Source organism: Devosia sp. (genome assembly GCF_024707125.1).
Taxonomy (GTDB): Bacteria; Pseudomonadota; Alphaproteobacteria; order Rhizobiales; family Devosiaceae; genus Devosia.
Genome location: NZ_JANQAH010000008.1, coordinates 1 through 55675, shown reverse-complemented (window position 1 = coordinate 55675; position 55675 = coordinate 1). Strand labels below are relative to the sequence as shown.

Below are 55675 nucleotides of genomic sequence, written 5' to 3'. Positions count from 1 at the left end.
CGGGTTCGACCTGGGCGATCGTCGATATTCTGGTGCGCGCTGGCCTGCCCAAGGGTGTTCTCAATCTTGTCATGGGCAAGGGTTCGGTCGTTGGCCAGACCATGCTCGACAGCAAGGACGTCAATGCGATCTCGTTCACCGGTTCGGTGGGAACGGGCAAGCGCGTTGCTGCCGCTTCGATCGAGCATAACCGCAAGTTCCAGCTCGAAATGGGCGGCAAGAATCCGACCATCGTGCTCGATGATGCCGATCTCAAGGTTGCGGTTGAAACCGTTGCGCAGTCGGCGTTCTTCTCGACTGGTCAGCGCTGCACCGCGGCTTCGCGAGTGATCGTGACGGAAGGCATCCATGATGCGTTCGTGGAGGCTCTTGCCGAGCGCACCCGCAATCTGCGCGTGGGCGATGCCCTTGATAAGAATACGGAAATTGGCCCTGTGGTCGATCCGAGCCAGCTCAAGCAGGACACCGACTACATCGAAATCGGCAAGGGCGAAGGCGCCAAGCTGGTGGCCGGTGGCGAGCGCGTGAGGGCCGCGACGGAAGGCTACTTCCTGCAGCCGACGCTGTTCACCGAAGCGACCAATTCCATGCGCATCGCCCGCGAAGAAATCTTCGGGCCGGTGGCTGCGGTCATTAAGGTGAAGGATTACGAAGAGGCGCTAGCAACTTCGAACGACACGGAATTCGGCCTGTCGGCTGGTATCGTGACGACCTCGCTGAAGTATGCGACGCACTTCAAGCGCAATTCGGAAGCGGGCATGGTGATGGTCAATGTGCCGACTGCCGGCGTTGATTTCCACGTGCCGTTTGGTGGCCGCAAGGGCTCCAGCTATGGCCCGCGCGAGCAGGGTCGCTATGCTTCGGAGTTCTTCACCATTGTGAAGACGGCTTACACTGCTGCCGGCTAAGACGGCGCGAAAATCGAGTTAGCGACGGGGCCCATTGGGCCCCGTTTTCGTTAGCAGACTGTTACCGTTTGCGCTGTGTGAGCCACATCCCGGCGAGGATCAGGACAACGCCAAGGGCGGCGGCCCAGATTGTCACGGGTGCGCCGCGCAGGAGATCGAAGATCACGCCGAAGACCATCTGGCCGGCGATGACCAGGAGCGTTGAATTGACGGCGCCGATGCGGGTGATGAGCCAGGAGCCGGAGGCGACGAAGACGACGCCGATGGCGCCGCCGGTGTAAATCCACCAGGGCATTTCGGCGATGTTGGCGGGGATGAGGCCGCCGAGGACGAGGCCGACGACCGTGAGGAAGACGAAGCCGACGAAGTGGTTCCAGAAGGAGGAGATCAGCGGGGTGGTCGACATCGAGAGCCGGCCATTGACCTGACGGCTGAGGATGACGAGGAGACCGGCGGCGAAAGCGGCGAGAATGGGGATGATCATGCGGCGCCAAGCCCGAAGAGGATGATGAGGAGGCTGCCGGCGGCGATGAGGATGACCGCGCCCGCATCGCGCAGGTCGAGGCGACGCTTGGGCAGGCCGAGGAGGCCCCAAAAATCGGCGGCGAGGCTGAGGACGACCTGGCCGGCGAGGCCAAGGGCGAGGGTGCCGGCGAGCGCGAGGGGCGAATTGACCGATGTGGAGGTCAGCATGACCGTGGCTGCGCCGCAGATGCCACCGAGATAGGCCCAGAGCGGGGCCTTGCCGATTTTGGTCGTGGCTTCAGCGGCCGCGGCGCGCTGGCCGCGCCAGGCGACGGCGAGGAAGACAATGGCCACCACAGTGCCGACGCCATGCGCCAGCCAGGAGGAGAACATGGCGCCGCCGAAGCGGCCGGCTTCGCCGTTGACGAAAATCGCCAGGGTGAGAAGACCGCCGCTGGCAAAGGCCGCGAGCAGGTGCAGCGGGTTGGTCCGCTGGGTTGGGGGAGAGGTCATGGTGCGATTCGAATAGGAGGAGGGTGGGGAGAGTTTAGGGAGGAGCGGGCCGGAAACAAAGGGATTCGGCGCGAGTGGCATCGGTCGTTTGGGGTGAGCTTTTTTGGGGGAGGCGGAGGGAGGGAGGGAGGAGGGAGGGAGGGGGAGGGGGAGGAGGAGAGAAGAAGGAGGAGGAGGTGGTGCTGGTGGTGGTGGTCGCTGACCGCCAGGCATGGTTTGCCCTGATGAACGTGCACCGCCACTCGAGCGTAGCTCTCTTGGCCTTCACGGCTCAAATCGCGCCGCTGGCATCATTTGAGCCGTGGGACGCTTTGCTGCCATTCGGGCGCAGCCCTCGTGGCCTTCTCACCTAAAATCGTTCCACTGGAGCGATTTTGCCTGCGGCACGGTTCGAAGCTTGCCACCTGTCTCTGACTCGCCCATGACAGGGGCAGGAGTTGAATCACATGTCTGAGCGCGCATCCATTCTGGCGCCATTCCGTCACGAGACTTTTCGTACTCTGTGGCTGGCGACCCTGTTCTCCAATCTGGGGGGATTGGTACAGGCGGTCGGCGCGGGCTGGATGATGACGACGCTGACCACGTCGCACAATATGGTGGCGTTGGTGCAGGCGTCGAACACGCTGCCGATCATGGTGTTCTCCATTGCGGCTGGGGCGCTGGCTGACAATTTTGATCGGCGCAGCGTGATGCTGGTGGCGCAGAGCTGCATGGCCGTGGTGTCGCTGTTGCTGGCGGTGACGGCCTGGTTTGGGCTGCTCAATCCCTGGCTGCTGCTGACTTTCACCTTTCTCATCGGGTGTGGCACGGCGCTGTTCAATCCGTCCTGGCAGGCGTCTATGGGCGACATCGTGCCGCGCGAGGATTTGCCGGGTGCGGTGACGCTCAATGCCATGGGCTTTAACATGATGCGCAGCGTCGGCCCGGCGGTCGGCGGCATGATCGTGGCTTTTGCCGGGGCGAGTGCGGCCTTTGCCGTGAACGCGGTGTCCTATCTGGCGTTGATTGGGGCGCTTTGGCGGTGGAAGCCGCAAAGGGTCAAGGCGCGGCTGCCGCGCGAGCACCTGGGCAGCGCCATGTGGGCCGGCGTGCGATATGTGTCGCTGTCCCCGAACCTGCTTTCGGTGCTGTTCCGCGGCTTTCTGTTCGGCTTTGCTGCCATTGTCATCATGGCGTTGCTGCCTTCGGTGGCTGAGGAATATGTGGGCGGTGGCGCGCTGGTCTATGGCACGCTGCTGGGTTGTTTCGGGCTCGGGGCCATTGCCGGTGCGGTTCTCAATGGGCGCGTGCGGCAGCGGTTTTCCAACGAGGCCATTGTCCGCATTGCCTGTCTTGGCTTTGCGCTGAGCTGTCTGGGATTGGCGTTCAGCCGCGATCCGCTGTTGAGCCACTTTGTGCTGTTGCCGGCGGGGGCGTGCTGGGTGCTGTCGCTCTCGCTGTTCAACGTGTCGATCCAGCTTTCTGCACCGCGCTGGGTGGTGGGGCGGGCGCTGTCGCTCTACCAGACGGCGACCTTTGGCGGCATGGCCGGGGGGAGCTGGGTCTGGGGCATGACGGCTGACGCGGCCGATCCGCAATGGGCGCTGGTGCTGGCGGCGGGCGTGCTGGTGCTTTGTCTGCTGGTGGGGCTGAGACTGCCGCTGCCGCAGTTCAATGAGCGTGATCTCAATCCACTCGATACGTTCAACGAGCCGCTGCTGAAACTCGACCTGATGCCGCGTAGCGGGCCGATCATGATCATGATCGACTACCAGATCGCGCAGGAGGATATTCCGCGCTTCCTGGCACTGATGAGCGAGCGGCGGCGTATCCGCATTCGCGATGGCGCAAGGCAGTGGGGCCTGCTGCGCGACCTCGAAAAGCCATATATCTGGGTGGAGAGCTATCATGTGCCGACCTGGGTCGACTATGTCAGGCACAATCTTCGGCGCACCAAGGCGGATGCGGATAATACCGAGCAATTGCGGGCGCTGCATCGCGGACCGGGCATGCCGGTGGTGCATCGGATGATCGAGCGGCAGACCGTGCCACTCGATGATACGACGCCGCTGCGCGACAGCCCGGAGGTATAGCCATGGTTGCGGTTTTCGTGGATGCCGATGCCTGTCCGGTGAAGGACGAGGCGGCGCGGGTGGCGGAGCGGCATGGGCTGGTGATTACTTATGTTGCCAATTTCGGGCTTCGACCATCGCGCGACCCGATGGTGCGGACTGTGATGGTGCCACAGGGCGCGGACGCGGCAGATGACTGGATCGTCGAGAATTCGGCGCCGGGGGACCTGGTGGTGACCGCGGATATTCCGCTCGCGAGCCGGATCCTTGCCAAGGGCGGGGCGGCGATTGGGCCGACGGGAAAGCTCTTTACGACCGATTCAATCGGCATGGCGCTGGCCATGCGGGACCTGAACCAGCACCTGCGGGAGACCGGGGAAAGCCGGGGGTTCAATGCGGCGTTTTCGGCAAAGGACCGCTCTAACTTCCTGCAGCAGTTCGATGCATTGGTGCAGCGGGCCAAGCGGGCTTGAGCGGGGCCAGCCGGGCGCTTGGCGCACGCGCCTTGACTTTGGCGCATTTGACGTAGACTATTGGAGAATACGTTTTCTGCCCCCGTTGGCGAACTGACCCTGCCGGCCTATCCGGTTGCTTGGCTTTCCTTCCGAACTGCAAACGTTAATAGGCTTCTGTAGCATGTTGCTGCAGGGGAACCGCTCGCTTGCACCGCTTCGAGCCAATTCATGAGGACGCCAATGATCAACGGCACCGTGAAATTCTTCAATTCGACCAAGGGCTTCGGCTTTATCTCGCCCGATGGCGGCGGCAAGGATGCCTTCGTCCACATTTCTGCGCTGGAACGTGCTGGTATTTCCAGCCTCGCCGACGGCCAGAAGGTGACCTTCGACCTCGAAAAGGGTCGTGACGGTCGTGAATCCGCAATCAACGTGCAGCTCGCCTAAGACGCGTATCGCGATCTCCTGGAGGTCGCGACGTGTACCAGGCTTTGCTGTGCAGCGTTTTCAAACCGGAAAGTGGTTCGCCTCTTTCTGAAAACGCTAGTGTTTGAGTTTGGCCGGGGCGGTTGCGCCCCGGTTTCCAAAGGAGCGCTCGATGTCTCACCTCTATAAAGTCGGCCAGATGCTCGACCTGCGCTCCGCCCCGCGTCACAGCAATCGGCCTGCAGGCCCTTGCGAAGTGATCTCGTGTCTCCCACATGAGACTGGCCCGGTACTGTATCGGGTAAAATCGCGCGGCGAGACCAATGAACGCGTTGTCGAAGAGGGCGATCTTTCGCCCAGCGACGCGTCCAAATCGGCCTATGTCGAAGGCGCAAGCGTCTTCAGCATCGCCGTAAACAAGCGGTAAGCGCACTCACCCTTCAAGGTTTGCGTCGATTGATCTCCCGGTCGTGGCAGTTGTTGTCACGAGGGTGAGACAATCACGATGCAATAACGTGCACGAATATGCCGCCCCCGGCGCGACTCGCGCCGGGCTAATGCCGGCCCCTGGCCGGAAGAAAGACTGAAATGAATACGCATATACTAAGCGCTCCGGGGGAACTGTTCCTTGGCAGCGACGCCGCAACGGCACTCGCACAGGGTGCACGGCGCTTTTCCTCGGCCGCCAAGGCCATCCGGTTCGCCATGGAACAGGCCGCTCCCGTGAGCCTTCACGGCGCCTTGCTCAAGATCGGCGGACAAACGCTCGGGCCGGACCAGATCCGCTCCCTGCATCGGCAGATGGAAACCATCGGCCAGGCGCGCAGGACGCGCCAATAAAAACGCCGGCCATATGGCCGGCGTTTGCTTGTTCCGAACTGGTATCCAGTTCTGGATATAGGTTTTAGGCCTGCGAACGCGGAGCCGAACCGGGACGGCCGCCGAAGCTTCCTGCGGGACGCTTGGGCGCAGCAATCAGACCTTCGCGAATAGCCTGCTTACGCGCAGCCTTGCGGTTGCGGCGGATGGCTTCGGCCTTCTTGCGCACGCGAGCTTCCGAGGGCTTCTCGAAATACTTGCGGAGCTTCATCTCGCGGAAGACGCCTTCGCGCTGAAGACGCTTCTTGAGAACGCGGAGGGCTTGGTCGACATTGTTGTCGCGTACCTGGACCTGCAAAAAATTTCCTAACTTGGTGTGCGCCTTCTCCATGAATGGCAGGCGGAGTCGATCTGTGATCGGTGCACTTCGTTATCAGGCCCGGTCGGCGCTGCCAACCCGAGAAGTGGGGTTGTGATGTCTAAAGCACGTCGCAATCTGCGGGATTTGCCCGGCGCGGCTTAGATACCTGTTCCTAGGTATGGCTTTGCCCCGAAACCGGGCCGTTCAGGCCGCACGGCTGCTGATTGCTTCGGCCACGGCGATGTCGGCCATGGCGAGGGCGGCGGCCCGGGTCTTGGCGGCAGCGATGAAGCGGCCGTTGTGGCAGAAGGTGGCGCCTTCGACGCCGCTGGCGACTTCCAGATCATGGTTGGTGAGACCTGCCCAGGCGGCCGGCAGGTCGGCGCGCAGCTCAAAACCCTCGTCGCTGCGGCGGATGCCGGTGAGGCACCAGTCCTTGTCGCGCGGGTGGACGACGAAGAGCAGGTGATCGGCGCCGGCCTTTACGATGGCGGCGCGGAAGGGCATCCCCATGGGAAGCTCAAGCACGCGACCGGGGCCGGTGGCCTCGATCGCCTTTGTGACGAGGGCCTCGGCGCGGAGCTTTGCCGCGCTGCGGGCGACGGCCGCTTCGACGAAGCTGCGGGCGATGATGAGCGCCTTGTGGAACGCCTGCTGATCGGCCTCGGCGTCACGATCGTCGAAGTCGGGTTTCAGGGTTTCGAGGAGCGAAGAGAGCGACAGTCCGGCCAGCGGACCCGAGGGGCTGGCGGCGCCGTTGTCGACGAGATCGATGGGCAGGACGAGATTGCCGTCCACCGAGGCATGCACGCTTTCGATGTGTTCAGCGGGAACATCGAAGGAGGCGATGTAGTCGCGGCCGAAATGCTTCCAGACAAGGCCAAAGGAGCTGTAGGGCTGGCCATCGTCGCGCAGCGGGGCGCCGCGCTGGTGGTGATCGAAAATGCGCGCTTCGGCGTCGTAGGCGCCGCCGACATCGTAGATGATGCGATCGGGGGCAGCGGTGATCCACTCCGGCGCGCGGCTGCGCACGATCTCGGCAGCGGGGAACAGCCGGGTCAGGATGACGCTCGACAGCAATTCATCGGCATGGAAACCACCGGAGTGGGTGACGAGGAAAGCTGGTGTCATGTGCGAGGCGGTCCTGAAACTGGGCAATCGAGGCGTCACGACCCTTTCGGCCCCGACGGACCTTGCTACCCTGCTTTGGAGGGAGGAGGCAATGTTATCGTTAGCGAAACGTTAACGGGTAAGTGAGGGCGATCACAGGTCAGCGCTCGTAGCCCCACCCCACCTCATCCCCTCTCCAACAAGGGGAGGGATCAAGGGTGGGGTGTTCTTGCAGCGAAATGGCTCAGGCCGGTTGGCCGAAGCGCTCGTCGAAGGCGTAGCCGGCGCCGCGGACGGTGCGGATCGGGTCGTTTTCGCGGCCGCGATTGATGGCGCGGCGGAGGCGGCCGATATGGACGTCGACGGTGCGCTCGTCGACATAGACGTCATTGCCCCAGACACCATCGAGAAGCTGCTCGCGCGAATAGACGCGGCCGGGATGGCGCATGAGATATTCGAGCAGGCGATATTCGGTGGGGCCCAGGTGAACGTCGCGGGTGGAGCGGCGGACACGATGGGTGGTGCGGTCGAGTTCGAGATCGCCGACTTTCAGCGCTGCGGTCACCAGATTGGGGTTGGCGCGGCGGAGGAGGGCGTGGATGCGGGCAACCAGCTCGGGGACCGAGAAGGGTTTTACGACATAGTCGTCGGCGCCGGTCGATAGTCCCCGGACGCGTTCTTCTTCTTCGCCGCGGGCGGTGAGCATGATGACCGGGATGCGCGAGGTTTCTTCGCGGGCGCGAAGGCGGCGGCAGAGTTCGATGCCGGAGATTTCGGGCAGCATCCAGTCGAGCAGGATCAGGTCGGGCAGCTTTTCGGCGATAGCGTGCTGGGCTTCGTCGCCGGTTTCAGCGGTGACGACGCGAAAACCCTCGGCTTCGAGGTTGTAACGCAGCAGAATGGCGATATCGCCCTCGTCTTCGACAACGAGAATGGTCGCGGGCATAGGCGTGCTCCATCGATCGGCAGCCGCATGCTGCCGTCATTTCATTGTTTTTGCCACCATCTTCCTCTGCTGCCCCCTGAGGAAAATGGTGGCTGGTTTGGGGTAGTTACAAGGCGAGAGTGGCTATGCCTTGATCTGGGTCCGGTGCAGTTCCTGCACGTCAGCGGTCAGCTGCTTGCCGGTCTGCAGGTAGTAGGCGCGTTCGGCGATGTTGGTCGCGTGGTCGCCGATGCGTTCGAGGTTCTTGGCGCAGAACAGCAGATGCGTGCAGGTGGTGATGTTGCGCGGATCTTCCAGCATGTAGGTCAGAAGTTCGCGGAACAGCGAGGTGTGCATGGCGTCGACTTCGTCGTCGCGGTTGCACACTTCGACCGACGCGGCGGCGTCGCGGTTGGCATAGGCGTCGAGGGCGTCCTTGAGCTGACGCAGGACAAGGGCGGTCATGTTCTTGACGCCATTGTAGAAGGTCGGCTGCAGGTTGATGCCTTCGAGTTTCAGCGAACGGCGGGCGAGTTGCTTGGCCATATCGCCGACGCGTTCGAGGTCGTTGGCGACGTGGATGGCGGTGACGATCGAGCGCAGGTCCGAGGCCATGGGCTGGCGGCGGGCGATGATCGAGACGCACATGTCGTCGATCTTGCGCTGCATGTCGTCGATGCGCTGGTCGGCAATGATCGTGAGGTCAGCCAGCTCGCGGTCGAGCTTGAGAAGGGCCTTGGTGCCGTTCTCGATGGCGACTTCGACCTGGCCACCCATTTCGGCAATGGTCTGGGCCAGGGCGTTAAGCTCGTCGGTGAAGGACGAGACGATGTGATCAGATGCGGTATTGGGCATGATGTTGGTTCCTCGTTCCGCGATCAGCCGATGCGGCCCATGATGTAGTCCTGGGTCTGCTTGTTCACCGGATTGGTGAAGATGTCCTCGGTCGGGCCCTGTTCGATCAGGTTGCCGAGGTGGAAGAAGGCGGTGCGCTGGGAAACGCGGGCGGCCTGCTGCATCGAGTGGGTCACGATGACGATAGTGTAGTTTTCACGCAGTTCGTCGATCAGCTCTTCGATGACGGCGGTGGCGATCGGGTCGAGGGCCGAGCAGGGCTCGTCCATGAGGATCACTTCCGGACCGACCGCGATGGCGCGGGCAATGCAGAGGCGCTGCTGCTGACCACCGGAAAGGCCGGTGCCGGGCTCCTGAAGGCGATCCTTCACTTCTTCGAAGAGGCCGGCCTTGCGCAGGGACGACACGACGATTTCGTCGAGGTCGGCCTTGTTGCGGGCGAGACCATGGATGCGCGGGCCATAGGCGACGTTGTCGTAGATCGACTTGGGGAAGGGGTTCGGCTTCTGGAAGACCATGCCGATGCGGGCGCGCAGTTCGACGACGTCAAGCGCCGGGGCGTAGATGTCTTCGCCGTCGAGCTTGATGGTGCCGCCGACCTTGGCGCCTTCGATGGTGTCGTTCATGCGGTTGATGCAGCGCAGGAACGTCGACTTGCCGCAGCCCGAGGGTCCGATGAACGCAGTGACGGCGCGATCGGGGATGTCGATCGAAATGCCGTGCAGGGCCTGCTTGGTGCCGTAGTGGACGGTCACGTCGCGAGCGGTGAGGCGGATGGGGCGTTCGAGCACATCAGTCGGGTTCATGGCGGAGTCCAGATTCAGGGAAGTCTTCTTAACCTTGCCGGCAAGCATATCCATTTGGCTCATCCTTAAGCACGCTTTTCAAGGCGCGAGCGGAGATAGATCGCTACGCCGTTCAGCAGGATCATGACCGCCAGCAGCACCATGATGGCAGCGGCCGTGCGGGGTTCGAAGAAATTGCGGTTTTCGTTGCCCTGCCAGAGATAGATCTGGACGGGGAGGGCCGTGGCCTGATCGAGCGGCGTCGCGGGGACCGAGGCCACGAAGGCCTTCATGCCGATGAGCAGGAGTGGCGCGGTTTCGCCCAGAGCGTGGGCGACGCCGAGAATGGTGGCCGTGAGGATCGACGGGAATGTCGTTGGCAGAACGTGGTGGAAGACCATCTGCGTCTTGGATGCGCCCATGCCCAGGGCCGCCTGGCGCAGGGCCGGGGAGACGCCCATCAGCGCGCCACGGGTGGCGATGATGATGGTGGGCAGGGTCATCAGGGTCAGCACCAGACCACCGACCAGCGGAGCCGAGATCGGCAGGTGGAACCAGTTGATGAACACCGCGGCGCCGAGGAGACCGAAAACGATCGAGGGGACGGCGGCGAGGTTGTTGATGTTGACTTCGATGAGGTCGGTGAGGCGGGACTTGGGCGCGAACTCTTCGAGATAGATGGCGGCAGCAACCCCGATCGGCACGGCGAGCACGATGACGATCAGCATCATCCAGAGCGTGCCGACAAAGGCGCCGAGGAGACCAGCGGAGGCGGGAGCCGAGCGGCTGTCCACATTGGTGAAGATCGTCCAGGCAAAGCCGTTCGAGATCGTGCCGTTGTCAACGAAGGTATCGATGAGCTGGCGGGCCGGCGCCGAAAGCTGCTGCTGAGCGTCCCCGAGATCGCGGTTGATATTGCCCCTGATCCAGTTGGCGGCATTGGCGGAGGCCAGCACGTCGACGTCCACGGTCTGGCCGAGGAGGGACGGATTGGCCACGAACATTTCGCGGATCTGGTGACGGGCGTTGGTTTCCGGGATCGTCTGGATCTGCTTGCTGTCGATCTCAAAACCTTCCGGTGCGGCCTTGCGCAGGGAGGCTTCGACGATGGTGTTCCAGTTCAGCATGGCCAGCTCGCGCTGCCACTTGAGGCTGGCGGCGGTGTACTCGGCGTCGGAGGCGAAATCGCCGCGCGCCGGAGCCGGGCCGACATCGATGACTTCAGCGTCGAAGGTCACCGACAGGTGCAGGTTGGACTGGACGAAGGCCGGGATGCCCTTGCGGAACACGTCCACGAAGAGGAGGGCAACGAAGCCGAGCGCTACGGCAATGGCGGCGATGCCGAGACCGCGGAAAATCTGCTCATTCAGGTGACGGCGACGCAGGCCGGCGCGAATGATGCGGGTGCGGTCCGACGAGGCTTTTTCGGGGAAAGTCTGAATATCGGTAGCCATTTTATTCGTACTGCTCCCGGAAGCGGCGGACGATGTAGAGGGCGAAGATGTTGAGGCAGAGGGTCACGACGAAGAGCGTGAGACCAAGGGCAAAGCCAACCAGGGACTGCGGGCCGGTGAAATCGGTGTCGCCGGTGAGCTGGTTGACGATGGAAACGGTGATGGTCGAGACCGGCTCGAACGGGCTGCCGCGCAGGATCGGCGCGTTACCGGCGGCGAGCACCACGATCATGGTTTCGCCAATGGCGCGGCTGACGGCGAGAAGGAAGGCGCCGACAATGCCGGGGAGGGCGGCGGGCAGGAGGACGTTGCGGATCGTCTCGGACTGGGTGGCGCCCAGGCCATAGGCGCCATCGCGCAGGGTGCGGGGCACCTGGTTCATGATGTCATCGGAAAGCGACGACACGAAGGGGATGATCATGATGCCCATGACCACACCCGCCGTCAGGGCCGAGGTGGCGCTGATCTGGAGGCCAATGGCATTGCCGAAATCGCGGAGGAAGGGGCCGACCGTGACGAGGGCGAAGAAACCGAAGACGATGGTCGGGATGCCGGCGAGGATTTCGATCAGCGGCTTGGCGACAGCGCGGAAGGACTTTGGCGCGTACTGGCTGAGATAGATGGCCGAGAGGAGGCCGACCGGCACAGCGACCAGCATGGCGATGGCTGTGATCATCAGCGTGCCGGCGAGTAGCGGCAGGAGACCATAGGAGCCGTGATTGTCGCCGCCGGCATTGTTGGGTGCCCAGACGGTGCCGAAGAAGAAATCGAGCGGGTTGATGAAGGTGAAGAAGCGCAGCGCCTCGGTGACGAGCGAGGCGACGATGCCCACCGTGGTCAGGATGGCGACGGCAGAACAGGCGAGCAGCAGGACATTGACGACGCGCTCGACCGAATTGCGGGCCCGGAGGCGCGCCGTAATGCGGGAGCGGGCGTAGATGAGACCGGCGCCGCCAGCGACGACGGCGAGCACGAGCGTGCCGGCAAAGGTGATGAAATTGAACGAACGCAGGGCGTCGCCGGCGGACTGTTCATAGGGTGCGATTTCGCCAGCCACGCCATAACCCGAGGCGATCGCCTGGATACGGCCAACGGTGGCATTGAGGCCGACCTGATCGAGCGAGACGAGCGTATCCTGCGGGATCAGGGAGACAATGTAATTGTGGGTGACGCCGCCGCCGAGCCAGGCCCAGAGCAGCAGGATCACCAGCGCCGGGATCATGGCCCAGATCGCGGTGAAGGAGCCGTGATATTGCGGACGAGAGTGGACCTTGACGCCATCGGCAGTCACGAGGTTCCGGCTCTTCGACCAGCCGGTCTGATAGGAAATGCCTAGAAGGACAATTAGTACGCCGGCTACGACCAGAGCATTCATCGCGATGCGCCCCCGCGGGAAAACGAAAGAGCGGGCCGCACCGGAATGGCGCGACCCGCGACAGGTCTATTACTGAGCGCCAGCTTCGAAGGCGGCCAGAACTTCAGCGGTCTTGTCGGCCGGCTGCGGGATCAGGCCAGCGGCTTCGAGAGTGCCGCCATTGCCCGAGATGCCTTCCGAGAGGAAGAACTGGACGTATTCTTCGATGCCGGGGATCACGCCGATGTGCTGACCCTTGACGTAGAAGAACAGCGGACGGGAGACCGGGTATTCGCCAGCAGCAACCGATTCCTTGGTCGGGACGACGCCGTTGACGGTCGCAACCTTGAGGGTGTCGGTGTTCTGTTCGTAGAAGGACAGGCCGAAGACGCCGACGGTGTTCGGATCGGAGTTCAGGCGAGCGAGGGTCTCGGTGTAGTCGCCCGAGATTTCGATGACCACGTCCTGACGGAAGGTGGTTTCGAGGGCCTTCACTTCGTCTTCAGACAGACCTTCGGGGTGACCAGCTTCCTTGAAGCCAGCGGTCACAACCTTTTCCTGGAAGACTTCGCGGGTGCCGTGGTTCGACGCCGGGATGGCGAGCGAGATCGGCTGGGCCGGGAGCGCAGCGTCGACTTCGTTCCAGGTCTTGTAGGGGTTGTCGACGAGAGCGCCATCAACGTAAACCTTGGCAGCGATGGCCTTGTAGACCTGAACCGGGGTCAGGGCGAAGTCAGCGCCGGCAGCGGCCGAGGCGAAGACGATGCCGTCGAAGCCGAACTGGATTTCACGAACGTCGGTCACGCCAGCGGCGGTGCAAGCCTCGAGTTCGGCGTCCTTGATCTGACGCGAAGCATTGGCGATGTCGATGGTGTTGTCGCCGGTGCCTTCGCAGAACTGCTTCAGGCCGCCGCCGGTGCCGCCGGAACCGACAACCGGGGTCTTGAATTCGGGGAATACGGCGCTGAATTCTTCAGCGACGATGGAGGCGAAGGGCAGGACCGTCGAGGAGCCGGCGATCTGGATGGTGTCGCGCGACTGGGCGAAGGCGGCGGGCGTGCCGAAGGCGGCGAGCGCAACAACGGCGACGCTGGCGAAAAGTGCGGTCTTCATGAAAGTTCCCTTTCGGAATTCGGTTCTGGAACATGGCCAGCCGTTGCTTGAGGCCGCCCTGTGACGCGGCAGACCATATTGGGGCCCAGCGACGGTTTTATTGCAGATAGGTGACTGGTTTGTGACAGATGAAGTTACTGATTTCACAAGATAATTTTGTGAATAACAGTTGTGTGACACAATGTGACGGGGTGTTTTGTGACTCTGTGGAAGCCGAGTTTACCGGTCTGTCGGGCACGAGCTTAGTCGCCAATTGTGACAGTTCGTTCCTCGCTCAGCGCAGAAGCGGGCGGAGGTCGGACTGGATCTTTCGCATCAGGGGCAGGAAGCTCGCGATCATGCGCGAGGTGGAGGCGCGGGCGGTCTGGGCGCCGATATTGAGGGCGGCGATGGTCTTGCCGGCGGAATTGTAAAGCGGCACGGCGATGGAGCAGAGGCCGAGTTCAAGCTCCTGGTCGATGACGGCAAAGCCCTGGGCGGCGACGACGGCCAGTTCGGTGGTGATGCTGGGGAGGTCGGCCTTGGTGCGGCTGGTATAGGCGATCAGATCCGAGCGATCGAGGATGGCGCGGGCTTCTTCGGGTGGCAGGGCGGCGAGGAGGATGCGGCCCATGGAGGTGCAATAGGCGGGGAGCCGGGCGCCGGGGCCGAGATTGATCGACATGACGCGACGGGTGGAGGCGCGGGCGACGTAGAGAATGTCGGTGCCGTCGAGGACGGCGGCGGAACCGCTTTCGCCGGTGGCGTCCGAGAGTTCGTCGAGGAAGGGCTGGATCATCTGGGGCAGGGTGTTGGCCGCCAGATAGAAGTGGCCGAGATTCAGCACGCGCGGGGTGAGCTGGAAGAATTTGCCGTCATAGGTGGCGTAGCCGAGGTGGACGAGGGTGAGCAGACAGCGGCGGGCTGTGGCGCGTTCGAGGCCCGTGCGCGTGGCGACGTCGGTGATCGACATGCGGGCGTGGTTTTCATCGAAGCATTCGATGACGGCGAGGCCGCGGGCCAGGCCGTGAATGATGTCTCCGTCGCGCATGGTGGCCTCGGGGTGGAGTGGTGGCCTGAGGTGCCATGGATGGGGAGGGAAGGGAAGGCAGATTTGGATGAGGGGGATATGAAGCCGCGTGATCGTGGCTCACGTCACCCCCTCCGATCCTCCCCCATCAAGGGGGAGGTGTTGTATCCAGTTCTTGGACACCATCCAGCCAAAGTCCACCGACCCAGCACCTCCCCCTTGATGGGGGAGGATGGGAGGGGGTGTCGGCACACACGATTGTGGCAGCTCAGCCGAAGTTCGCGAGGCCTTGAACGCCGCGGTGGAAGCGGGCCAGCTTGGCGTAAAAGTCTTCCAGAATGTAGCGGATGTCGATCGTGTCGTAGACCTTGATCGGACGGTGCTGGCCATTGTGGATGTAGTGCATCTGCGGCGAGAATTCGGGGGCGGGGCGCCAGTCATAGGTGCCGCCCATCGGGTTGAGGATCACCGAGAGGGCCGGGGTGTCGCCGAGCGAACGGTGTTCAATGGGGCCCTGGTGGACACGAAGATTCCAGTCGATGAGCTGGTCGACGAGGTATCTGCCGATGGCGCCCTTGTCTTCGCAGCGCTCCTGCAGCTCGGCGTAGCTCACCGACATCATGCGATAGACGGTGGACGGGATCTGCCAGACCTGGATTTTTGAACGCATCACGACGTTGGCGGCGGCGATGTCGTTCATGAGGTTGAATTCGCGGCCGCCCGAGGGCCAGACGCCGCCGCCGATCCAGACGCAGATGACGTTGCGCTCGTTGAGGCCCGGTTCCATCAGAATGGCCGAGGCCATGTCGGTCAGCGGGCCGAGGAAGGCGACGTAGAGCGGGCGGTCGTCGTCCTTCATGGCTTCGTCGATGATCATCTGGGCGCCGGGCGAGGGGACCGGCGTGTTTTCATCGGGGAGGGCCGTTGCGCCGCCATTGGCGACGGGGATGCGGCCTTCGAGATCCATCAGCTTCAGGAGAAGGTCGATCTCGGCGCGGCTATCGAGCATCGAGGTCTTCGATCGGTGCGCGCCAAAATGGGCGGCAATGATGCCGTGGAAGTCGAAGGTCGGGGTAAGAAGGGCGTGGACGATGGTGAACTGATCGTCGGCCTCGTTCTTGGCGTCGGTGTTCAGAATGAGGCGCGCGCGCTTTTCGCGGGGGAGACTGGTCATTCCTGCTCTCCGAGGGCGCTGAAGAGGGCCTTTTGGGCGATTTTCATGGCGCCGATGGCGTCGTGACGGCTCTGAGCTTCCTGCAGTGCTTCGAAATCGAGGCGGTCGAGGCCCTTGGCCGCGGCCTTGAGGAAGTCGATGGCGTGGGTGGCCGTGGCGACAGAATCTTCGCGGAAGGGGAACTGATCGAGCTGCCAGACGCCTTCCCACTTGTTCTTCTTGAGGACGTAGAAGAACTCGAAGAGTTCGAGGGGATGCAGGCTGCCGGCGACGAGGTCGTCGTCCCAGGAGCGGTAGTTGTCGTTGACGTCCATGCCGAAAAGGCGGCCGTGATCGATGGCGAGCTGGGCGGAGTCAGCGGCGGATTCGCCGCCCATGATGGCGTGGCCGAAATCGAGCAGGATGCCAACGTTGGGCAGGCCGATCTTTTCGATGCCGAGAATGGTGCGGGCGACCGAACCGAAGCTCATGCGAACGCGGGGTTCGCGCGGCTTGTATTCGATGACGAATTTGAGGTCGGGATTTTCGGATGCGAGCTGGCCGACGCCGTCGAGCGAGCGCTGCCACTGGGTCGAATAGTCGACCTGGAAGGGGTAGTCCCAGCCGTCCTGACCGGGCCAGAGCTTTACGTAGTCGGCCTTGTGGAAGCGGACGACGTTGCAGGCGTCGGTGATCAGTTCGTGGGCGCGGCGGCGAACGCCAGCGTCGGGATTGGTGAAGGCGCCTTTGACGAATTCGCGCGTGTAGATTTCCGGCGTGATGCCGATGACCTTGAGATTATTGCGGTCGAGCGCGGTCTTGATCTGCGCGTCGGAGAACTCGCCACCAAAATAGGGCCAGTTGAGATCGACGACGGAAAGGTCTTTCACCTGGCCGGCAATGTCGATTGCTTCGATGATGTTGCGCGGCTGGCCGTAGCCGTCGGTGGCGTAGCGGTCGAGATAGGTGGCGAAGTGCCAGATGCCGGCACCGAAACGTGGGGTGGTCATGGGGTTCCTCCGGAATTTTGTTGGTTTTGGGTGGCCAGGGTCTGGGTGACAGCGGACTGCCAGCGCTGGCGATGTCTTTTGCTGCTTTCGGCGTCCATCTGCGGCGTAAAGTGGCCGGCGGCGGGGACGCCCGGCATGGAAATACCAAGGGACGAGAAGGCGAGGGCGGCGGCGCCGAGGGCGCTGACTTCGGGAGCGGCGGCGGCGGCAACGGGACGGCCGAGAATGTCGGACTGGAACTGCATCACGACCGGATTGCGCGAGGCGCCGCCATCGGCGCGGAGTTCGCCCAAGGGTGAGCCCATGTCGGCTTCCATGGCGGAATAGACGTCGGCGACCTGGAAGGCGATGGCTTCCAAGGCGGCGCGGGCCAGATGGGCCGGCTTGGTGCCGAGGGACATGCCGGTGATGGTGCCGCGGGCGTCGGCGCGCCAATAAGGAGCGCCGAGGCCGACAAGGGCGGGCACGAAGGAGACGCCGTTGCTATCGCTAACGGTTTCGGCGAGGGCCGAGAGAGCGGTAGCATCTGCGAGGCCAAGGAGTTCGGCGACGAAGGCTGCGGTCTGGCCGGAGACGGAGATGTTACCTTCAAGGGCGTGCTGGACTTTTCCGCCCTGGCTCCAGGCAATGGTGCTGGAAATGCCGTGGGTGGAGCGCACGCGGCTGGGAGTCAGGGCCATCAGCGAGGTGCCGGTGCCGTAGGTGGCTTTGACCGTGCCCGGCGCGCGGACGCCGTGGCCGAAGAGGGCAGCGTGGGAATCCCCAATCATGGCGCGGATGGGCACGCCGGAGCTGAGGGCGCAGACACCTTCGGCGACACGGCCAAACTCGGAATCGGAAGAGCGCACTTCGGCCAGCATGTTCTGCGGCACGCTGAAAAGGGCGCAGAGGTCGGCGTCCCAGGTCAGCGTCTCGGTATTGAAAAGCTGGGTTCGGGAGGCGTTGGAGTGGTCGGTGGCGTGGGTTTGTCCGCCCGTCAGATTCCAGAGGAGCCAGGAATCGACGGTGCCGACACGGAGTTCGCCCCTTTCGGCACGAGCGCGGGCGCCCGGTGTGTTGTCGAGCAGCCAGGCGATCTTGGCGGCGGGGAAGAGGGGGTCGAGGGCGAGGCCGGTCTTGGCTTCGATGGTTTCGGCGTGGCCAGCGGCGCGGAGAGCGTCGCACTTTGGCGCGGAGCGGCGGCACTGCCAGATGACGACGGGGCCGATGGGCTCGCCTGACGCGGCATCCCAGACGAGGATGGACTCGCGTTGGTTGGAAATGCCGATGCCGGCAATATTGGCATCACCCGCCTTGGCGACGACTTCGGCGATCACCGTCTTCACGCCTTCAACCAGAGCGGTGGCCGATTGTTCGGCCCAGCCGGGTTGGGGGTAGGTGACGATGTTGGGCACTGAGGCCTGGTGTAGGACGCGGCCGGAGGCGTCCACCAACAACGCTTTGGTGTTAGTGGTGCCCTGGTCGATGGCGAGGATCAGCTCGCTGGTCATCTTTTGCGCGCGATGGTCTGGCGCACGGCGTCGGCAATACCGGTTTCGTTGAGCCCAAAGTTGTCGAAGAGCCAAGCGGCCGAGCCGGTTGGCACGAAGCCGGGGAAGCCGAGGATGCGCATTGGCACGGGATTGGTCGAGATGACCACCTCGGCAACGGCGCCGCCGAGGCCGCCGCGGACGGAATGCTCTTCAACGGTGATGATGGCGCCGGTTTCGGCGGCGGCGGCAATGACGGCTTCGTCGAGCGGATTGACGGTGGCCATGTTGACGACGCGGGCGGAGATGCCTTCGGCGGCGAGGGTTTTCGCAGCCGCGACGGCGCGGTGGACCATGGTGCCGTTGGCGATGATGGTGGCGTCGGAGCCTTCGACGAGGGTTTCGGCCTTGCCGATTTCGAAGGTGGCGCCAGCCGGACGGTCGAGGGCAGGGACGGCCATGCGGCTGACCCTAACGAAAACTGGACCGTCATAGGCAGCGGCAGCCTTGATGGCCTCGGCGGTCTGCCAGGGGTCGGCGGGGACGATGAGTTTGAGATTGTTGAAGAGACGTAGCCAGGCGAGGTCTTCGATGGAGTGATGGGTCGGGCCGAGTTCGCCATAGGCGACGCCGGAGGACTGGCCGATCAGCTTTACGTTGACGTTGGAATAGGCAATGTCGGCCTTCACCTGTTCAAGCGCGCGGCCGGTGATGAAGCACGAGGCAGCGGAGACGAAGGGCACCTTGCCACCATTGGCAAGGCCCGCGCCGACGGCGACGAGGGTCTGTTCGGCAATGCCGACATTGACCATGCGCTCGGGGAACTTTTTCTTGAAGCCGCCGAGTTTGGACGAGCCGACGCTATCGCTGACGACGGTGACGATGCGCGAGTCGCTCTCGGCGAGCGCTTCGATGGTGGCGGCAAAGCTGTCGCGGCAATCGAACAGGCCGGCTTTGGAGGGGGCAGCAGCGCTCATCAGACGAGTTCCCGCATGGCTTGTTCGTATTGTTCCTTGGTCGGCACGCCATGGTGCCAGGCGACGTTATCGTGCATGAAGCTGACGCCCTTGCCCTTAAAGGTATTGGCAATGACGCAGAGCGGCTTGCCGCGGCCCTTGGGGGAGGCGGAGAGCACTTTGAGAAGCTGGGCGTGGTCGTGGCCATCGACCACCTCGACATGCCAGCCGAAGGCGCGCCACTTGTCGTCCAGCGGATCGAGCGAGGCAGTTTCCTCGGTGCGGGCGCCCTGCTGGAGACGATTGCGGTCAATGATCAGGGTCAGGTTCTCGAGCTTGCGGTGGCCGCCGGTGAGGGCTGCTTCCCAATTGCTGCCTTCCTGCAATTCACCGTCGCCGGTGAGCACGAAGGTGCGGAAATCAGCATTGTCGATCTGGCCGGCAATGGCGATGCCGAGGGCAACGGGGAGGCCGTGGCCGAGGGGGCCGGTATTGGTTTCAACGCCGGGGAGATAATTGCGGTTCGGGTGGCCGTTGAGCTTGGAGAGCGGCTCCATATAGGTCGTCAGGTCCGCTTCCGGAAAATAGCCGGCGCGGGCGAGAACCGAGTAGAAGGCGCCGGTGCAATGGCCCTTGCTCATGACGAAGCGGTCGCGCTTGGGATCGGTTGGGTTCTTCGGATCGTAGCGCATGACGCCGAAATAGAGCGTCGCGAGAATATCGGTGGCGCTGAAATCGCCGCCGGGGTGGCCTTGCTGGGCCTCATAGACCATCTGAAAGCTGCGGCGGCGTATCCACAAAGCCTGCGCGGCGATGTCGCTCGCGATGTTGTTCTTGAGGGGTGCGGCGGGTGATGGCAAGGGAACCTCCGTCGGCAATTGCCTCAACGAAAAATGCCGAGGCGGGATGCTCTTGTATGGTTGAGTACCGCTTGCTTTGCTTTCGTGCAATACGGAAAATTTGTGATTTTTTGCGTTTCGTGTTTCGAATGGTGCAGAAGGTCGCGCGGGAGAGGGCGTTTCTCCACCTTTTTCTAGCCTTGAGAAGCATCAGAGATTGCGGACACGCGGCGACAAGGCGATATGGTAGCACGATAAAGAGGGCGGGGATAAATGGCGCAGAAACCAAGGGGCGGACGGCGGAGCGGGAGCGAGGCGCAGGCAGGCGGCGCGCCGCAATTGCTGGCGGAACCGCGGCGCATGCGCATTCTCGAATGGCTGCAGGAAGAAGGAAGCGCGAGGGTTCGCGATCTTTCCTCAGCGTTCGGCGTTTCGGAAGCGACGATCCGGCAGGATCTGGAGCGGCTGGAAGCTGACGGCAATATTACCCGCGAGCATGGCGGGGCTTATCTGAAATCCATTCCGCAGCAGGTGCAGTCCATGACGCTGCAGCATGTGCAGAACATGGACAAGAAGCACGCCATCGGCATGGCGGCGGCGGCGCTGGTTTCGGACAATGATACGCTGATCATCGACTCGGGCACGACGACGACGCAGTTTGCTGAAAATCTGAAGTCACGGCAGGATCTTAACATCATCACCAATGCGCTGAACATTGCGCTGATCCTGGGGGCGATCCCGACCAATACGGTGCATATGCCGGCGGGGCAATTCAAGGCGCCGACGTTGAGCCTGAGTGGCGAAAAATCGGTCGAATTCTTCGTCGGCATCTATGCGCAAAAGCTGTTTTTGGCGACGGCCGGGGTTTCTTTCGACGTGGGGCTGACCTACCCGGCTATCGGGGACATTTACGTCAAGCGGGCCATGGTGAAGGCGGCCTCGCATGTGTATCTGCTGGCCGATTCCACCAAGATCGGGCGCGTGTCGTTTTCTGCCCTGGGAGGCGTGGAATTGGTGCACACGCTGATCACCGATGACGGCATTACTGACGAGGATCGGATGCAATTCGAGAAGCGTGGCGTCGAAGTCATCGTCGCCCGCTAGGATGCGGCAAGTTCGATCAAACGAAAGCACTCGCAGAAAATCAAAAGCCTGTGCCTGGTGACTTCTATTCTGTGCGCTCGTGAATCCGGGGTTGCGAGGATGGGGCGACGAGAAGGCCGGTCCCTCGTCGGGGATAGAAGGGAACAATTGCGGGCGGCCGAGAAAATCAGCTTGCCTCTCGCGGTCCCAGACCCTAGGAAAACCGGGATGCGCCTATAGCTCAATGGTTAGAGCCGACCGCTCATAACGGTCTGGTTGGGGGTTCAAGTCCCTCTGGGCGCACCAAGATTTCCAGTATTTAATGCGACCAAAAAAACTTGAGTCGATTTGCCCCAGGAAAACCGGGCATCGACCAAAAATCGTGAGTCGATTGGACCGAAATTTTAGAGTCGTTCCTTCCGGTCCGGGATCCGAGAGGAACTAGTCGGCGCAACGAGCATGCCAGCCGCCAGTTTTCTTCGGGGGTTCTTTTTGGTTTATTTTTTTTGTAGTGAATCTCCCCTCCCCCCCCTTCCAATTCCGGCCATGAGCGTCTTGGCGAGAATATCCTGAAACCGGACGCTCCACGCGGACACGCCTGACGATGACGATCAGTCTAGCAACAGAAGTTTTCCATCCCAGAAAGAGGGGGGGCAGGAGGAGCCGCCGGCTGCCTTCTTTTGCAGATCACTGCCCGAGCCCCCAAAGCGACAACCCTGCCCCCTCGATCTTCGAAACGGCCAAGTGAGCAATGTCGGAAATCCAAACGTCCTATGTGCCTTCATTTACCGGACACATAATATACCCCGTTATACTATGTCTCATACAGCACACCACAAGCCGCAAGCTCTCGCCCGCCTTCCCCGCTTGAAAGGGCAAATCGACGCCATTGAGCGTCTCTTGAAGGAGAACGGGGCTGCACCGAGGTCCTCCAGCTCCTTGCATCCATACGGGCGCCATGAATGGCCTGACCGCCGAACTGATGGGATCACATTCGCCATCACGTGCTTGAACCTGAAACGGACGTCAAGCGCGCCGCGGCGGCGAAGAGCTGATCGAGATCCTCGGAACCTATCCAAAATGACGGATGCCACTCGCTTCCCCACCCCGCCTGACCATGTTTTCCTAGGCGACAACCATCGGCGCAACGGCCCTATATCATCATCCCCATATAATAAAATTATCTCCTCCTCCTTTCCAATCCTATCCAACCCAAACAATCACATTCTCTTTTCCATATCCAAGAAAACAAAAATTATTCTGTTTATCAACCTTCCCATTTCACCATCGAAGTGCAGGCAGCTTAAGTTCGATAGACGTTTGGGAGCCGACGCAGTGCGCATACCGCCAATCTTCATCAAATTTTGCAACTTACGTTGCGATCCCTTCTTGTTGGTTGGCGGATTTATTTCCGCCGCTCTAGGGCTGTCCGCAGCCATCATCATCGCGCGAATTCCTTGAACCCTCCTGCTTGCCCCGCGACCCCAGCCTATTGACCTTGCCACGGTGGAAGGGTGCAACTTCCAATTAACAGGAGGTCCAGATGACAGCGGAGCACGGCCACAGCGGTCACAATCATCACCATTCCAACGGTCACGAAAATCCGGCCCACAACGGACATCATCAGTCATCCCACTCCACGACCACAATAAAAGACCCCGTCTGTGGAATGACGGTCGATCCGGCAACCTCGAAGCATCGGGCAACCTATCAGGGCACGACATACTATTTCTGCTCCGATGGATGCCGCACAAAGTTTATGGCGGATCCAGCCAAATACGTAGTCGCCGATGCGACGGCCAACGTCGATGCGCCGGCAGGAACTATCTGGACCTGCCCGATGCACCCCTCGATCCGGCGGAACCAGCCGGGCTCCTGTCCAATCTGCGGCATGGCGCTCGAACCGGAACTTCCGACCGAGGAAACCGGCCCCAGCCCCGAACTCAGGGACATGACCCTGCGCTTTTGGATCGGCAGTGCTCTCGCCATTCCGGTGTTCGTTCTCGAGATGGGTGCTCACCTGGTGGATCTTCATCATTGGATTTCCCCCATGTTCTGAACTGGAGTCAGCTTCTGCTTGCCACTCCCGTTGTACTCTGGGCCGGCTGGCCATTCTTCGAGCGAGGGTTCGCTTCGATCACGAACCGGAGCCTGAACATGTTCACCCTCATCGCCATGGGCATAGGGGTGGCGTGGGTTTATTCGATGGTGGCTACGCTCCTGCCCGGAATATTCCCTGCGTCGATGCGCGAGATGGATGGAGCGGTTCCCGTCTACTTCGAGGCCGCCGCAGTCATCACAGCCTTGGCGCTTCTGGGACAGGTCCTTGAGTTACGCGCCCGTGAGAAGACGTCGGGAGCCATCAAGGCGCTGCTTGGCTTAGCCCCGAAGACTGCGCGTCGGATTCGCTCAGACGGATCGGACGAGGAAATCGCAGTCGATCTCGTTCTGGTTGGCGACAGGCTGCGGGTGCGTCCCGGCGAGAAGATCCCCGTCGACGGCATCGTCGTCGAAGGCCGAAGCGCTGTCGATGAATCCATGGTCACTGGGGAATCTATGCCGGTCACCAAGTCCGAAGGTTCAAAACTGGTCGCTGGGACGATCAACCAATCCGGCGGCATCGTCATGGAGACCACGGGCGTCGGACGGGACACCATGCTCTCCCGCATCGTCCAGATGGTGGCGGCCGCACAACGGTCGCGTGCCCCCATCCAGCGACTAGCAGATCAGGTCTCTGGTTGGTTCGTTCCGCTCGTGATCCTCATCGCGATCCTGGCTTTCGCCGCATGGATGGTATGGGGTCCCGAACCCAAGTTTGCTCATGCCTTGGTTGCCGCGGTCTCGGTCCTCATCATCGCCTGTCCCTGTGCACTCGGGCTTGCGACGCCGATGTCGATCATGGTCGGAGTGGGCAAGGGCGCCCAGCTCGGCCTCCTCGTCAAGAATGCCGAAGCCCTGGAGCGCCTCGAGAAGATCGACACCATCGTCGTCGACAAGACGGGGACGCTGACCGAGGGCAAACCTAGGTTGACGCACATCCTACCGGCTGATGGATACGACGAGAAAGAGCTCCTCAGTTTTGGCCGCAAGCCTCGAACGGGCCAGCGAACATCCGCTCGGCGTTGCCATCGTTGCCGAAGCCGACAGACGCAAGCTTCGTCTTTCGGAACCCGGCGAAGTGGACTCGCCCGTCGGCAAGGGTCTTACAGGGGTTGTAGAGGGCCGGAAGGTCCTGATCGGCAGCGCAAAGTATCTCGAGGCCGAGGGCATTTCGAGTGCCGAATGGAAAAGTCGGGCAGATGAGGTTCGCAAAGAGGGCGCTACGGTTGTGCTCGTGGCAGCCGATGGCGAGATTGCCGGTGCCCTCGGCATAGCCGACCCGATCCGGCAAACAACGCCGAAAGCCCTGGCCATGCTACGGTCGGAGGGCATCGGGGTCGTGATGATGACTGGTGACAACGCGGTCACCGCCGCAGCAGTCGCACGCAAGCTCGGTATCGAAGATGTCGAGGCAGACGTGCTCCCGGAGCGCAAGAGCGAGGTGGTCGGACGCCTTCGGGCGCAAGGGAAGATCGTCGCCATGGCCGGTGACGGCGTCAATGACGCGCCCGCCCTTGCCGCAGCCGATGTCGGTATCGCCATGGGCACAGGCACCGATGTTGCGATGGAAAGCGCTGGCGTCACGCTTTTGAACGGTGACCTCATTGGGATCGCGCGCGCCCGGCAGTTGTCGCGGGCCACGATGGGGAATATCCGGCAGAACCTGTTCCTGGCCTTCGTCTACAACGCGGCGGGCGTACCTATTGCAGCAGGGGTCCTCTATCCCCTATTCGGCTTGACGCTTTCTCCGGCGATCGCGGCGGCGGCCATGGCCTTGTCTTCGGTAAGTGTCATCGGCAATTCACTTCGATTGCGCTCCGCCAGGATCGAATAGCTGGCGGGCCAACTCAAAAACCCGGCGCGAGGTCGGCGGGTGTATTAGTGGTCAAGGGTGCAGCACCGATCGAACTGTGCGCCCTTGATCGTTGCCATGCAAAGAGCACATTTGCGCGCTCGAAAGGGAAATGTCCTTATGAGATTCGCGCCTTGAGACCGGTCTGCAACCTCGTCAACCTCGTGGCTATGGTGATGGTCCTTCTACTCGGGACCGTTTCAGTGCGCGCCGCGGCAGACGAACACGCTCAAGGCTGGTCGATTGGATCGCCGGTCGAGGACCACGGCCACAGTCACGAAGTACTGCCTGATCATCACCAGGGTGGGGCCGCGATGCATTGCGGAGCGCCCATCCTCGGGCCCGACCCGCTTGTGCTCGATTGCAGGATCAGCGTGGCCGGGGTCTCCTATTCCGGCCTCGCCGCGGGCATCTGGACAAACCTCAAGTTCGAGAATCTTCGACCTCCACGTCGCTGAGCCGTCTGTCGCGGCAACTGCCATACGGCATTCAGCAACCTGGAAACCAAATCCATGAATCGTAATTTCGTGTACCTCGGGCCCTTGGCCTGCGGGGCCTTGCTCATCGGTGCCATCACGGCCTCGGGCCATAACGGTGCAACCGGCACTGTCGGCGAGCGCATGATGGGAATGATGATGCTCAGCGAGCAGATCAAGGCGCTTGCGCCCGTGGCGGACGTCCCCACGCCCTCGGACGCGGAAACCGTCATCGCCGCGGCAGAGATGATCGCCATGCATGCCGGCCCGGCCATGACGGACCTCTTCCCCGAAGGCAGCATCGAGGCCCCATCCGAAGCCCGCCCCGAGATCTGGGAGCGTTGGGAAGATTTTTCCGCCTATGCGGAACGCCTCGGCGCATTGGGCGAGGAGCTCGGCGTTGCGGGCGAAGACCTCCTTCGGCGGCAGTCGTCCGACCCGGTCGCAGCGGTCACCAGTCCTCCGCCTCCGCCCCTCTCGGAATGGGAGCGGATGGACTTTGCCTGGCTCATGGGCCTTTCCGCGGAGCGCGAGAGCGTTGTTAACCAGATCACAACAGCCTCGGTCGACGTCAAGAGCGCAGCCGGGTCGAAGCAGTCAGTGCGACCTGTCGGAGCAATTTACTCCGATATCGCCGCCACCTGCTCTTCGTGCCACGCCTCATTTCGACGGTGAAGCATGAACCGAATTGCCGCAATTCTCGTGACCATCCTCGTGATGGCGAGCCTCGGTGTTCTGACGTTGCAGCTGTGGCCACTTCCGCCCCAAAGGCCCATCAACGAAGTGCAGGGTGACGCCAAGAGAGGTGCATATCTCGCGCGCCTGTCGGGGTGCCTCACGTGTCACACCAGCTCTGGATCGAAACCATTGTCGGGAGGGGCTCCCCTGGTCTCAAGGTTCGGATCGTTTTACGCGCCGAACATAACCCCGGATCAGGAAAACGGCATCGGATCCTGGTCCTTCGATCAGTTCGTCCGAGCAGTTCGTCAGGGCATTTCCCCCTCGGGCGAGCCATATTACCCGGCCTTTCCGTACGAGTTCTATGCCACTCTTACCGATCAAGACATGGCGGACCTGTGGGCTGCGATCCAGGCCACTCCGCCAGCAGCAGCGCCGTCAACTGAGCATCAGGTGCCGTTTCCGTTCAATGTCAGGTCTGGAATAAAGCTCTGGCGGACGTTCTTCGAAAAACCGGTCACCTATGTGCCGAACATCACCCGATCCGCGGCATGGAACCGTGGGAGGTATCTTGTGTGGGGTCCGGCCCATTGTGCGGCCTGTCACACGCCCAGGAACCCGGTAGGCGGCCTTCCCAGCGACCAGGCGCTTAGCGGTGATCCGTCAATGCAGGATGGACAGCAGTCACCACCACTCACTGCGCAAGCTTTGACTGCCAGGGGCTACACCAAGCAGGCGCTGATCCAAGCGCTTCGAACCGGCGTTACGCCTGATGGCGACGCCTTTGGCGGCTCGATGGCAGAGGTGGTGCATGGCAGCACGAAATTTCTTCTCAACCAGCACCTCGACGATATGGCGACCTACCTTTTGAATTTGGACGACAACTGATGCTATTTTTCGGGTGAAGAAAGGAACCGCGGCGGCAATGGTGGGTTTTCTTGCCATGGCAGACAAAATCGGCTACCGCCGCATCTCGCGGCCATACCCGCCTGATCCTTGCGGTCATGGTCGCGGTTTTGGTCAGTATGACATTTCATCATGGTGCCATGGCGTCAGTCGCAGGCATGCACGTTCATGCCGAGCAGACGCATTCTCATGCAGGTGGTGCTTGTGCGGAGTGTCAGCAACGCTCTCACTCGATGCCCGTTTGTTGCGCGATGGGGCTATGTCTGTCGGCAATTCCGGGCAACTTCCTATCGGCCACGGCTCCCCTCGGCGTCGGCGACGATGGCAGGAACTTATCGCTCGGTTACCCCTCGATGGTCGGCGGAGCGCATCGATCGCCCGCCGAAGGGTTTCGTTCGATCCTAAAAATCATGCAAATCGAACAAGGATTAACGAAATGACTTTCTTCAAAACCTCTCTCGCGATCAGCAGTGTTCTCATGCTTTCCGTTGGCGGGTCGTACGCCCAGGATGCCATGGCCGGGCACAACATGGCTGCCTCCGGTAGCGCCGCAATGGAGCTCCCCGCGGTCTGCACGCCTGCCCAGAAGATGGCCGGCGACATGTCCATGAACATGGACCACAAGATGGACCAGGCTCACATGGACCTTATGGCGGGCATGGACGAGACGAACAAAGCCATGATGAATTCGATGATGGTCGAAGACATCGACGTTGCATTCATTTGCGCCATGATCCCCCATCACCAGGGCGCCATCAACATGGCCAAGGCCGAACTGGCCCATGGCGGACAACCAGTGGGCCAAGGACATGGCCCAGATGGTGATCGACGCCCAGGAGAAGGAGATCGCCGACATGATCGCGTGGCTCGAAGGCGAAGGCGCCAACGAGTAATCATTCCGGGGCGAGCCCTCGGCTCGCCCCGTATCTCAAGCATGGCTAAACTTTTGAGCCTTAAGTTCGGGCTAGGAGGTAACCATGCTCAACGACATCAAGACCGAACTGACGACCTTGCTCGACATCAGCAGGGACGCACTGCACATCCATTTGGGCATCGCTATCTTCCTTGTTGCCGTGGTGCTGGTCAGGCGTGGCCCCGCAAGCCTGATACCGCTTTTCGTGCTTCTGGGATCTGAGCTGATCAATGAAGCGCTCGATACCTTCCACGGCGATCACCTATCTGTCGATATCGCAGGTACTTTGCGCGACATCGCCAATACGATGCTGTGGCCCACTGTGGTTGTCATCGTTGCGCGCGTTTTCATCTCCCGTCAAAAGAGGGCGCTCGACGGAAGTAGATCAATCCTCGCGGAAGCCGCCCAATAGGCGCACAAAAGAATTCTTGCCCTCGGGCTATTTCGCGTCCGCTGCGGAGCGTCGTGACTGAACGTCACGTTCGCGATCGGGCCATGTGCTTTTGATGTATTCCAACACGGCCCGTATTTCATCATCCGTCATGGCGTCTGCGAAGGCGGGCATATCCGTCTCGTAACCCGGTGCGATCGTGGGCGAGCCCGTTTTTGACGATGTCGAACAGCTGCCGGTCCGAATGATGCCAGGTGTGCCCTGAAGCATCGTGCGGCGGGGCAGGCAGTCTCCCGCTGGGCAGGCGCCGCATCCAGTCGGGTTGACCTTCGAGCTCGACGCCATGGCAACTCGCGCAGCGTTCGAGGTAAATCGCCCGGCCCGTTTCCTCTTGCGCATTTGCGCCGCTCGTGATCGCTCCCGCCAGGAGCGAGATGATTACGGTACGAGCGGCGACCACGTTTTTCCACCATCCATGCTGGCGATGACGACGCTTTCGGCGTCAACGGCTACGATATTTGCGGAATCGTCGGGATCGAAGCCGATGTGGAGCAGAACCTGATTCTCGATTTCCGACACTGCCACCAGGTTTTGGCCCTCCAGCCGTTGCAGGCCTTGACCGGCAACGAAAACATGGAGCGTACCATCGGCAGAGGTTTCGACGGCCGTGACCGGATTTCCTGCGGCACCAATCGACTGCCAGCTACGCCCGAAGTCCACGCTTTCAAAAAGGCCCCTCATCGTGCCGGCATAAAGGTGTCCCGCATCTCCCGCTGCCGCCGACAAATCGATCAGTTCGGCGGGCCCGGGCCCGGACACCTCCCAGGTTCGACCGCCGTCGCGACTGACCTGGATACCTCTGAAGGAACCGTAGATCGTGGTCGCGTCCGCCGGGCTGACGGTCATCGCGTGAAAATCCACCGGGCCACCGGCACCATCGGATAAATGGGTCCAATCGCCGCCAGGTCCGACCGAGCCGATCACACCGATATTTCCGCCGGTGCTCGGATGGCCACTTGCGAACAGCTGTCCATCGACGCCGGCTGTAAAGCCCATGAAGTCGTCTTCACCCTCCGAGATCATCGTCGCGGCGCCGGCCGGATCTACGGAGAACAGACCATGATGTGTTGCGAGCAGAACCGCGTTGCTCCCCGATGGTATGACGACGCCATGGATATGGGAGAGATCGCCCAGCGTGACTGCCGGAACATGGTCGGACCCTACTACCGGGGCGGTCAGCAGGAAGGGGAAGGAGGGCAGGCAAAAGATACTTCATGGAGGTGTCTCGGGGCCTAAAAAGCGAACGGCAGGCCGAAGCCTGCCGCAGGGGGTCATTTTTGCAATTCGCCGGTGTAGCCCGCTTCGGAAATGGCCGCTGCAAAGGCCTCCGCAGGCTTGCTGCTCGCGATCTCGACCTTATGCGTCACAACGTCGATCTTTACCTGAGCGCCTGCGTCGACGCCCTTCACGGCTTTTTCGACGGTCGAAGCGCAATGACCACAAGTCATGTCAGTCACCTGAAAATTGTACATGGAAGTCTCCGAAGGTTTGAACTTGGAAAAAGATGGGGTTTCCAACTGTGGGAAGGTCAAGTGCCTTCCTGGCGATTATGCGCGTGCCCGACCAGGCGCTATGTCGGTCACGCCGAACCGCGGCTTTCTCTTGGTGGGCGCATCGGGCTCGGCATGTGCGAATCCTTCAAGAATGGGGCAGTCCGGTCGCTCGTCGCCATGACAGTGCGCAGCCAGGTTCCGAAGCGTATCGCTCATGGCCTGAATTGCCTTGGCCTTCTCGTCGAGAATACGGACGTGGTCGAGGGCAATTGCCTTGACGTCGGCACTCGCGCGCGACCGGTCTCGCCAAAGCGCAAGGAGGTCGCCCATCTGCTCGATGGAAAATCCGAGGTCCCTCGCCCTGCTGATAAAGCGGAGCGCATGGATATCGTTGTCGGAATATACCCTGTAGCCGGACTCGGTCCGCACAGGTGCGGTGATTAGGCCGATCGACTCGTAGTAGCGGATCATCTTGTTCGAGACGCCGCTGGCCTTGGATGCCTGACCGATGTTCATGATGCGGACTCCTTGAGTTCTAGCTTGTTTGCCAAAGCGGTCTGGTGCTCCGGCTTTCGCGTCGGAACCGGCGCCGCGAACCGGCGTAGGCGCAGGGCGTTGCCCAGTACGAAGACGCTGCTGAGCGCCATTGCTCCCGCTGCAAGGATCGGGGAGAGCAGCATTCCGTTGATCGGAAACAGAACGCCGGCAGCCACTGGGATGAGGATGACGTTGTAGGCGAAGGCCCAGAACAGGTTCTGCTTGATGTTTCCGATCGTGGCACGAGAGATTGCTATCGCGTTCACGATGCCGATGAGGTCGCCCGACATGAGCACGACGTCGGCGCTCTCGATCGCGACATCGGTGCCGGTGCCGACGGCAAGTCCGACATCGGCCTCTGCCAGGGCAGGTGCGTCATTGATACCATCGCCGACGAAGGCCACCTTGCGACCGCCTCGTTTGAGGTCGTTGATCGCATTGACCTTGCCATCGGGCAAGACTTCGGCGACCACTTCGTCGATGCCGAGAGCGGCAGCAACTGCCTCTGCGGTGCGGGCGTTGTCGCCCGTGATCATGGCCACGCGCAGGCCGAGGTCGTGAAGAGCCTTGATAGTAGCTGCCGAAGTTTCTTTGACGGGATCTGACACCGCGATAATGGCGGCAAGACGCCCGTCGATCGCGGCGTAAAGCGGAGTTTTGCCGCTGTCGCCGAGTTGCTTGGCGGTTTTGGTAAAACCGCCAACGTCCACCCCGGCTTTGGTCAATGCCCGGTCGGCCCCGACAAGGACCGAATGGCCCTCCACAAATCCGGACACGCCGAAACCCGGTTCCGCCTCGAACTGGGAAACGCTCGTCTCGACCAGACCCTGATCGCGGGCAGCATTTACGATAGCCTCGGCGATTGGATGTTCTGACTTGACCTCGAGGCTGGCGATAAGACGCAGGACTTCGGCCTTCTCGAATTCACCGGTGGTTTCGAGGTCCGTCAATTCCGGCTTGCCCTTTGTAAGGGTCCCGGTTTTATCGAATGCCACTACGTCTGCGGAGCGCAGCGTCTGCAGCGCCTCTCCCTTGCGGAAGAGAATACCCATCTCCGCGGCACGGCCGGTGCCCACCATGATCGAAGTCGGCGTCGCAAGCCCCATGGCGCAGGGGCATGCAATGATGAGAACCGCAACAGCGTTCACGAGGGCGAAACTCAGGGCAGGCGAAGGGCCCCAGATGAGCCAGACGGCGAACGTCAGAAGTGCTGCGGCGATAACCGCGGGGACGAACCAGGCAGTCACCTTGTCCACGAGAGCTTGGATGGGCAGCTTCGAGCCCTGGGCAGCTTCCACCATGCGGATGATTTGAGAAAGGACCGTATCTGCGCCCACCTTGGTGGCGGTAAACCTGATGGACCCATTCTTGTTGATGGTGCCGCCGACAACGTCTGCACCGACCGACTTCCGCACCGGTATCGGTTCTCCGGTGATCATGGATTCGTCGACATAGGTCTCGCCTTCTACGACGGCACCGTCGACCGGCACGCGATCGCCGGGTCGAATGTCCAGAACGTCGCCCGCAACCACACTCTCGAGCGCCAGCTCGACCACAACGCCATCGCGGACCACGCGAGCCGATTTGGGTTGCAGTCCAACGAGGCGCTTGATTGCCTGACTGGTGCGTCCCTTTGGCTCGCGCTTCGAGGAAGCGTCCGAGAAGGATCAGAGTGACGATGACTGCTGCGGCTTCATAGTAGACATTGGCGGTGCCGCTGGGCAGCAGACCGGGCGTGAAAGTGGCCACGATCGAATATGACCATGCCGCAGCCGTACCCAGCACGACAAGAGAGTTCATGTCCGGAGCAAGGCGCCAAAGCGCGGGAATGCCCTTCCGATAAAAGCGCAAGCCCGGTCCGAAGAGGACCGCCGTCGCCAGTGCAAACTGGAGGTAGAGGCTATTGGCATGCCCCAAGTCCGTCATGATCCAATCATGGATCGCCGGGATGAAATGCGATCCCATTTCCATGACGAAAAGCGGGACCGCCAGTGTTGCAGCAACGCCAAGAGCATTGCGCAGGTGACGAAGTTCCGCATCACGGCGGTCCTCTCCGCCCTCCGTGTCGAGCGCGACGTCGACACGAACGATGCCATACCCAGCCTTCTCGACGGCGGCCTCGAGCAACGTCCGCGGCACCGTCGCCACCGGCAAGGTGAGGTCGCTTTCTCGGTTGCAAGGTTGACCGACGCATCGATGACGCCGGGCACCTTGCGCAGGGCTTTTTCGACGCGGGAGAGGCAAGAAGCGCAGGTCATTCCTTCGATGCCGAGATCGACGATTTCGGTCGGCGTTTCGTAGCCGGCTTCACGAATGGCCTCAATTGCACCGGCGAGGTCAGCTTCGCCGGCAAAATTGACGGTCGCCTTTTCGGTAGCGAGATTGACGTTTGCGGCTACGACGGTAGGGAGGGCACGTATGGCCTTCTCGACGCGGCCGACGCAAGAGGCGCAAGTCATGCCTTCGATCGGAAGATCGATGACGACCGAGGGCGCTTTGAGTGATGGAGCTGTTGAAGACATTTGGACAGTCCTATTCTTGACTGTCGATGTATGTACTCCTTCCAACGATGGGAAGGTCAAGGGGCTATATCGCGCCTCAGGAATGCCTTAGGGCGCCTTCTTCGTTCTTCGCCATCCATAGGGCGTAAGGACCTTTGGCTGGAAGACGGAAAGTATGAGACAGAGCAGCAACGGCGCGAGCCCGCCACCCGCATGGAGCACGAGGGACTGGCGAAGCGTCAAACTGGCGGCCAGGTCCAGATCGGCTGTGGGTGTTCTCGCGAGAATCGATATTCCGGGAAGTTGAAGCAGCAGCACTCCGAGCACCGTCGCCGTCGTGATAAGCTTCACGACCACCCAATAGTGGCGAAAGAGACCCCACGGACTTACGAGTGCCTGCAGTACACCAATCGCCAGGGAAGCGTCGCAAGCGGCACTATGGCCAAGCGGCATATCGCATCGGCAGCAAGATAAACCGCAGCTCCATCCACCAAGCCGATGAGGGCAAGAAGGAAAAAGCTAGACACCGCGCCTATCAGGCCCACTGATGTTGCTACGTGGAACACCAGCACCGTCTTGCGAAATTGGGGCATGGCGCGATCATCGCTGTTCGGTTGCGAAATGGCGCCATGGTCCATGGACGCCGCCAAAAGCGGCGAGCCCCTGCAGCAAGCACCAGCGTCACCAAGAGAATTGCCAGCCACTTCACCCAGACCGGCATTGCCGGTGGTCGGACCTCTCGCATTCTCGTGTCCGATCCGAATTTCTGAAGCTGTGGGTCGCCAAACCGAAAAGTGGAGGCGATTTCGGTGGAGGATAGGGTCCTGTGAATCTACCAAGTCAAAAGTGCAAATGCGCACTGGCGTGAGGCTGTGGCAATTGGGCACTGGCGAATCCGCTCCGATAATGTATTTTCCGGCGTCATGCGCTCGCTTGCTCGTTCCATCATCGCCGCTATTGCGCTCGTTGCGTTTCTCGCGACGAACATCGGCATTGCCATGGCGAGTGTCGACCCGGTAGTCGGCCAAGCATCCGTTGAATGCACCGCTATTGCCGACATGCACACCCAGCACGCATCGGTATCGAGCATGCATGACGGCGCGTGCAGCACGTCACCCGAAAAAGGACCGTTCGATCACCATGATGCTGGCGCCAGATCGCCGTGCTGTGCATTGAACTGTCATGCGGCCCTCTCGGTAGCGTTCGCGGATCCCCTCGTGGCTCTACCCTTCGGCAAGGCTACATTTTCTGGATTGAAGCCTGAACAGCATCAGTCCGTGAGCGTGGCATTGGAACGTCCTCCTCGCGAAATTCTCGGCTGATCGAAGCGCTGTCCTGCTGCTGACTGCTCCTGCGTGGCATTTTCACGCCGTGGAAGTCAGGAGCTTGAGTGCCTTCGGTCCCTTCGACGGCCCCTTGCGCCTGTCGAAGCCTGTCACCTGCCGCCTTCAATCGCGGGCGGCCGACTTGCCTTGATCCGAGGATCACTATGAAACTATTCGCTCTGGTGGCAGCAGCCGCCAGCCTGTCCGCGTGTTCGGCGATGCCGGTGCAGCGAGCGGGCTTCAGTCCTGCTGACCCCAACTCCCCAGTGCCGCAACTCCGTTATGTGCCGGTAACGGCCGGTACCCGTTATTTCGTTCCCGTCGATCCGAAACCTTGGGTTGAAAGCAACCAAGCGGTCGGTCCGCAGGCAGGTGCGCAATGACGATGCAGATTGCTCAAGCCGTCGCGACCAACCTTTCGATCACAGGGTTTGCCCGGATTGTTCTTGCCGGCGCATCGGCTCTTGTCCTCGCGGGTTGCGCTACATTTTCGTCCAATGGCGGCATGACCGAAGTCTCAACTCGTGTCGGGCAGGAAATCGGACAGACCGCAGCAAAGATCGTCACTGCGGCTGACGAAGTTTCCGCCATGGCACAAGTCGAGGCATTGCTCGCCAAGCCTTTGACAGCGGACAGCGCCGTTCAGATTGCCCTGCTCAAGAACAGGGGGTCTGCAGGCGGAATACAACGCCTTGGGAATATCCGAGGCGGATTATGTCGAAGCGAGCCTGCCGATCAACCCGAGCTTCTCGATTGGCAAGCTGATCGGCAGCGGTGAACTCGAGATCGAACGACGTCTCGTGGGCAGCATTTTGTCGCTGTTCACACTGCCCGCACGCAAGGCTGCCGCAGAGGCCGAATTCAAAGCAGCAAGCTTCCGAGCCGTCGATGCCACGTTCCGCCTGACTGCAGAGACCCGCCGTGCCTACTACAATGCCGTCGCCTCCCGCCAGCTCGTGACGCTGCTCGAGAAGGGTCAGAGCTCCGCCGAAGCAGCGGCCGATCTTACGGTCAAGCTTGGCGAAACTGGCGCCGCAACGAAACTCGAGCAGGCGCGCGCCGGTGCCTTCTATGCAGAGGTCTCAGCTGAGTTGGCGGAAGCCAAAATGCGTGCGGGCGTTGACCGCGAAACGCTTACCCGACTGCTCGGGCTGTGGGGTACCGAGCTCAACTTCAAGCTCCCCGGCCAACTGCCGCAGCTCCCCGACACGGTGCCTAGCTCGGAACGGCTTGAGGCCGACGCCATCACGCGCCGGGTGGATTTGATGGTTGCGCGGCTCGAACTTGAAGCCTTGGAGAAGTCCCTGGGCCTTACGAATGCCACGCGGTACGTCACCGCTCTTGACCTTGCTGGCATGGCAAACACCACGATCGAAACGGGTGACGAAGGCACGTCCACCAAAGAAACGTTCGGATCTGAAATCGAGATGGAAATCCCGATCTTCGATCTGGGCGGCACAGGTGTAAGGCGTTCCAGCGAACAGTACATGCAGGCAGTAAATCTCCTGGCGGCAAAGGCTACCGACATCCGCTCGGAGGTCCGATCCGCATACATCGCCTATCGATCGACTTACGACATCTCGTGGGCAGTACCGAAACCGCATCCTGCCCTTGCGTGCCACGATCGATGAGCAGGCCATGCTCGAATACAGCGGCATGATCACCGACGTTTTCGACCTCCTCACCACCGCCAGCGAAAGCATCGACAGCAATGTCGCTGCCATTGAGGCCAAACGCGACTTCTTCCTCGCCGCCGTCGACTTCCAGGCCGCCTTGATCGGTGGGTCGGAAGAAGCGGGCAGCTCAGAATAAGAACGCTGATCATGGAAAGTCTTCAATCATGACCTTCTCCCGTCGCTCATTCCTGGGCGCATCTGGAGCGGCTCTGCTCGGCGCAGGATTCGTGTATCCGGACGCACCCAGGCCGCCTCCATTCCCGAAGCCGCGACCATGACGGAAGCCGTCATGCAGCCGCCGCTCGTTCCCACCAGTGGGCCGGATTATAATCCGGTCGTCACTCTCAACGGGTGGACGTTGCCACCCCGCATCAAGGGCAACTGGAAGGAATACCACCTCGTCGCCGAGCCAGTCGTGCGCGAGATCGCCCCGGGCATGGTGGCCCATCTCTGGGGCTACAACGGTCAGTCTCCCGGGCCAACGATCGAAGCGGTCGAGGGCGACTATGTCCGCATTTTCGTCACCAACAAACTGCCCGAGCACACCACCATCCATTGGCATGGCCAGCTGCTGCCGAGCGGAATGGATGGGGTTGGAGGGCTCACCCAACCGCATATCCCACCAGGCAAAACCTTCGTCTATGAGTTCCAGCTGCGCAAGAGCGGGACCTTCATGTACCACCCGCACGCCGACGAGATGGTCCAGATGGCCATGGGGATGATGGGTTTCTTCGTCGTCCATCCCAGGGATCCGGCTTTCCGCCGGGTCGACCGCGATTTCGTGTTTTTGCTCAACGCTTACGACATCGAACCCGGCGCCTACGTGCCTAAGGTCAACACCATGACGGACTTCAACCTCTGGACATGGAACAGCCGGGCATTTCCGGGCATCGACCCGCTTGTGGTGGCAAAAGGGGACAAGGTCCGCATCAGGTTCGGCAACCTGACCATGACCAACCACCCGATCCACATGCACGGGTACGATTTCAAGGTTTCCTGCACAGATGGAGGGTGGGTACCGGAAGAGACCGCGTGGCCCGAAGTCACCATCGACTGCGCCGTGGGACAGATGCGAGCCTTCGACTTCGTGGCCGACGAGCCGGGGGATTGGGCGATCCATTGCCACAAATCTCACCACACCATGAACGCCATGGGTCACGAAGTCCGAACCTGGATCGGCGCCGATCGCGATGCCATCACCGAGAAAATCCAGGCACTCGTGCCCGACTACATGTCCATGGGCGCTTCCGGCATGGCCGAAATGGGCGAGATGGAAATGATGATCCCCGACAACACGCTGCCGATGATGACGGGCTGGGCCCAGTTCGGCGCCGTGGAAATGGGCGGGATGTTCTCCGTCGTGAAGGTGCGCGAGGGCATCGCCACCCACGACTATTCAGATCCGGGTTGGTTCGAGCACCCGGCCGGGACCGTCTCCTACGAATGGACAGGCGAATCCCAGGCGATCGAGCGAGCGGCCTCACCGCAGTTCGATGCATCGACAACGACAGAAGTCCAGGTGGTCAAACCTGGCGCTGACCACACCAACCATTAGCAAAGAGATGCACATGAAAAAATTCCTCACGCTCGCCTTCCTCGCTCTGCTGGCCGCCGGAAATCCGGCGCTTGCCGACTCCGGTCACGATCACAGCGAGGGAGCTGGTTTACGGCGAGCCTGGCGACCCTTCGAAGCCTGCCAGAATGGTTCTGATCGCCATGCGCGAAACGAAAGACGGAATGTCGTTCGTCCCCAATCAGATCAAGATCAAGGCCGGCGAACAGGTCAAGTTCGTCATCCGCAACACTGGCGAGCTCGATCACGAGCTGGTCTTTGCCGATCTCGAATCCAACCTCAAGCACGGCGTCGAGATGGCAAAGAACCCGGATATGGAACACGACGACCCGAATGCTGCGCGTGTCGCGCCCAAGAAGGTCGGCGAGATCGTCTGGAAATTCACCAATGCCGGCGAATTCGACTTCTCTTGCCTCATTCCCGGACACCGCGAGTCCGGCATGTTCGGCACCATCATCGTCCAATAACCTTCCAAACAGGAGCTAATCCATGCGTAAACTTATCCTCGCCGCCTTCATCGCACTTCTTCCGGCCTCCGCCATGGCAGCCACGGTGCCAGTTCAGGGGGAAGTTAAGAAAATCAACGAAGCTCAGGGAAAGATCACCCTCAAGCACGAAGCGATTACAAACTTGGGAATGGATGGAATGACCATGGTTTTCTCCATGGCCGACCCCACGCAGCTCAAGTCATTCGCCCCAGGTGACCGGGTCGTATTTGAGGCCGACCGCGTCAATGGCAAGATCACTGTGGTCAAGATCGAACCTGCCAACTGATTTTGAAGGAGGCCGGGCGACCGGCCTCCGCCCATTGCGACGGCGAAGCCTGGCAAAATGACGTTTGGCATAGGCGCGACCTTGACCTTACCACTGTTGCAACCCCTATCCCGGTACATAGGTCAACCTTATCATCACCGAGACGGGCAGGCATTTGCGGTCGAGAGAAGCCGTCGCCGTGAGCGAGCATATGGCATTCCCGTCAATCTTTTTCGAAGGCCACGCCAGTTTCGAAGAGGCAAGATGGCGAAAACGCAGCTCCCAAGAGCTTCTCGTTCTCCTTGTGTCTGGGCTAGCCCACGCGTTAGCGATTGGAGCTGCCCTTCAGTTCCTGTCGACACGACCTCTGGTACCAGCTCGATTTCGCGTCGTGGAAGTCGAACTGGTAAGCGAAGCTGATGTCGTCGAAACACCGCCAAGTCCACAAACGCAGGATGTCGAACCGGTGGCGCCCGAGCTGAATCCCACGGAGATTTCGTCCGATCTGATGAGCCCTGCGACCGGCGCGCCTGCGGTGATGGCGCCGCAATTGTCAGATGTTCTGGAAGATGAAGCTGACGAGGCTTCGAGCGACGGTTTTGTTGAAGCGGAGCAGCTGTTCACAGCCCGCATTCTCAAAGAGCCTGCGAGCGAGGAGGTTCGCAAGACACTGCCGCTTCTGGCTCCCGAAGAACGGGTCACCCAGCTTTGCAACATAGAGGCTTTGGAGCAGGTTCGAATGGACCGATCGGGCCCGGAACCAGATTCGCTTGATCCTTCCTCGTTTGGTCCAACCACTTTTGCGGAGGGGCAGGTCGAAGCAACAGGTGGCGCAATCCGCATCGCGCAGGAGTGGTATCACATCGAGTTCGAATGCGTGCCAGGCGAAGATCTCGAGAGCATTCAACGCTTTCGGTATCGGCTCGGCGAGGAGATACCGCGCGAGCTATGGGAGGAGCACAATCTCATTCCTGAGGACTTTGACGACGACTGACCTGAATGCGTTCGGGATGCTGCTCACCCCTCGATGCGGCATCGGCAAAAAAGGAGATGACCATGAGCGACCACACCCAACACTCCGGCTCGGACCAACATTCTCTGGGTCATGGACCGCACGACCATGGAGGCCATGGTCGCCCCTACCTGATGTTCTGGATCAACATGATTCTGGGACTGATCGTGATGTACGTTGTCATGTTCTCAATGATCGACGGTTGGCACGATTTCAGGAACAACCTCAACATGTTCTATATGGCGGTGACGATGTGGGCCCCAATGGGCATCTTCATGCTTGCCACGATGCCGGGCATGTTTCCGAACAAGCGCATGAACCTCGCGCTCTACGCGGCCTTCTTGTTGCTGACCTTTGCTGTCTTTCTGGGCGACGCGCGCCCAGTCCTTCATCGACGACCGCCAGTTCATCGATTCCATGATCCCGCACCATTCCGGGGCCATCCTTATGTGCCGTGAAGCCGATATCTCAGACCAGGAACTGCTTCGGCTTTGCGGCGAGATCATCGAGGCCCAGCGCCAGGAGATCGAGCAGATGCAGGCCATCCGGACCGGCTCTGATCGTCACAAAAGGCAACTGGAAACCGGTGGCGCAGGAGTCACCGGTTGCTTCCCCATTGTCGCCGGATTTCTGGTCAAGCTATGGGTGTTGTGGGGCGTCGATCCCGGCGAAAACAATGTTGATCCTCAGGTTCATTCGAGGGCTTTTTGCCCATCCTGTTCGCAACCGTCGTGCTGGCACTTTCCTCGCCGCAGGTGAGTGCCACCGGCACTTCGACGTCAGCGGACTTCGCTACGATTGACCTCCGCCACGACCACAATGAAGACTGTGCCAAGGACCCCCTGCACGCCATGGGCTGCTGCTCCGCCGCACTTGCCCTGCCGGCGACTGCCTTCGTGCAACCTGTCCGCTACGCCCCGGCATCAATCCACGGTATCGAACGTGGATGGCAGACGCCGCCTGCCCCTCTTCAAGACAAGCTTTTCCGGCCACCTCGTACCGGTTGACCTTGTCGCCGAACCTGCCTTGCAGAGGTCGTAAGACCGAGCTCGTGCATCAACTCGGCGGGAAACCCAACCGCGATGATTGCTACGGAAAAGACCCATGAAAGAAGAGATTTCTTGAGGCTGCTGCCAGCAGGCGCAGCCGCCACATTGCCGTTCGTCCAAGGGGCCCAGGCCCAGTCCCTGTGGGACATGATGAACAAGAGCCGCACCTTGAGCGATGCGGAACGTGAAGCCAACAGTGCCGCCGCGATCCAGGCCATTGATACCGTTGAGCCGATCCTCTCCTACGACACAGCGAACAACCTCCAGCTCGCCATCGCGCAGTACGAGCCTTTCGTCATGGCAGGCGGTTGGGAGCAGGTGCCGCAGAAAACCTACGGGGTCCGAATGGGCGTCAACCGCGACGGCGTCGTGCAGCTCAAGCGCCGGTTGCTATCGTCGGTTGACATGCCGATGGTCGATCGGGTCGACGAGACCTTCGATGCGCCGACCGATGCCGCTTTGCGTCGCTTCCAGGCCCGTCATGGCCTCCAGGTCAGCGGGGAAGTCGATGAAGCCACTTGGTACGCCCTGAATGTGCCGGCAGAGACGCGGCTGCATCAGCTACGCCTCAATTTGTTACGCGTTCAGGCGATGGCGCCGGCCCTGGCCGACCGTTACGTCGTCGTCAACATCCCCGCCGCCTTCATCGAAACCGTCGAAGGCGGCATGGTGCAACGGCGTCACACCGCGGTCGTCGGCCGTATCGACCGTCAGACCCCGATCCTCAAAAGCCGCATTCACCAGATCAATTTCAACCCGTTCTGGAACGTGCCGGTCTCGATCATTCGCCGGGATTTGATCAAGTACATGAACGAGAATCCGAATTATCTAACCGAACAGAAAATACAGATCTATGACGGCAGTGGTCGGGAGCTGCAGCCGACCGACATCAACTGGCAGACCGAGGAAGCGGTCAACTACAATTTCCGCCAGGATCCCGGACCGCAAAATTCCATGGGCAACGTGAAGATCAACTTCCACAATCCCCATGCGGTGTACCTGCATGATACCCCGACCAAGGGTTTGTTCGGTGAGAACGCGCGCTTCTATTCCTCCGGCTGCGTGCGAGTGGACCAGGTGCAGGATTTCCTGGGTTGGGTCCTGCGCGACAACGGCGACTGGGGTCCGGCCGAGGTGGGCAATGTCTTCTCAACCGGCGAACGCAAGGATGTCGATGTCCGCAACCCCGTCGAATTGCACACGACCTACATCTCGGCTTGGGCGAACCGCCAGGGCGTTGTCAGCTTCCGAGACGACGTCTACGAGTTCGATATGGCAGGCAAGGTGAACTTTGAGGCCTGAGCCTTTATTGGATCGACGGACATGATCGCCGCATTGATACAGCGACGATCATGTCCGGAGCTTGCGTGAGGACTCTTACCAGACCGATCTTGCGATCGATCGAAATGCGTCCATCCCCTTATGTCGCCCTAAATCGCTGTCGGATAGTTTTGCGCCGTCTGATTGGGAGAGTTCGATGGTGTCCATGAGAAAACTATCGGTGGCGCTGGCTGCGATGCTGATAATGTCGGGCCCGGCGTGGGCAGTGCCGAAGGCCGCCCCTGAGGGCGAAGCGGATCAGATGCTTCTGCAGCCCTCGGCAGCGTGACCCTTACGGAATCCGACCCCGTCCTCAACGACCAGACTCCTACGCTCGAACTGACGACAGCTGCACCGGATACCACCGTTTCGAACTCGATAGTCAGCTCGGTTGCATTGTCGCCGGATCGCTGCGCCGTGGAGGTCGAAATCCCGACTGATGGAACAGAGTTCATCAGCCCCGAACCGGCAATCGAAGGAGAGGCGCGCGACTGCGCTGACCTTACGGACGCAGTGCCGATGGCCATGACGCCCGAAGGACCTCGACCGTTGGGAAGTCCATCGTCTGAATCCACTACTGAGGACGTGTTGCTTCTGCGATTGGGGGAGCGCAAGGCCGGCCTTGACGCCGAGAAGGCAAGCCTGGAGCAGCAAGCGCTCCTTCTGGACGCCGCTGAAAGGCGTATTCAAGAACGCACCGCCAAGCTTACGGAACTCGAGCAAAGCATGAACGACCTCATTGGTGCGCGTGACCAGCAAAGCCAGGAAGAGATCGCGGGAATGGTGTCGCTGTATCAGAACATGAAACCTCAGCAGGCGGCGTTGGTAATGGGTGGGCTCCCAGATCCAATCCTGCTCCAGATCGCGTCGGCCATGTCGCCTCGGAAGATGTCGGCGATCATGGCCGAGCTGAATCCGGTACGGGCACAGAACTTGACAGTCATGATGATGGACAGAGCGGGGATGCTCGAAGCACTTGGTGAATGAACTTTCCGAGGCGCCTTCGTTTTTCGCGAGCCGCCCAGCAGCAGGTGTGAGCATCTGTTCTTTCCGCGATCCCCTCGTTCATAAATTGGTGCCAGGCGCACTCTCACAGGGCAGCGAAACCTGGCGTCCCAGACCAGACCACGCAAGTTGTCGTCTGCTAATCCCTATTCTGAGTCCTAAGCTGACAGTCCGCTAACACCCCTGTTTTGCCGATGGTGCAGTACACGCGAGAGGCCTATTTCGATGATGATGGCCACCTCTGACGATCATCAAATTCAGTTCCAGCATGCGCGGCGAGCGTGGCATCCGCACATTCGAACCCGTGGCGCGCGATGAGGTCGAACTCCTGTGCTGAGAGTTTGTTCAGCGCCGTAGGGTGTGCCACGGCAGCCTTCGCCAATTCATCACTGAGGTATGCGGAATGCTCCGCCTCTGGTCGGATAACGCCCGCTCTTAGGTCTATGTCACGGATCGAGTTGCCCATGCGGACTATGACGCCCCGAATCAGTCCACGGTCGAACTCGCGCATGAGTATCCTGGACCGGAGGCTCCTGACTTGGTCCCCCATCAGGTCGAACAGGCGAGGCGTGGCCAAATTCCCCCTGATGAGATTGGCGATCACTCCCCCTGATGGTGGGCCAAGGACGCCGGATGCATCGCTGCAGATGAGGAAATCGTAATCGGTGGATGGCTGGCCAGGCTTCACAAGGGCTTCCAGACCAAGATTATCATAGGCGCCGCCGTCCCATATGCGCAGTACCCTGACGCCTGGATCGATCGCCTGCTGTGGTTTCCTCGTGGCTGGATCGGTTCGGTACCAGCCACCCTGCGGGATTTCGAGCCGTAGGGCACCGATGGCATAGGGCACCGCTGCCGAGGCCGCCGCGGCCTCGGCGATGCTGACACCTGGCGAATAGTGCCGACCGAATTTCCAGTCGCCCATCTCGCCATTGCTGAAACGCCAGTTCTTGCCCGAATGGATCGAGGCAGCGTTGATCCACCATTTCGGATGAGCAGGCAGATCCGCAAGGTTCCCCGTGACGCCCCACTCGGTCTCCAACCTATCGGCCAAGACGTGGGCACGCCGGTTCAGCAGCCTGAGATTGTGCTTGAGGAGACTCCCGGGACTCAACAAGGCGGGTATGCTGAAGAGATCCTTCTCGATCAGCGTCTTCCTGAGGGTCGGATAGACCTTTTTCCCTGAACGCGGCGGATGAGGGCCATCGGTTCCCGTTGTTGCCGAACACCGCCGCGACGACCAGGCTTCCACCGGAAACCGTCGATATCGCCGAAACGCTCTCGAGCTGGTCCTGAACGGCGAGCCTGAGCAGCAGCCCCAGATGAAAGACCGCGGCCCTGGTTCCCCCGCCCGACAGCGCCAGCCCGAGGCGGAAGGGTTGTTCGGCTCCGCGAACCCCTGATGCCGCATCGCTCATCGGATCGTCCCGACCAGATGGCGTGCCTCGTTCTCGCCGACTATGAACATCACGCCGGGCATGCCGTCCCCGGCCATGGTCGTGCTCAGCCAGGCAAGTTGCTCGATGTCGATGGTGCTGGGCTGGCTGGAACTGCCCCTGGGATGCGAATGCCATTCGCCGACATACCTGATCTGGCCGGCGGAACGGGCGATGGCTGCCTCCACGGTCTCGCGCAGTCCCATCGTGCCGCGGACGAATTCGGTCGGCGCCTCGGTGCTGTCGATCGGAGCGGGCACTGCGGCGACGAGCTCGATGCGCTTCGATTGCGGATCGACTATGCCGAGCAGTGCGCCACCGGTTTCGTTCGGCAGCCGCTTCAGGCGCTCGGCGGCGAGCTGAGCCGAAAGGGTATCGGGCATTCTGATCGTCCAGTCGCCCACATGATCGACGGTCAAGCCGACTTCCGGGGCAGTGAGGGACACTTCACCGTCATCGCCGAGGGACCAGATCTTGACGCAGGCCTCGCTGCTGGCGAGGGCCCGGCTGAGCCCGCCTGCCATCAGCCCCGACAACACCTGCACCCGCGACGCGGGAATGCGGCTCGTCAGCATCCGGCAGGCGCCGGTGTAGCGGATCATCTCGCTGTCGACGAGGTGGCGCTCGAGGCCGGGATCGATTTGGATGGAGCGATGATAGATCGCCTCCAGAGCGCGCAGGTCGATGCGGCGATCCTCGTCCTCGGCGAGCAGCACGACTGCTGTTCCGGTCGGATTGAAGAAGATCGACACGCGCCGCGCATGGCCGGCAAGGTCGCTGAGCCCGCGGCCCACGGCCACCGATGCCGAGGCGTCGATGATGGTGTCGGCAGCCTGCAGCAATGCTGCCGCCTCGGGCGATGGTTCGGTCAGGAAGTTCTCGTCGATCGCCGACACGTCGAGATCCGGCCTGATGGACTTCAGCCGCTGGGCGACGCTGGTCGCCTTCGGCCGCGGCACCTCTTTGGAGGTCAGCGTATGGCGGGCCAGATTGTGCGGAAGCAGGGTGTCGTCGTCCATTACGGCCATGCTGTCGAAAGCGCCTTCGCGAGCAAGGATCTCTGCGACGGCGGAGCCGATGGCACCGGCGCCGATCATCACGGCCTTGCCCGTCACGGGCGACGACACGCCGGAAATCGCCCGTGCCAACTGGGTGTCGAACGCACCGTGGACCAGGCATCCTTCGAGGCGAACGGCGTCGAGATCCGGATCGCCGGCAGGGAAGCGAAGCTGATATCCTATGCTGTTCAGGTCGCTGCTCCGGTCGCAATAGAACAGGCCGAGCGCCACCCCGATGTCGCCGACGGTGCCGTCGACCATGAAGCCGACCGTATCGAGCCCTTCCAGATGGCCTGTGACCGGGTTGATCATCGGGAGGCGGAGAAGGATGCACGGATGCGAATTGAGGACGGCGGCACGGCGTGTCTCGTCGGCATACCAGGTCTTCAGCCGCGCTTTCAGGTCCGCGACGATGTCCACGCCGCGTCGCAGGGTTTCCTCGGCAAGATCGGCCAGTGTGGCCGGTGCCTGGCGCATGCGGGACATGGTTTCCGCGGACAGGTCGTAGGCGATCACGGAGATCACCGGGTTGGCGCCTTGTCGCCGTTCCGCGGGCAGCAACGTCACCATCGTCGGGCGCTGCTGATCCTGAACGATGCCGATCAGCTCCGTGACCTTGTCGGCATCGCCGGCCCAGACCTCGCGGGGCATGATCAATTCATATGGCGACTGCAACGAGAAGAATGGTTCGAGGGGCTGGGCCGCGTCGTGCAACTGGCCGCGTGCGGCCTTCCTGAACCACTCGAGAATGCGATGACCCAGCTCTGCCGGGCCATAGGAAGATTTCGCCTCCGGCCATGGCCGGTCGTCGATGCAGATGCAGAACGGCATGCCCTTGGGCAGGCGGGCCTGGTGCGGCGTATCCGGGAAATCCTCCCGAAGCGCCAGAACGCAGGGGCCGTGCTTGCCATCGCCGAAGAAGATCGCGATGGGCTCCACCCGATCGATGGCGACGACCGGTCGCTGTGGGCGTTCGGTCCGCACATTCGCCAGGATCAGCTCCATGCCGCGGTCGCGGCGGGCCTCCACCAACTCGAAGATGCCATCCCCGCCGTCGCGCACATGATCGACGAAGGCGGCGGCCATGGGATTTCCGAGGGTGGAATACTCCACCACCGGAAAGGAGGCGATCCAGGGCTGCATGTCAGCCGCCCCGCACCGGCGTGGAGGTCGCCGTCCCGGTCGAACTGCTGCTGATATAGCTGATCGCGGCGCCGAACGCGGTGATGTCGATGCGGAACGGCTTCGGCTTGATCCTGTCCGGCGTCTCCATGGTCACCTTGAACTCGCCACCGCGGTCGGCGACGACGCGCTTGTGGTGATTGGCGGCCTGGCGGTGCGGCGGCTGGATGTCGTCGTCCTCCGCGGTGCCCTTCTGCGGGATCTCCCAACTGGGCGACACGATGATGCATCCATCGCGGGACTGCTCCTCGAAGAGCCAGCGCGTCTCGTCGACGGATTCCGTCTCGTCCTCGCCGATCTCGGGCCCGATGGACTTGTAGGAGCAGTGGTGGAAGAGCTTCAGCACGTCCCACTCGAGGCGGTGCTCGTTCCCGTGCTTCTTGCTGGTTTTTACGATCTCGCAGAGCGTTCCGTACTCAACGTCCGACCCGAGCAGGGCCTTTGTCTCGACGCCGCCCTCGAGGAAGGTGACGTGGAGCACGACCGAATCCTTGTTGCGGTCCTCGAGCCCGCGTTCGTCGGTGCGCCAGGCGAACGGGCAATGCACGAAGAACTCCGCTTTGGCCGAACCGTCCTTGGTGAACCCCGGCACCAGCTTGCCCGCGTCGACGATGCAGTGCTTGCGGTCTTCGAGCGTCAGGCCGTGCGACGCGAGGAAGTCCTTGAGCAGTTCGGGACGGGAGAAGACCTTGATGCCGGTGCCTTCGATCAGGCGGTGGCGGGCCTCCTTGCGGATGGTCGCGGCGTTGCCGACCAGGCTGGTCTCGGTGATCGCGCCCGCCGGAACCCACATCTCGTCGATCTTCGGGCGTCCTTTGCCCTGGTAGGCGGTGGAATGCCGCAACCAGAAGAAGTCGCTGGCACCGCAGATGTGGTCGTTGTCGAGATGCGTGAAGCACACCACGGCGAAGTCGGTCTGGCCGGCTTCCGACATTTCCTTGCGCAAGGCGACAGGCAGGTCGCAGCGAACGTCGAACTGGTCGTCCGGGTTGCGCATATCCGCGTAGTCGAGAAGGACCAGGCGGTTGTCCGCCAGTCGGATCAGGGTGGTGTCGGCATTGCCGAGCGGGAAGAAGGTAAGCCTGGTCATTTTTAGTAAGCCCTTACATATTGAATTAGCGACCCGTTAAGTACGTCTACTCCGAACAAATGGAATTCCTTGCTGCTGCTGTCAAGGGTGCTACAATGCGTCTACACCGAACTTTTTGGGTTCGGTGCGTTTGGCAGGAGTTTGACCACGCATGGCCGCACCGTTCGGCGACAGGATTCGCGAGCTTCGCAAGAAGAAGGGCATGACGCTCGACCAACTCGCGACCGCCACTGACTCGAGCAAGAGTTATATCTGGGAGCTCGAGAACAAGGACCCGCCACGACCCTCGGCGGAGAAGATCGCCAAGATCGCGGCGGCGCTCGACGTCACCGGCGACTATCTCATGGGCGTGGACGACGGGAACTTGCAAGCTGCTGAGGATAAGGCATTCTTCCGCAAGTACAGCCAGATGAGTCCCGAAGCCCGGGCACGGCTGCGACGATTGGCGAAGGCGCTCGACGAGGACGACTGATGGGGCCGGAGGGCTGGGCGATACAACTCACGAAACTGTTGGACGCCGCCCACCGGGATGGCCCCGACCGCTATCCGGTCGACGTCCGATCACTGGCATTGCAGTATTCTGCCCAGCGATTTCCCGATGCGCCGATCAAGCGCGTCGAGGCCGACGATCTCGTTGGCTTCGAGGGGGCCCTTCTCCCCGGCGAGACCAGGAAGAACGTCTGGGGCATCCTGTACAACAGCAAGCAGACGGCTGAGCGCGCCAGGTTCACGGTGGCCCATGAACTGGGCCACTATCTCCTGCATCGGGAGAAGCAGCCCAAGGGGTTCTGGTGCGGGGAGGACGCCATCGTGCGTCGCGAGGTCGAAGGAATCGAGAAGGAAGCCGACACCTTCGCCGCGTTCCTCCTGATGCCCTTGCACGACTTCCGTGCGTTGATCCCCCCGGATCACAAGCCCACCTTCGAGGAGCTCGGCGACTGCGCCAGGCGCTACGGCGTATCGCTGACTGCGGCGATACTGCGCTGGCTCGAATACACCAACCGACGATCCGTTCTGGTGGTTTCGAACGAAGGTTTCGCGCGCTGGGCCAAGTCCAGCGGTCCCGCATTCCGTTCGGGCAAGTTCATACGGACACGGGCTTCCGTGTTCGAGCTGCCGGTGGCCTCGCTGGTTGCGACCATGGGCGCCGATGTCGACCCCGCCGTCGTGGTCAGGCAGGCAGCCGGCGTCTGGTTCGACGAGCCGGTGGAGGAATCGTGCATAGCGTCTTCCCGCTATGAAATGGAGCTCACGCTCCTGCACCTCGGCACGCAATCGGCGCGTGCATGGATTTCCGAGGCGCCGGACGAAGAGGATTCGTTCGATCGCTTCAAGCGGTAGGCGATAGTCCTCGCCCCGAGCCTCGACGCCGCTCTCCGCCCACGGGCTAGTTGTCGGTGAACCGAAGCAACTGATCGCCGACATCCTCTATGCCGAGGCGTGTCGCCAGTGCCGTGAGGGCCGGGACGAGTTCTGCCTGCATGGGCCGCAGATTGGGTCCGATCCCCGGCGACAGGCTGTCGACGCCGTGCTCCCCGATATCGGCATAGGCGACTTCGAGGACGTACCGGCCTGCATCGAGCAGGACGAAGACGGGGAGCGGTTCGCCCCGCTTCGCGTCGTGGCGCCAGCCGCAATAGAGTGTGGTGCAGTCGTTCCGCATCGAGACCCGACCGAACGCTCGGCGGACGCGTTGGGCAACGGACCAGTCGGTCACCTGGTACCAGACCAGCGCTCCAGTCCCGTGGATGGGCGTCATGCCGGTGCGAGGCACACGCCCCTCGCCAGCACGCGGAAGAGAACGGTGTCGGCCATTTCGCCGGCGACCGAACGAAGCTGGTTCCAACGGTGCCTCGCCACGGAGCGAAGGGTCCAGGCGATGACCACCGCCCGGTCGGATAACGTCAGCCGGTTCTCGAACAGCACCGTCTCGAACAATGGCCGCGTGAACAGCGCTCGATCCAGCCGCCGCCCGAGCGGTTCGCGATGTTTGTTTGCCATCCCGCCATGAGGATCGGCAGATCGGTCGGCGGCAAGCCGCCTCGATCGGGATCCACAGGCTTCCGCAGGGGCGATGCTCCCCGTGGCCGCCGCCAGCCGATTTGACCGACCGTTCAGAACCGTGGCGGTGTCCGCGACTTCCTGAACGAGCCCGCCTTTCGCATGTTTTCGAGGCGGTCGATCAATTGCGCGATCTCGTGGCGAAGGCGGTCATGGTCCGTCTGCTCCTCCTGCGCGATCTCGATGAGCATGTTGGCAAGGACGGCGGCACCGCCGATGTTCCGGCCCTTTGCACTGGGGCGCTGGGTTCGCCTCTGCTTGCCCTCGACCTCGACGGGGCCCAGGACCTCGGCGATGCGGATCATCGCGTTCCTGATGCGCGTGTTGCTGGCCTCGGTCTCGTGCTTGAGCTCGGCGGTCGGGAACAGCTTCTCATCCCCGTGCACCAGGGCCCCCAGCCGGGCCAGCACCAACAGGTCGCCCAAGGTGACATCCGGTTCAAACGCTGGGCGACGAGGCATGTCAGGACTCCGTTGGAGCTTCAATATGCAGTCGCCACGTTGCCAAAGGGTTTAGCCTCGTTTCGCCATCATTTCTCCGCTGATGATGGCGACTCGACATCTAATGACGTCGAGTCGACGTCATTGAGGGCGACATTGGTGGCGAGTCGCCATCAATGTGTGACCAGTCGTGGCGAAACGAGGATAGTCGTTTCCCGCGAGACCGGCTTTCCCGGCGCGCGCCGAGAACCTCGTCAGGGCCATGGCGAGACGATCCTTTGGGCGATCGTGGCGATCATCGTAAGGTCGGCGGACACGTCGATTCGCGAAGGTGATCTCAGTGCCCATCCAGCCGGGATATTTCGGCCTGTCCGGCATCCGCATGGAGGATGCCTCCATCGACCTGGGTCACGGGGTCCTGCTGACCAGGACCTATGCCCACCTGATGGCACCCTATGTCATGGCCTTCGCGCCGGCCCTGCCGGGCCGCCCCCACCCGGGACCCTGGAAGGCCGCCCTGGGCGGCACGGGGATCGATGTCACGGCCCAGCTCATGGTGCCCGGAACCGCCGCCTCGGACGACGCCCCGCCGCTACGCATCGCCAGGGCGATCGTGTTCCTCATCCGGCTGTGGAACACGCCCGAAGTCGTGATATCGGTGTTGGCCACCCATGACTTCGGCGAGTTGAAGGACGTGCCCGACAATGTCGCGAGGATCGTTCCCTACGACACGCGGGAGCGGCACTTCCCCCTGCGGTCGCCGGACGGCCCGGTGACCGGGGAAGGGGTCGAATGGGTGAAGACGCATTGGCAGGCGACATTGTCCTTGGCCGGGAGCAGCAGCGAGTTCCGTTACGCCATGGATGCGATGGATGCCGGGCAGTTCATTCCCAACGGCGCCCTGACATTGGTATCGCTGTGGGGGGCTTTGGAAGCCATGTTCGCCCCCTCTGCCGGTGAGCTGTCCTTCCGTGTGTCGTCGCTGCTCGCCGCCTATCTCGAGCCGCCCGGCCCTGGCCGGATCGCCCTGCAGAAGAGCGTCGCCCGGCTCTATGGGCGGCGCTCGAAGGCCGCCCATGGCAGGCCGGACCACGGCGACGACGATCTCCTCGACACCTTCTCCCTGCTTCGCCGGGTCCTGATCAAGATGGTGGAGGCACGATCCGTCCCCGGCAGGGAGCAATTGGAAGCCATGCTGCTCGGCGGCCAGTGACCCGCCTCAGCGTCCGTAGGTCTCTTCCTCGGCGGGCACTTCGGGAAGATCGGCCCCCGGCCAGGCCGCGACGGATGCTCCCCGCAAGGCGAGCGCTGCTTCCAGCACGGCGTCCCTGCTCATGCTCAACGTTTCCGCGGCGTGTTCTATCTCGGATGCCTTGCCCAGCCGTTCCAGCACCTTGCCCACGGATCTGACGACATCGCCGCCATAGGCGGTCTCGGCGATCTCTATGGATTTGGCAGGTATCGAGCCGTTGGAGTGGACGAGATAGCCGAGGTCGATCGCGTCTCGATAGGCCACGGACTTGTCGAGGCATCGGTCCGCGTTGGCCAGCAGCTTCTCGGCGAACTGGCTCTCGACCGTGAGCATGGGAACGCCGAAAGGGGGAGGTTTCCCCCTCGAGGACGATGCGGGCCTCGCGGACGATCTCGAACTTGATGCGCTGGCCGTGGAGCGACACGAGGCCCCTGATGCCGTATTGGTCCGCCTTGAACTCGCGCAGGGTCTCCACCTCGGCGCCGAATACCGCGGGTGCGCCACGCTGGACGATGGCGCTGCGAAGCTCCCGATAGCCGTCGATGTCGGCGCAGAGGAAGTCGACGTCGAGGGATAGCCGATATTCGCCGTTCATGAGCACGATGGCGGTGCCGCCGCCGAAGTAGCACTTGCTGCGTTCCAGGAACCCGTGGTCCATGGATTGCAGGGCTTCGGCGATGATGACGTGTTCCTGGCGTTCGAACTTCAAGGCGGCCTCCTGTTCGCGAACAGGATAGTCCCTCGGGACGAAAGTGTCAGGCGAACATCCGATGGCCGTGGCCGAATTCCTCGGTGAGGTCCTCGATCAGTTCGGCTTCCTCGACGGTGAGGTGCTCGGCATCGACATGGCGCCAGTTCCGCTCGTAGAGCTCGAAGGCTTCCTCGCGATCGATCGGACGTGCGGCATCGCGGTTCCACGCGAGCATGCCGAGCTCGGGGAAGTCCTTGGGCACGATCATATCTGCATGATGCCTATCCATGCGCAATCATATAGTCCTTCGGCATGCAAATGTCGAGTTTGTCGGCCATTGCATGATGAACGCCTTCAAGGCGCCAAGGTTTCCGAGGACGAGGTGGAACACCTTCCGGTAACCGGTGCCGGGATATGGTCGGGTATCTATTGCGGAAACCTCCATGCTTGCCAACACCCTTCGTGCCATCGCCCTTCTGGTTCTCGCCGTGGCACTGGCCGGCTGCAGCCAGTTCGTCGGCGACAATCGCCACAACGTTCCCCTGCCGAAAGCCTTGGTGGACCGGCTCGCCGCCATCGGCTCCTCCCCCGCCGAGCCGATGATGATCCGCGTCTTCAAGCAGTCCTCGGAACTCGAGGTCTGGAAGCGGACCGGAAGCGGGCAATATGCCCTGGTGAAGACCTACGCGATCTGCAAGTGGTCGGGCGGGCTGGGCCCCAAGATCCAGGAAGGCGACTACCAGTCGCCCGAGGGATTCTACGACGTCACGCCTGGCCACCTGAACCCCAAGTCGGCCTATTGGCTCTCGTTCAATGTCGGCTTCCCCAACAAGTTCGACCAGGCCTGGGGCCGCACGGGAAGCAACCTGATGGTGCATGGTGACTGCAAGTCGGTCGGCTGCTTCGCCATGACCGACGAGGGGGTCAAGGAACTCTATGCCCTGGTCCGGGAGTCGTTCAGGGGCGGCAACCGATCCGTCCAGATGCAGTTGCTGCCGTTCCGCATGAACGAGGCCAACCTGTCCGCCAATGCCGCCAGCCCGCACCTGGCGTTCTGGCGCAACCTCAAGGAAGGCACCGACATCTTCGATGCGACCAAGCTGCCGCCGGCGGTCGATGTCTGCGAGAAGCGCTACGTGTTCAACCGCACCGGCGCCGCTCCGCTCGATCCCAACGGCGCCTGTCCCGTCGCGCCGCTCTCGACCATGGCCGCCCTCTGAAGGACTAAGGGCGCCCCGCACCGGGTTCGGTACGGCCCGCGAAGGCGCCGGTGACGGTCGCCATCAGCAGCATGACGACGCCGGCGGTGATGCCGACGTCCGCCAGGTTGAAGGTGGGGAAGTGCCAGCCGCCCGCATGCAGGTCGATGAAGTCGGTGACCGCGCCATCGGGAACCCGGTCGACGAGATTGCCCAGCGCCCCGCCCAGGATGGCGGCGTAGCCAAGGCGCTCGAGGCGCCCATGGCTCCTGTGCCACAGCCAGGCGACCACCGCTGACACCGCCAGGGTCACGAGGACGATCGTCCACCAACCCCCGGGCCCGTCCGCGGCGAACATGCCGAAGCTCACCCCGGTGTTGAAGCCCAGGGTCAGGTTCAACACCGGCAGCACCGGCACGCTCGCCCCGTCGAGATACATCAGGGCGGCCTCCTTGGTGGAGGCGTCCACGCCGATGATGCCGAGGACGAGGAAGAGCGAGGCGTCGCGATTGCTCATCGGCCCGCCTGCCGCAGGTCAGACCTTGCATCGCGGATGATCGACCAGGCCGATTGCAGGAACAGGCCCGCGACGGCGAAGGCGACGATCAGGTCCGGCCACTGCGACCCGGTCCACCAGACGGCAGCCGCGGCGGCGACCACGGCCAGGTTGCCGATGGCGTCGTTGCGGGAGAACAGCCAGACCGCCCGCATGTTGGCGTCGCCCCTGCGGTGCGGGATCAGCACTACTGCGGCCAGCACGTTGACGACGAACGCCACCAGCGCGAAGCCGCCCATTACGAGGCTCTCGGGCTGGTGCTCGATGAAGACCCGGTAGACCGTGGACGCGACCACGCCCAGACCGAGCAGGCCGAGGAAGATGCCCTGCAACAAGGCCGCCTTGGCACGGGCGGCAAGGCCCCAGCCCACTGCGATCAGGCCCAGGAACGAGATCAGCCCGTCGCCCAGGAAGTCGAGGGAATCGGCCTGCAGCGCCTGGGAGCCGGCGATGAAGCTGCCGGCGATCTCGACGATGCCGTAGCCGACGTTGAGCAGCACGACGATCCAGAGGGCCCGCTTGTAGGCCGGGGTGACGTGGGAGAGGTCCGGAATGTGGTCGTCGTCATCACCGTCCTCGTCGTGGTCGTGCTCGGAGCTCGAGGCTTTCTGCCCGCCGATCCGGTCGAGCTGGTAGCCGAGGTCCGTCACCGCGGTCTCGAGGATTGGCAGGCGCCGACCGGGATCGTCGACCTCGAGCGTCATGATCTGTGAGGCGATGGAGACCTTGACGTCCTGGATGCCGTCCACCTTGCGGGCGGCCCCTTCTATCTTGGCGGCGCAGGACGAGCAGTCCATGCCGGTGACTTGGTAGCGTATGGTTTCGGCAGCAGCGCTCATGCCCTTGCTCCTTCTTGAGACGAATTGCTGCAGAGGCTACAACCTGTAGTCACTACAGGAGCAAGCAGGAAATGCAGATCGGGGATCTATCCCGCAACGCGGGGGTCAACGTCGAGACCATCCGCTACTACGAACGGGCTGGCGTGCTGCCCGTTCCGGCCCGCCAGGGCAACGGGCGCCGCGTCTATGGCGAGGCCGACGTCCGCCGTCTGGGTTTCATCCGCCACGCCCGCGATCTCGGCTTCGACCTGCAGTCCGTCCGCACCTTGCTGGCCTTGCAGGAACAGCCCGAGGCCTCCTGCACCGATGCCAGTCGAATCGCACAGGCTCAACTGGACGAGGTCGAACGCCGCCTGGCGCAGTTGCAGAGCCTGCGAGCGGAATTGTCGCGGATGGTCGTCGAATGCCGGAAAGGGGTCGTCGCGGAATGTCGCGTCATCGAAGCGCTCAACACCTCGCCGTCCTGATCGCCGTCGTGCTGGTGGGGGCCTCGGGAGCGGCCATTGCCGAAGACGTTCCAGGCAGGCAGGTCTATGTCGACCACTGCGCGAGCTGCCATGGCGCGAACCTCGAAGGTCAGCCGAACTGGAAGCAGCGGCTGCCGACCGGACGGCTGCCGGCACCGCCCCACGACGCGACCGGCCACACCTGGCATCATTCCGACCGGCAACTGTTCCGGATCGTCAAGGAAGGGCCGGCGGCCATGATGCCAGGCTACGAGACCGACATGCCGGGCTTCGGTGCCGTGCTCGACGACGGCGAGATCGCCGCCGTGCTCGATTACATCAAGAGCACCTGGCCCGACCGCCAGCGCGACGTGCAGGCCGCCAAGTCGGCCGCGGATGCACTTCGACCGTAGGCGACACGGTCATTTCGCGGCGTTGGCGGCGACCGGAAGGGCTCGCTTGTGGGCGGTCGCGCGATAGGCGCCCACGATCCGATCGCGGGCGAAATCGGGGACCGTCATGCCTTCGAGGAAATCGTCGATCTGGTCGTACGTCACCCCATATGCGTCCTCGTCGGGCCGCAACGGGGCATTGTCCTCGAGGTCGGCGGTCGGCACCTTGAACACCAGCTCCGAAGGCACGCCGAGGTGGGCCGCCATGGCGCGGACGCGGCGTTTGTTCAGGCCGGCGAG

56 protein-coding genes, 1 tRNA gene and 8 pseudogenes (1 of these 65 cut by a window edge) are annotated in these 55675 nt (G+C 62.0%); 30 read left to right on the top strand and 35 right to left on the bottom strand.

The annotated features are described in order from the left end of the window. Window positions 1–908, top strand: partial view of an aldehyde dehydrogenase family protein gene (locus NVV77_RS09300; protein WP_295412394.1) — the 3' portion only. It extends 532 nt beyond the left edge of the window; the window shows 908 of its 1440 coding nt (coding positions 533–1440); its start codon lies off the left edge, out of view; the stop codon is at window positions 906–908. Between the two features lie 61 nt (window positions 909–969). On the opposite strand, the gene NVV77_RS09295 is transcribed toward NVV77_RS09300, so the two are convergent. Both NVV77_RS09295 and NVV77_RS09290 read right to left on the bottom strand, forming a co-directional pair. Further along, window positions 970–1392: a DMT family transporter gene (locus NVV77_RS09295; protein ID WP_295412392.1), complete on the bottom strand. Its 423-nt coding sequence runs from the start codon at window positions 1390–1392 to the stop codon at window positions 970–972. Next, entirely contained in the window at window positions 1389–1886 is a 498-nt protein-coding gene (locus tag NVV77_RS09290) for a DMT family transporter (RefSeq protein WP_295412391.1), read from the bottom strand. Before NVV77_RS09290 ends, NVV77_RS09295 begins: the two co-directional genes overlap by 4 nt. A gap of 446 nt (window positions 1887–2332) precedes the next feature. On the opposite strand from NVV77_RS09290, the gene NVV77_RS09285 reads away from it, so the two are divergent. The 5 genes from NVV77_RS09285 to NVV77_RS09265 all read left to right on the top strand — a co-directional run bounded on the left by NVV77_RS09285 (window position 2333) and on the right by NVV77_RS09265 (window position 5658). Then, window positions 2333–3958, top strand: coding sequence for an MFS transporter (locus tag NVV77_RS09285; RefSeq protein ID WP_295412389.1), 1626 nt, complete (start codon window positions 2333–2335; stop codon window positions 3956–3958). Window positions 3959–3960: 2 nt separating this feature from the next. Further along, window positions 3961–4410, top strand: coding sequence for a YaiI/YqxD family protein (locus tag NVV77_RS09280; RefSeq protein WP_295412387.1), 450 nt, complete (start codon window positions 3961–3963; stop codon window positions 4408–4410). 222 nt (window positions 4411–4632) lie between these two features. After that, entirely contained in the window at window positions 4633–4839 is a 207-nt protein-coding gene (locus NVV77_RS09275) for a cold-shock protein (protein WP_291416791.1), read from the top strand. Between the two features lie 151 nt (window positions 4840–4990). Next, a complete protein-coding gene (locus NVV77_RS09270) occupies window positions 4991–5245 on the top strand; it encodes a hypothetical protein (RefSeq protein ID WP_156385665.1) in 255 nt (84 codons plus the stop codon). Between the two features lie 161 nt (window positions 5246–5406). Further along, entirely contained in the window at window positions 5407–5658 is a 252-nt protein-coding gene (locus NVV77_RS09265) for a hypothetical protein (RefSeq protein WP_295412383.1), read from the top strand. 64 nt (window positions 5659–5722) lie between these two features. Here NVV77_RS09265 and rpsU read toward each other — a convergent pair whose 3' ends face one another. The 14 genes from rpsU to NVV77_RS09195 form a co-directional block, all read right to left on the bottom strand. Beyond that, window positions 5723–5995, bottom strand: a complete 273-nt coding sequence (gene rpsU / locus NVV77_RS09260) for a 30S ribosomal protein S21 (RefSeq protein ID WP_295412382.1) — start codon at window positions 5993–5995, stop codon at window positions 5723–5725. A gap of 207 nt (window positions 5996–6202) precedes the next feature. Continuing rightward, a complete protein-coding gene (locus tag NVV77_RS09255; RefSeq protein ID WP_295412380.1) occupies window positions 6203–7129 on the bottom strand; it encodes an MYG1 family protein in 927 nt (308 codons plus the stop codon). A gap of 223 nt (window positions 7130–7352) precedes the next feature. After that, entirely contained in the window at window positions 7353–8054 is a 702-nt protein-coding gene (gene phoB, locus NVV77_RS09250; RefSeq protein ID WP_035087338.1) for a phosphate regulon transcriptional regulator PhoB, read from the bottom strand. A 123-nt stretch (window positions 8055–8177) separates the two neighbouring features. Next, window positions 8178–8888 carry a phosphate signaling complex protein PhoU gene (phoU, locus tag NVV77_RS09245; protein WP_295412377.1) on the bottom strand — a complete coding sequence of 237 codons (711 nt, stop codon included), beginning with the start codon at window positions 8886–8888 and terminating at the stop codon, window positions 8178–8180. A 23-nt stretch (window positions 8889–8911) separates the two neighbouring features. After that, window positions 8912–9694 (bottom strand): phosphate ABC transporter ATP-binding protein PstB, encoded by a 783-nt coding sequence (pstB, locus tag NVV77_RS09240; protein ID WP_295412375.1) that lies wholly within the window; start codon window positions 9692–9694, stop codon window positions 8912–8914. Between the two features lie 65 nt (window positions 9695–9759). Further along, a complete protein-coding gene (gene pstA, locus NVV77_RS09235) occupies window positions 9760–11127 on the bottom strand; it encodes a phosphate ABC transporter permease PstA (RefSeq protein WP_295412373.1) in 1368 nt (455 codons plus the stop codon). A 1-nt stretch (window position 11128) separates the two neighbouring features. Continuing rightward, window positions 11129–12502 (bottom strand): phosphate ABC transporter permease subunit PstC, encoded by a 1374-nt coding sequence (pstC, locus tag NVV77_RS09230; RefSeq protein WP_295412371.1) that lies wholly within the window; start codon window positions 12500–12502, stop codon window positions 11129–11131. A gap of 69 nt (window positions 12503–12571) precedes the next feature. Beyond that, window positions 12572–13594, bottom strand: a complete 1023-nt coding sequence (locus NVV77_RS09225) for a substrate-binding domain-containing protein (protein ID WP_295412369.1) — start codon at window positions 13592–13594, stop codon at window positions 12572–12574. Window positions 13595–13868: 274 nt separating this feature from the next. Beyond that, window positions 13869–14624 carry an IclR family transcriptional regulator gene (locus tag NVV77_RS09220; protein ID WP_295412367.1) on the bottom strand — a complete coding sequence of 252 codons (756 nt, stop codon included), beginning with the start codon at window positions 14622–14624 and terminating at the stop codon, window positions 13869–13871. 247 nt (window positions 14625–14871) lie between these two features. Continuing rightward, window positions 14872–15777: a nucleoside hydrolase gene (locus NVV77_RS09215; RefSeq protein ID WP_295412365.1), complete on the bottom strand. Its 906-nt coding sequence runs from the start codon at window positions 15775–15777 to the stop codon at window positions 14872–14874. Continuing rightward, window positions 15774–16766 carry a TIM barrel protein gene (locus NVV77_RS09210; protein ID WP_295412364.1) on the bottom strand — a complete coding sequence of 331 codons (993 nt, stop codon included), beginning with the start codon at window positions 16764–16766 and terminating at the stop codon, window positions 15774–15776. Before NVV77_RS09210 ends, NVV77_RS09215 begins: the two co-directional genes overlap by 4 nt. Continuing rightward, window positions 16763–18256: a glycerol kinase GlpK gene (locus NVV77_RS09205; protein ID WP_295412362.1), complete on the bottom strand. Its 1494-nt coding sequence runs from the start codon at window positions 18254–18256 to the stop codon at window positions 16763–16765. The genes NVV77_RS09210 and NVV77_RS09205 overlap by 4 nt, the downstream gene beginning before the upstream one ends. Next, entirely contained in the window at window positions 18253–19212 is a 960-nt protein-coding gene (locus tag NVV77_RS09200; RefSeq protein ID WP_295412361.1) for a transketolase C-terminal domain-containing protein, read from the bottom strand. The genes NVV77_RS09205 and NVV77_RS09200 overlap by 4 nt, the downstream gene beginning before the upstream one ends. Next, on the bottom strand, window positions 19212–19964 hold the full coding sequence (locus NVV77_RS09195) for a transketolase (protein WP_295412602.1): 753 nt from the start codon (window positions 19962–19964) through the stop codon (window positions 19212–19214). The genes NVV77_RS09200 and NVV77_RS09195 overlap by 1 nt, the downstream gene beginning before the upstream one ends. 339 nt (window positions 19965–20303) lie before the next feature. Here NVV77_RS09195 and NVV77_RS09190 point away from each other — a divergent pair, with 339 nt between their 5' ends. Together NVV77_RS09190 and NVV77_RS09185 are read left to right on the top strand one after the other, a co-directional pair. After that, window positions 20304–21134, top strand: coding sequence for a DeoR/GlpR family DNA-binding transcription regulator (locus tag NVV77_RS09190; RefSeq protein ID WP_295412359.1), 831 nt, complete (start codon window positions 20304–20306; stop codon window positions 21132–21134). 209 nt (window positions 21135–21343) lie between these two features. Further along, a tRNA-Ile gene (locus NVV77_RS09185) sits at window positions 21344–21419 on the top strand. Window positions 21420–22333: 914 nt separating this feature from the next. On the opposite strand, the gene NVV77_RS09180 is transcribed toward NVV77_RS09185, so the two are convergent. Further along, window positions 22334–22558, bottom strand: coding sequence for a hypothetical protein (locus tag NVV77_RS09180; protein ID WP_295412357.1), 225 nt, complete (start codon window positions 22556–22558; stop codon window positions 22334–22336). A gap of 98 nt (window positions 22559–22656) precedes the next feature. Here NVV77_RS09180 and NVV77_RS09175 point away from each other — a divergent pair. The 5 genes and pseudogenes from NVV77_RS09175 to NVV77_RS09155 all read left to right on the top strand — a co-directional run bounded on the left by NVV77_RS09175 (window position 22657) and on the right by NVV77_RS09155 (window position 28450). Then, window positions 22657–25047, top strand: a pseudogene (locus NVV77_RS09175) (heavy metal translocating P-type ATPase). Between the two features lie 530 nt (window positions 25048–25577). Next, window positions 25578–26216, top strand: a complete 639-nt coding sequence (locus tag NVV77_RS09170; protein ID WP_295412355.1) for a cytochrome c — start codon at window positions 25578–25580, stop codon at window positions 26214–26216. A 3-nt stretch (window positions 26217–26219) separates the two neighbouring features. After that, entirely contained in the window at window positions 26220–27107 is an 888-nt protein-coding gene (locus NVV77_RS09165; protein ID WP_295412354.1) for a cytochrome c, read from the top strand. Between the two features lie 37 nt (window positions 27108–27144). After that, window positions 27145–27861, top strand: a pseudogene (locus tag NVV77_RS21965) (hypothetical protein); the annotation flags it as partial. A gap of 241 nt (window positions 27862–28102) precedes the next feature. Further along, window positions 28103–28450: a hypothetical protein gene (locus tag NVV77_RS09155; RefSeq protein ID WP_295412611.1), complete on the top strand. Its 348-nt coding sequence runs from the start codon at window positions 28103–28105 to the stop codon at window positions 28448–28450. 121 nt (window positions 28451–28571) lie between these two features. Here the strand turns inward: NVV77_RS09155 and NVV77_RS09150 are convergent, their stop codons facing one another. The 6 genes and pseudogenes from NVV77_RS09150 to NVV77_RS09125 all read right to left on the bottom strand — a co-directional run bounded on the left by NVV77_RS09150 (window position 28572) and on the right by NVV77_RS09125 (window position 33658). Continuing rightward, the gene (locus NVV77_RS09150) at window positions 28572–28889 is read right to left on the bottom strand and encodes a cytochrome c (protein WP_367178611.1); all 318 of its coding nucleotides are present in this window, start codon (window positions 28887–28889) and stop codon (window positions 28572–28574) included. After that, entirely contained in the window at window positions 28868–29485 is a 618-nt protein-coding gene (locus NVV77_RS09145; RefSeq protein WP_295412352.1) for a hypothetical protein, read from the bottom strand. The genes NVV77_RS09150 and NVV77_RS09145 overlap by 22 nt, the downstream gene beginning before the upstream one ends. 275 nt (window positions 29486–29760) lie before the next feature. Beyond that, complete coding sequence (locus NVV77_RS09140) at window positions 29761–29961, bottom strand: heavy-metal-associated domain-containing protein (protein WP_295412350.1); 201 nt, start codon at window positions 29959–29961, stop codon at window positions 29761–29763. A gap of 75 nt (window positions 29962–30036) precedes the next feature. Beyond that, complete coding sequence (gene cueR / locus NVV77_RS09135) at window positions 30037–30498, bottom strand: Cu(I)-responsive transcriptional regulator (RefSeq protein ID WP_295412348.1); 462 nt, start codon at window positions 30496–30498, stop codon at window positions 30037–30039. After that, window positions 30495–33041 (bottom strand): annotated as a pseudogene (locus NVV77_RS09130) (heavy metal translocating P-type ATPase). The gene cueR and the pseudogene NVV77_RS09130 overlap by 4 nt, the downstream one beginning before the upstream one ends. 365 nt (window positions 33042–33406) lie before the next feature. Then, window positions 33407–33658: a hypothetical protein gene (locus NVV77_RS09125; RefSeq protein ID WP_295412346.1), complete on the bottom strand. Its 252-nt coding sequence runs from the start codon at window positions 33656–33658 to the stop codon at window positions 33407–33409. Between the two features lie 234 nt (window positions 33659–33892). On the opposite strand from NVV77_RS09125, the gene NVV77_RS09120 reads away from it, so the two are divergent. The 11 genes and pseudogenes from NVV77_RS09120 to NVV77_RS09070 all read left to right on the top strand — a co-directional run bounded on the left by NVV77_RS09120 (window position 33893) and on the right by NVV77_RS09070 (window position 42715). After that, complete coding sequence (locus tag NVV77_RS09120) at window positions 33893–34342, top strand: hypothetical protein (RefSeq protein WP_295412345.1); 450 nt, start codon at window positions 33893–33895, stop codon at window positions 34340–34342. 382 nt (window positions 34343–34724) lie between these two features. Next, window positions 34725–35123, top strand: coding sequence for a hypothetical protein (locus NVV77_RS09115; protein WP_295412343.1), 399 nt, complete (start codon window positions 34725–34727; stop codon window positions 35121–35123). Continuing rightward, window positions 35038–35976: a TolC family protein gene (locus NVV77_RS09110; protein WP_295412341.1), complete on the top strand. Its 939-nt coding sequence runs from the start codon at window positions 35038–35040 to the stop codon at window positions 35974–35976. The genes NVV77_RS09115 and NVV77_RS09110 overlap by 86 nt, the downstream gene beginning before the upstream one ends. Before the next feature lie 7 nt (window positions 35977–35983). Next, entirely contained in the window at window positions 35984–36157 is a 174-nt protein-coding gene (locus tag NVV77_RS09105; protein ID WP_295412339.1) for a hypothetical protein, read from the top strand. Between the two features lie 28 nt (window positions 36158–36185). Beyond that, window positions 36186–37576 (top strand): annotated as a pseudogene (locus NVV77_RS09100) (multicopper oxidase family protein). Window positions 37577–37722: 146 nt separating this feature from the next. Then, window positions 37723–38061, top strand: coding sequence for a plastocyanin/azurin family copper-binding protein (locus NVV77_RS09095; protein ID WP_367178610.1), 339 nt, complete (start codon window positions 37723–37725; stop codon window positions 38059–38061). A 22-nt stretch (window positions 38062–38083) separates the two neighbouring features. After that, window positions 38084–38368, top strand: a complete 285-nt coding sequence (locus tag NVV77_RS09090; protein ID WP_295412337.1) for a copper-binding protein — start codon at window positions 38084–38086, stop codon at window positions 38366–38368. A 370-nt stretch (window positions 38369–38738) separates the two neighbouring features. Then, the gene (locus tag NVV77_RS09085) at window positions 38739–39341 is read left to right on the top strand and encodes a DUF930 domain-containing protein (RefSeq protein ID WP_295412335.1); all 603 of its coding nucleotides are present in this window, start codon (window positions 38739–38741) and stop codon (window positions 39339–39341) included. A 152-nt stretch (window positions 39342–39493) separates the two neighbouring features. After that, window positions 39494–39896 (top strand): annotated as a pseudogene (locus NVV77_RS09080) (DUF305 domain-containing protein); the annotation flags it as partial. Window positions 39897–40480: 584 nt separating this feature from the next. Continuing rightward, entirely contained in the window at window positions 40481–41710 is a 1230-nt protein-coding gene (locus NVV77_RS09075; protein WP_295412333.1) for a L,D-transpeptidase family protein, read from the top strand. A 303-nt stretch (window positions 41711–42013) separates the two neighbouring features. Beyond that, window positions 42014–42715 (top strand): hypothetical protein, encoded by a 702-nt coding sequence (locus NVV77_RS09070; protein ID WP_295412331.1) that lies wholly within the window; start codon window positions 42014–42016, stop codon window positions 42713–42715. A gap of 235 nt (window positions 42716–42950) precedes the next feature. Here NVV77_RS09070 and NVV77_RS09065 read toward each other — a convergent pair whose 3' ends face one another. The 4 genes and pseudogenes from NVV77_RS09065 to NVV77_RS09055 form a co-directional block, all read right to left on the bottom strand. Beyond that, entirely contained in the window at window positions 42951–43985 is a 1035-nt protein-coding gene (locus NVV77_RS09065; RefSeq protein WP_295412329.1) for a hypothetical protein, read from the bottom strand. Between the two features lie 28 nt (window positions 43986–44013). Next, window positions 44014–44151, bottom strand: a pseudogene (locus NVV77_RS21960) (hypothetical protein); the annotation flags it as partial. Then, a complete protein-coding gene (locus NVV77_RS09060) occupies window positions 44148–46370 on the bottom strand; it encodes a ThiF family adenylyltransferase (protein WP_295412327.1) in 2223 nt (740 codons plus the stop codon). The gene NVV77_RS09060 and the pseudogene NVV77_RS21960, both read right to left, overlap by 4 nt. 1 nt (window position 46371) lies before the next feature. Beyond that, window positions 46372–47499, bottom strand: a complete 1128-nt coding sequence (locus tag NVV77_RS09055; RefSeq protein WP_295412325.1) for a hypothetical protein — start codon at window positions 47497–47499, stop codon at window positions 46372–46374. A 151-nt stretch (window positions 47500–47650) separates the two neighbouring features. On the opposite strand from NVV77_RS09055, the gene NVV77_RS09050 reads away from it, so the two are divergent. After that, window positions 47651–47971, top strand: coding sequence for a helix-turn-helix domain-containing protein (locus NVV77_RS09050; protein WP_220304101.1), 321 nt, complete (start codon window positions 47651–47653; stop codon window positions 47969–47971). Continuing rightward, on the top strand, window positions 47971–48840 hold the full coding sequence (locus NVV77_RS09045; RefSeq protein ID WP_295412322.1) for an ImmA/IrrE family metallo-endopeptidase: 870 nt from the start codon (window positions 47971–47973) through the stop codon (window positions 48838–48840). Before NVV77_RS09050 ends, NVV77_RS09045 begins: the two co-directional genes overlap by 1 nt. 46 nt (window positions 48841–48886) lie before the next feature. On the opposite strand, the gene NVV77_RS09040 is transcribed toward NVV77_RS09045, so the two are convergent. The 3 genes from NVV77_RS09040 to NVV77_RS09030 form a co-directional block, all read right to left on the bottom strand. Continuing rightward, entirely contained in the window at window positions 48887–49273 is a 387-nt protein-coding gene (locus NVV77_RS09040) for a hypothetical protein (protein WP_295412321.1), read from the bottom strand. Further along, complete coding sequence (locus NVV77_RS09035) at window positions 49255–49500, bottom strand: hypothetical protein (RefSeq protein ID WP_295412318.1); 246 nt, start codon at window positions 49498–49500, stop codon at window positions 49255–49257. The genes NVV77_RS09040 and NVV77_RS09035 overlap by 19 nt, the downstream gene beginning before the upstream one ends. A 113-nt stretch (window positions 49501–49613) precedes the next feature. Then, window positions 49614–50021, bottom strand: coding sequence for a hypothetical protein (locus tag NVV77_RS09030; protein WP_295412315.1), 408 nt, complete (start codon window positions 50019–50021; stop codon window positions 49614–49616). Between the two features lie 319 nt (window positions 50022–50340). On the opposite strand from NVV77_RS09030, the gene NVV77_RS09025 reads away from it, so the two are divergent. Further along, complete coding sequence (locus tag NVV77_RS09025) at window positions 50341–51213, top strand: hypothetical protein (RefSeq protein WP_295412313.1); 873 nt, start codon at window positions 50341–50343, stop codon at window positions 51211–51213. Between the two features lie 6 nt (window positions 51214–51219). Here NVV77_RS09025 and NVV77_RS21955 read toward each other — a convergent pair. Both NVV77_RS21955 and NVV77_RS09010 read right to left on the bottom strand, forming a co-directional pair. Then, window positions 51220–51847 (bottom strand): annotated as a pseudogene (locus NVV77_RS21955) (nucleotidyl transferase AbiEii/AbiGii toxin family protein). Between the two features lie 160 nt (window positions 51848–52007). Continuing rightward, window positions 52008–52232, bottom strand: a complete 225-nt coding sequence (locus NVV77_RS09010) for a hypothetical protein (protein WP_295412310.1) — start codon at window positions 52230–52232, stop codon at window positions 52008–52010. A gap of 154 nt (window positions 52233–52386) precedes the next feature. Between NVV77_RS09010 and NVV77_RS09005 the strand changes: the two genes are divergently transcribed. After that, on the top strand, window positions 52387–53163 hold the full coding sequence (locus tag NVV77_RS09005) for a murein L,D-transpeptidase family protein (protein ID WP_295412308.1): 777 nt from the start codon (window positions 52387–52389) through the stop codon (window positions 53161–53163). Window positions 53164–53167: 4 nt separating this feature from the next. On the opposite strand, the gene lspA is transcribed toward NVV77_RS09005, so the two are convergent. After that, complete coding sequence (lspA, locus tag NVV77_RS09000; RefSeq protein ID WP_295412306.1) at window positions 53168–53659, bottom strand: signal peptidase II; 492 nt, start codon at window positions 53657–53659, stop codon at window positions 53168–53170. Then, on the bottom strand, window positions 53656–54537 hold the full coding sequence (locus tag NVV77_RS08995; RefSeq protein ID WP_295412304.1) for a cation transporter: 882 nt from the start codon (window positions 54535–54537) through the stop codon (window positions 53656–53658). The genes lspA and NVV77_RS08995 overlap by 4 nt, the downstream gene beginning before the upstream one ends. A 71-nt stretch (window positions 54538–54608) precedes the next feature. Here NVV77_RS08995 and NVV77_RS08990 point away from each other — a divergent pair, with 71 nt between their 5' ends. Together NVV77_RS08990 and NVV77_RS08985 are read left to right on the top strand one after the other, a co-directional pair. Continuing rightward, window positions 54609–55004, top strand: a complete 396-nt coding sequence (locus tag NVV77_RS08990) for a helix-turn-helix domain-containing protein (protein ID WP_295412303.1) — start codon at window positions 54609–54611, stop codon at window positions 55002–55004. Then, entirely contained in the window at window positions 54965–55396 is a 432-nt protein-coding gene (locus NVV77_RS08985; RefSeq protein WP_295412301.1) for a cytochrome c, read from the top strand. The genes NVV77_RS08990 and NVV77_RS08985 overlap by 40 nt, the downstream gene beginning before the upstream one ends. A 9-nt stretch (window positions 55397–55405) precedes the next feature. Here NVV77_RS08985 and NVV77_RS08980 read toward each other — a convergent pair. Next, window positions 55406–55675 (bottom strand): annotated as a pseudogene (locus tag NVV77_RS08980) (NAD(+) synthase); the annotation flags it as partial.

What these genes read in the sequence shown, in the direction of transcription:
- NVV77_RS09295 (WP_295412392.1), bottom strand. Translation starts at nt 1,392, where the DNA reads ATGATCATCCCCATTCTCGCCGCTTTCGCCGCCGGTCTCCTCGTCATC.
- NVV77_RS09290 (WP_295412391.1), bottom strand. Translation starts at nt 1,886, where the DNA reads ATGACCTCTCCCCCAACCCAGCGGACCAACCCGCTGCACCTGCTCGCG.
- NVV77_RS09285 (WP_295412389.1), top strand. Translation starts at nt 2,333, where the DNA reads ATGTCTGAGCGCGCATCCATTCTGGCGCCATTCCGTCACGAGACTTTT.
- NVV77_RS09280 (WP_295412387.1), top strand. Translation starts at nt 3,961, where the DNA reads ATGGTTGCGGTTTTCGTGGATGCCGATGCCTGTCCGGTGAAGGACGAG.
- NVV77_RS09275 (WP_291416791.1), top strand. Translation starts at nt 4,633, where the DNA reads ATGATCAACGGCACCGTGAAATTCTTCAATTCGACCAAGGGCTTCGGC.
- NVV77_RS09270 (WP_156385665.1), top strand. Translation starts at nt 4,991, where the DNA reads ATGTCTCACCTCTATAAAGTCGGCCAGATGCTCGACCTGCGCTCCGCC.
- NVV77_RS09265 (WP_295412383.1), top strand. Translation starts at nt 5,407, where the DNA reads ATGAATACGCATATACTAAGCGCTCCGGGGGAACTGTTCCTTGGCAGC.
- NVV77_RS09255 (WP_295412380.1), bottom strand. Translation starts at nt 7,129, where the DNA reads ATGACACCAGCTTTCCTCGTCACCCACTCCGGTGGTTTCCATGCCGAT.
- phoB (WP_035087338.1), bottom strand. Translation starts at nt 8,054, where the DNA reads ATGCCCGCGACCATTCTCGTTGTCGAAGACGAGGGCGATATCGCCATT.
- phoU (WP_295412377.1), bottom strand. Translation starts at nt 8,888, where the DNA reads ATGCCCAATACCGCATCTGATCACATCGTCTCGTCCTTCACCGACGAG.
- pstB (WP_295412375.1), bottom strand. Translation starts at nt 9,694, where the DNA reads ATGAACCCGACTGATGTGCTCGAACGCCCCATCCGCCTCACCGCTCGC.
- pstA (WP_295412373.1), bottom strand. Translation starts at nt 11,127, where the DNA reads ATGGCTACCGATATTCAGACTTTCCCCGAAAAAGCCTCGTCGGACCGC.
- pstC (WP_295412371.1), bottom strand. Translation starts at nt 12,502, where the DNA reads ATGAATGCTCTGGTCGTAGCCGGCGTACTAATTGTCCTTCTAGGCATT.
- NVV77_RS09225 (WP_295412369.1), bottom strand. Translation starts at nt 13,594, where the DNA reads ATGAAGACCGCACTTTTCGCCAGCGTCGCCGTTGTTGCGCTCGCCGCC.
- NVV77_RS09220 (WP_295412367.1), bottom strand. Translation starts at nt 14,624, where the DNA reads ATGCGCGACGGAGACATCATTCACGGCCTGGCCCGCGGCCTCGCCGTC.
- NVV77_RS09215 (WP_295412365.1), bottom strand. Translation starts at nt 15,777, where the DNA reads ATGACCAGTCTCCCCCGCGAAAAGCGCGCGCGCCTCATTCTGAACACC.
- NVV77_RS09210 (WP_295412364.1), bottom strand. Translation starts at nt 16,766, where the DNA reads ATGACCACCCCACGTTTCGGTGCCGGCATCTGGCACTTCGCCACCTAT.
- NVV77_RS09205 (WP_295412362.1), bottom strand. Translation starts at nt 18,256, where the DNA reads ATGACCAGCGAGCTGATCCTCGCCATCGACCAGGGCACCACTAACACC.
- NVV77_RS09200 (WP_295412361.1), bottom strand. Translation starts at nt 19,212, where the DNA reads ATGAGCGCTGCTGCCCCCTCCAAAGCCGGCCTGTTCGATTGCCGCGAC.
- NVV77_RS09195 (WP_295412602.1), bottom strand. Translation starts at nt 19,964, where the DNA reads ATGGTCTATGAGGCCCAGCAAGGCCACCCCGGCGGCGATTTCAGCGCC.
- NVV77_RS09190 (WP_295412359.1), top strand. Translation starts at nt 20,304, where the DNA reads ATGGCGCAGAAACCAAGGGGCGGACGGCGGAGCGGGAGCGAGGCGCAG.
- NVV77_RS09180 (WP_295412357.1), bottom strand. Translation starts at nt 22,558, where the DNA reads ATGATGATGGCTGCGGACAGCCCTAGAGCGGCGGAAATAAATCCGCCA.
- NVV77_RS09170 (WP_295412355.1), top strand. Translation starts at nt 25,578, where the DNA reads ATGAATCGTAATTTCGTGTACCTCGGGCCCTTGGCCTGCGGGGCCTTG.
- NVV77_RS09165 (WP_295412354.1), top strand. Translation starts at nt 26,220, where the DNA reads ATGAACCGAATTGCCGCAATTCTCGTGACCATCCTCGTGATGGCGAGC.
- NVV77_RS09155 (WP_295412611.1), top strand. Translation starts at nt 28,103, where the DNA reads ATGCTCAACGACATCAAGACCGAACTGACGACCTTGCTCGACATCAGC.
- NVV77_RS09145 (WP_295412352.1), bottom strand. Translation starts at nt 29,485, where the DNA reads ATGGGCTTTACAGCCGGCGTCGATGGACAGCTGTTCGCAAGTGGCCAT.
- NVV77_RS09140 (WP_295412350.1), bottom strand. Translation starts at nt 29,961, where the DNA reads ATGTACAATTTTCAGGTGACTGACATGACTTGTGGTCATTGCGCTTCG.
- cueR (WP_295412348.1), bottom strand. Translation starts at nt 30,498, where the DNA reads ATGAACATCGGTCAGGCATCCAAGGCCAGCGGCGTCTCGAACAAGATG.
- NVV77_RS09125 (WP_295412346.1), bottom strand. Translation starts at nt 33,658, where the DNA reads ATGGACCATGGCGCCATTTCGCAACCGAACAGCGATGATCGCGCCATG.
- NVV77_RS09115 (WP_295412343.1), top strand. Translation starts at nt 34,725, where the DNA reads ATGACGATGCAGATTGCTCAAGCCGTCGCGACCAACCTTTCGATCACA.
- NVV77_RS09105 (WP_295412339.1), top strand. Translation starts at nt 35,984, where the DNA reads ATGCTCGAATACAGCGGCATGATCACCGACGTTTTCGACCTCCTCACC.
- NVV77_RS09095 (WP_367178610.1), top strand. Translation starts at nt 37,723, where the DNA reads ATGGTTCTGATCGCCATGCGCGAAACGAAAGACGGAATGTCGTTCGTC.
- NVV77_RS09090 (WP_295412337.1), top strand. Translation starts at nt 38,084, where the DNA reads ATGCGTAAACTTATCCTCGCCGCCTTCATCGCACTTCTTCCGGCCTCC.
- NVV77_RS09060 (WP_295412327.1), bottom strand. Translation starts at nt 46,370, where the DNA reads ATGCAGCCCTGGATCGCCTCCTTTCCGGTGGTGGAGTATTCCACCCTC.
- NVV77_RS09055 (WP_295412325.1), bottom strand. Translation starts at nt 47,499, where the DNA reads ATGACCAGGCTTACCTTCTTCCCGCTCGGCAATGCCGACACCACCCTG.
- NVV77_RS09050 (WP_220304101.1), top strand. Translation starts at nt 47,651, where the DNA reads ATGGCCGCACCGTTCGGCGACAGGATTCGCGAGCTTCGCAAGAAGAAG.
- NVV77_RS09045 (WP_295412322.1), top strand. Translation starts at nt 47,971, where the DNA reads ATGGGGCCGGAGGGCTGGGCGATACAACTCACGAAACTGTTGGACGCC.
- NVV77_RS09035 (WP_295412318.1), bottom strand. Translation starts at nt 49,500, where the DNA reads ATGGCAAACAAACATCGCGAACCGCTCGGGCGGCGGCTGGATCGAGCG.
- NVV77_RS09030 (WP_295412315.1), bottom strand. Translation starts at nt 50,021, where the DNA reads ATGCCTCGTCGCCCAGCGTTTGAACCGGATGTCACCTTGGGCGACCTG.
- NVV77_RS09010 (WP_295412310.1), bottom strand. Translation starts at nt 52,232, where the DNA reads ATGGATAGGCATCATGCAGATATGATCGTGCCCAAGGACTTCCCCGAG.
- NVV77_RS09005 (WP_295412308.1), top strand. Translation starts at nt 52,387, where the DNA reads ATGCTTGCCAACACCCTTCGTGCCATCGCCCTTCTGGTTCTCGCCGTG.
- lspA (WP_295412306.1), bottom strand. Translation starts at nt 53,659, where the DNA reads ATGAGCAATCGCGACGCCTCGCTCTTCCTCGTCCTCGGCATCATCGGC.
- NVV77_RS08995 (WP_295412304.1), bottom strand. Translation starts at nt 54,537, where the DNA reads ATGAGCGCTGCTGCCGAAACCATACGCTACCAAGTCACCGGCATGGAC.
- NVV77_RS08990 (WP_295412303.1), top strand. Translation starts at nt 54,609, where the DNA reads ATGCAGATCGGGGATCTATCCCGCAACGCGGGGGTCAACGTCGAGACC.
- NVV77_RS08985 (WP_295412301.1), top strand. Translation starts at nt 54,965, where the DNA reads ATGTCGCGTCATCGAAGCGCTCAACACCTCGCCGTCCTGATCGCCGTC.